The following is a 57,671-nucleotide window of genomic DNA, read 5'->3' as shown; positions in this document are numbered from 1 at the left end:
CCAGGACGTCGCCTATAACGACACCACCACCGCCCATCAGGGCGACGCCTTCCGGTCCGACGAGGCGGTGGATATCTCCACGCCCTCGCAGGCGATCGGCTTCATCGAGGATGGCGAGTGGGTGGAATACACCATCAATGTGGCGGAAGACGGCGTTTACGACCTCGACTTCCTGACCTCGATGGACTCCTCCAACCCGGCCGCACGCTCGATTACCGCGAGCTTCGCCAAAGGCGATACGCCCTACGTGACGGCTTCATCGGTAGGGGTATCGCCAACCGGAAGCTGGACCTCCTTCACCCAGACCGATACCACCCAGGTAGCGCTCGAAGCCGGTGAGCAGGTGCTACGGCTGACCTTCAATGGCGGGCCCATGGACCTGGCATCGTTCAACCTGGTACCTGTGGCGCCGGCCGAGGATGGTCAGCAAGCCTTCACGGACAGCGGTGATCCCTGGCAGGTCGGTAGTGACTTCACGCTGGACGCGGCCAATTACGACGAAGGCGGCCAGGACGTCGCTTACAATGATTCCGGCGACGCCCAACTCGGTAGTGACTTCCGGGGTGACGGGGTCGACATTGTCGGAGACGGCGATGCCATTGGCTGGGTCGATGACGGCGAGTGGGTGGAATACACCCTGAATATTGCCCAGGACGGCACCTACGACCTGTCATTCCTTTCAGCGCTTGGCGATGGTAGCGGCCCGCAACGCAGCATCACGGCCACCTTCACCAAAGGGGACGGCACGCCTTACGCCTCGAGCGACGCGGTGGTGGTCTCGCCAACGGGTGGCTGGAGCAATTTCCAACCCACCGATGCCACACAGGTGGCGCTGGAAGCCGGCGAGCAGGTCATGCGGCTTACCTTCAATGGCGGCTCTCAGGACCTGGCATCGTTCAGCCTGGCGCGCGATGGCCAGCAAGCCTTCAATGCCGGGGCAACCCCCTGGCTGGTGGATGCCGAGGATGGTTTGGCGCTGGATGCAGCATTGTTCGACGAAGGCGAGCAAGGTGAAGCCTACAACGAGCTGTCAGCGGCGCAATTGGGAACGGGTTTCCGCGATGAGCCGGTGGATATCGTGGGGCAGGGCGAGGCGATTGGCTGGGTCGAAAATGGCGAATGGGTGGAATACACCATCAACGTCGAACAGGCCGGTAGTCACACCCTGTCGTTCGTTACCTCCAACCCTAACAATGGGCGCACTATTACAGCATCGGTTGAGCAGGATGGGGTGACCTACGATCAAGCAAGTGGCTCGGTGCCAAACTCCGGCACCTGGGGTAACTTCGTCGATGGGCCATCGGTGACACTCGATCTTGAGGAGGGTATTCAGGTACTGCGGCTCACCTTCAACGGAGGCTCTCAGGACCTGGCTTCTTTCCAGATCAGTCGCGACCCAGATGTGAGTGCGGCGAGTCTCTCGAGCATGGATATGATGGCCATGGCTGGTATAGAAGAGAATGTCGCAAGTCAGGACGAGCTCGTCGCGATGAGTGACGACGTCAGCCTCAGCGGGGTACAGGAAAACGATCAGGGTGCTCTGCTGTAAGATGCATCATGGAATGTTAATCAGCCAGCCTGGCTGGGTTGATTAAATAGCAAGACCCCATAAAGCCTGCGAGCAATCGCAGGCTTTTTCTTGTTTGGCGCGAGCGCTTTCAAGCAGCCATCCAGCATGGATGTTTGCTGATATTGGTAATGGCGACTAGTCTTGTACAAGTTGTGTGTAACGCATGATACATCAGTTTTTATTCAACAGGAGGTTGACGTTATGTCCAGCCCTGAGCATAAGCAGAAAATATGGAAGATGATCAAAGACATTAAAGTCGGCATGCTAGTAACGCTGGATGACGATGTCCCGCGAGCCAGGCCGATGCATCTGGTGCAGGATGACTATGACGGTACTCTGTGGTTCTTCACCCGGCGCAGTGCTGAAAAGGTAACCGAAACCGAGCGTGATCATGATGTATGCCTTAGCTTCTCTGATCAGGAAGAGGGTATCTACGTGTCGCTATCGGGCAAGGCCAACCTCACCGATAGCCGCGATCTGATTGAAAGATACTGGAACCCTTTCATCGCGGCCTGGTTCCCAGAAGGCAAAGACGATCCTGACGTGGCCCTGCTGGAAGTCAAGGTGCAGATGGGTGAGCACTGGAAAGCCAAGGAAAGCAAGGCGTTCCAGCTATATGAGGTAGCCAAAGCCAACGTCAAAAAAGACACGACACCAAACCTTGGCGAAAACGAAAAGTTCGGTGGCTAGTTCAGCCGGGCGGCAACCAAGCCGCCCGTCTGGTATTAGAGTTTGACGGTGGGGTCGCCAAAGCCTTGAGGCACATACAGGTTGTGCTCACCAAGGTTGCGGGTATCGGTTTCACCGCAAAGTGCCATGGTGGTGTCCAACTCCTTGTGGATGATCTCCAGCGCCCGAGTGACGCCGGCCTCGCCCGCAGCGCCCAGTCCATAGGTGTAGGCTCTACCGATGTAGGTGCCTTTGGCACCCAGCGCAAGTGCCTTGAGGACATCCTGACCCGAGCGAATCCCCGAATCGAGATGCACCTCCACCTTGTCGCCCACGGCGTCCATGATGGCGGGCAGCATACGGATAGAGCTCATGGCACCATCCAGTTGGCGCCCCCCGTGGTTGGAAACGATGATGGCATCCACGCCGATCTCGGCGGCACGACGCGCATCTTCTGGCGCCATGATGCCTTTGACGATCAGTTTGCCGCCCCACCACTCCTTGAATTGAGCAATTCGATTCCAGTCCAGCGATACATCAAACGCTTCCGCCGTCCAGGTTGATAATGACGAAGGGTCCGTCACCCCTTTGGCATGGCCGACGATATTGCCAAATGAGCGCCGCTTGGTTTGCAGCATTTCAAGCCCCCAGGGAATCTTGGTGGCCATGTTGGCGATTGAGCGAGGGGTCAATTTGGGGGGCGCTGACAGCCCATTCTTGATGTCTTTATGGCGTTGGCCAAGCACCTGCAGATCCACCGTCACCACAATCGCGGAACACTTCGCCGCTCTGGCGCGTTCGATCAGACGGCGCATGAAATCGTCATCTTTGAGCGTGTATACCTGGAACCAAAACGGCTTGGTGGTGTGCTCGGCAACGTCTTCAATCGAACAGATCGACATGGTCGACAGGGTGTATGGCACGCCGAATTTCTCGGCTGCCCGCGCCGCCTTGATCTCACCGTCAGCGGACTGCATGCCGGTCAGCCCCACTGGCGCCAGGGCCACCGGCATGGCCACGTCTTCGCCGATCATCTGATTGCGCGTGGTACGCCCCGACATGTCGACCGCCACTCGCTGCTTGAGGTGGATGTGCTGAAAGTCGCTGGTGTTTTCGCGAAAGGTCTGCTCTGTCCAACTGCCCGACTCAGCATAGTCATAGAACATCTTGGGCGTGCGGCGGACATAACGACGACGGAGATCTTCGATATTGGTATAGACCGGCATGTGTAATCCTATGAAGTGTAAGAATGGCAGCAGACGTTCTCGGCAGCAGACCCAGACCACCACCAATGACTTTTTTAACAGAATACCGCCTTGAATACATAGCCCGGCATAAAATTAAACGGCAGGACGATAAGGCGTCATCGCACTCCGGTTTTTTCGTTCGCGCTGTTGACGTGTGGGTTATGAAAGCGCAAGGTGGTGGCAGTTGGATAGCAAGTTGAACGTAGTCAGTAGCATCGAAGCATCTTTAGTGTTTGAGCCTGGTGAAAGTTTCTTGTTCTACCCATCGCAACTCGGGTATTTCCCCGGCATACATTTCGCTAAATCGAGGATTTCGATCATGGCAACTGGCACAGTAAAATGGTTTAACGACGCAAAAGGCTACGGCTTCATTTCTACATCAGAAGGCGGCGACGACCTGTTTGCGCATTTCTCCGAAATTCAGGCTGAAGGCTTCAAATCCCTGCAAGACGGTCAAGAGGTTTCTTTTGACGTCACTCAGGGTCAAAAAGGCCTTCAAGCTTCCAACATTAAAGTACTGTCGTGAACGACATGCTATAACGTTGGTTACCGACGCGTCGGTAAGCTTAAAACCCCGCCATGTGCGGGGTTTTTGCGTATCTACCCCGGCGTTTTTGTGTTGAAAAGTGTGCGTGCCGACCGCTCCAGCATGTATCAAAGCGTCACTTTACCCCGCAGATTCTTGGTTTTGCCTTTACGCGTTTTGGCATCCACCCGTTTGCGCTTGGCGGAACGGGTGGGTCTTGTCGGCTTGCGCGTTTTTTGCTGCTTGACCGCTGCGCGAATCAATTCCCGTAGCCTTGCCAGGGCATCTTCGCGGTTTTGCTCCTGGGTGCGATAGCGCTGGGCCTTGATGATGATCACGCCTTCCTGGGTGATGCGCTGATCGGTCAGCGCCAGAAGCCGCTCTTTGTAGAAGGGCGGCAAACTCGAGCGATGAATGTCGAAACGCAGATGGATGGCCGAGGCCACCTTGTTGACGTTCTGGCCGCCAGCTCCCTGCGCACGAATGGGGTGCAGCTCGATTTCCCATTCAGCCAGCTCCACATTGTTGGAAATACGTAGCATAGGACTCCTTGGCATACTGGGTTGATCGTAAAATGTCATAAATGGTTTGACTGGCGACGAGCGTCGCAATCCGTTTAGGGCCTTTTGACGTTTCATCGCGGTGCGAATGAAACGTCAAAAGATCCTATATGTTTATAATAGGTAGTTTTTTTATGCCATGGAGAAGCCGATGAACGACGTTATCAAGCTGCTGACCTCGCACCGTTCGATCCGCAAGTTTGAGTCGCGCGAGATGCCCGACGGATTATTAACTGAACTGATCCGCGCTGGGCAGGGCGCCGCGACGTCCAGCCATATTCAAGCCTACAGTGTGATGCGTGTCACCGATATGGCGAAACGTGAACAGTTGGTCGAGCTAACCGGCGGCCAGGGCTACGTGGCAAGCTGCAGCGAGTTTTTGGTCTTCTGTGCCGACATGAAGCGCCCGCTTGAAGCCGCCGAGCGCACTGGGGAGGAGGACGTCATCAGCGGCATGACCGAACAGTTGCTGGTCGCCACGGTGGATGTATCGCTGGTAGCGCAAAACGTGGCCATTGCGGCGGAGTCGGAAGGGCTCGGCATCTGCTATATCGGCGGGATACGCAATAATCCCCAGGCGGTCAGTGACCTGCTGGACCTGCCGACGCATGTCTACCCGGTATTTGGTATGTGCATCGGCTATCCCGCTCATGACCCCGATGTTAAACCACGCCTACCGGTTGAGGCGGTGCTCAAGGAAAATCATTACAGCGATGACTCTGAGCAAGTCGCAGCCTTCGACCAAACCATGCAAACCTACTATCAGGGCCGTAAAGGTGGCAACAAAGACACGGATTGGTCGCACAACCTGACGCCGTTATTTACCCAAAAGCTGCGTCCGCATATGCGTGAATTTCTGATCGAGAAAGGATTCAAGATGCAGTGAGGGAAAAGCCTGCGCCGCCGATCTACTTAGACAAGCATCGACGGTTTGAATAATGCAGTACGGTCGATGGTGTTGCCTGACAGCATGAATTCCCCCATGCCCCGGTAGTGCAGCGATTCCTCATCATCGGCCGAGGGCGCTACATGGGCTTTCACGACCTCAAAGATAAACAGGTTGTAGCGTTCAACCATGGCGTCATCGCGTAGTTGGCACTCAAAGGACGCGTAGCACTCCTCAATCAGCGGGGCCCCCACCTTCTCTGCTTTGCCTGGAGTGAGGTCAAAGGTCTTGAATTTGTCGACCTCGCTCCCGGAGCAGTTCCCGATACTCACCACCGTATCGACAAGCGACGCCGAGGGAATATTGATCACGCATTCCCCGCTATGATGTACAAGCGCGTGGGAGTGATTGCCAGCGGCGATAACGCACCCGATGAGCGAGGGCGAAAACGCCATGACCATGTGCCACCCCAGGGTCATGATGTTGGGTTGCGCTTGCCATTGCGATGAAACCAGCACAATCGGGCCGGGCTCGAGAAAGTGTCTGGTATTCGAGACAGGAAAGTCTTCCTTCATCATCGTCGGGTGTGTCATCAACAACCTCCGATTGGGTTTGATTGAACTGGGTCAAGCGCTCGGGCGGCGCATCACTGTCATCAATACCCCCGCGCCGATCAAGCTACCGGCACCGCAGCGGTGTAAAAGACGGCGAAACTTGGCGGTCATCAGTTTCCGGCTTGTCGTCGACAGCAGTGTGTAGCCGAAATCCGAGATGACCCCTATTGCCAGAAAGGTGGTAAACAGAATCGCCAACTGGGGCGCCAACGGATGGCTCTGGGTAATGAACTGCGGCATGAAGGCCATGAAGAAAAGAATGCTTTTGGGGTTCAGGAGTGTCACCCAAAAGGCCTTGGCAGTGCCTTGCTTGACGTTGGCACCAGAGGCTTCCAGGTCATTCAGTTGGCCGGATTCTCGCCACATCTTGATGCCTAGATAAAGCAGATAGAGAACCCCTAGCCATTTAACGATGGCGAATAGCTCCGCCGACGCCATCAGCAGGGCGCCTACGCCGGCAAACGAAAGTGACATCGCCACCAGGTCGCCCAAGAAAAAGCCGGGCAGCATCGCTAAAGCTGCCTTGCGTCCCTGGTTGATGCCGGTCATGACCAGTAGAGCCACCGCGGGGCCGGGGGAGGCGATCACCAAAAACGAGGCCAGTACAAACGACAGCCAGAGTTCAATCGACATAGCGTTAACCTTCTTGAACTTAGATCACTAGTGATAGCTATTACTATAGTTTTACTTCGATAGCGATGTCAGCCGAAAGCTATCCCTGCAACACAATCGCGAGCGAAGTACAGCCAGTCCCTCAGCATTTGTTTTAAGTGGATGGTAGTGGGCTATAGCGGCGGGTGTTATTCATTCGTGAATCTTTATGTTACGTTATAACGTTTTATATGGTGAGGTTTATGTATGAGTGAGCACATTACGCACAGGAAGCAGGCAAGCACCGATGCTCAGGGAGCGCCAGTTGATAAAGTCTGGGAAGCCAAGCTATTGGCCATGCCACCCAGTGACTATATGAACGCCGAGCAGCTGGCATTTTTCCGCCAGCGGCTGCTCGATGAGCGTGCCGAAATTGAGGTGCACTTAAATGAAATGAAAGAGGTGATCGCCTCCCGTGAGCGCGACAGTGACGAATCGGATCAAGCCTCCTTTGAAGAGGAACTGCGGCTGGCATTGCGTCAGGCTGATCGCGTATCACGCTTTGTGTTTATTACCCAAAACGTGGCGCACGACACCGTGGCCGAGCTTTACAACTTCTTCAACTCATCTCAAGAGGTAGCCCAATGACCGTTTTAACCTTACCCGATATCGCCAGCCAAACTACTCGCTTACCGAGTACCTTGACCTGGGTGGGCATGGAGGGCATTGCGCTACCTGCACAGTTGGGTACTCGCAGCGTGATAGTCAAACTGGACGCAGGGGTGAGCCTTGATGATAGCGAAGCGCGCGGTATCCATATGTCGCGGCTGTATTTGGCGCTGTCACCGCTTGAGGACGCACCGCTTACCTTGCCAGCCGTGAAAGACATATTGAGCGCGTTTTTAACCATCCAGGAGGGGTTATCCCAGCATGCGTACCTGAATGTGGAAGGAGAACTGCCGCTCAAGCGGCAAGCCCTTATTAGTCCGCTCGCCGGGTGGAAAAGCTACCCCTTTTCAATGTGCTGCCAATTAACGCCTGATGGTTTTCAGGCTGAGCTAGGGGTGACGGTGGGCTATTCATCCACATGCCCCTGCTCGGCGGCGCTGGCGCGGCAGTCTATCCAGCAAGCCTTTAAGGAGGATTTTTCGGAAATTCCGTTAACCCAATCGGCGGTACTGGCATGGCTGGGCAGCGAAGAGGGTATATTAGCCACGCCCCACAGTCAGCGCAGCTTTGTCGAGTGCTCGCTGCGTTTAGCAGAAGGCGAAAACGATGAATTGCCCATTGCAGACTGGCTGGAGAGTACGATTGATCGTATCGAAACGGCGCTAGGCACCGCACTGCAAACCGCGGTGAAACGTATCGACGAGCAGGCCTTCGCCCTCGCCAACGGGCAAAACCTGATGTTCTGCGAAGACGCGGCACGGCGGGTCGATAAAGCCCTGCGGCAAGCACCGGGTGTAAGCGGTTTTCAGCTCAAGGTCGTGCATGCCGAGAGCCTCCACGCCCACAATGCGGTGGCACGCAGCGAGTGGAATGGGTAAATGTGACGGGGCGCTTGCTACTAGACGCTAAACGATTATTGGCCTTCCGTGCGGTGCTTGTTTAGGATCAGTAACGAACCTCAATAAAAAATAGCGAGCCGTCCTCATGAAGCCAGAAACCATTGCTCTCCACCATGGCTATTCGCCCGATTCCCAAAACGCCGTGGCGGTGCCGATTCATCAAACCACGTCGTTTTCCTTTGACAATGCGCAGCACGCGGCGGATCTGTTTGATCTTAAAGTGGAAGGCAACATCTACTCGCGCATCATGAACCCCACCTGTGCCGTGTTGGAACAGCGGGTCGCTGCGCTGGAGGGCGGTATCGCCGGGCTGGCGGTGGCGTCGGGGATGGCGGCGATCACCTATGCGATCCAGACCATCGCCGAAGCGGGCGATAACATTGTTTCGATCAGCGAGCTGTATGGCGGCACCTACAATCTGTTCGCCCACACCTTGCCACGCCAGGGTATTCAGGTGCGTTTTGCCGACAAGGACGATATCCAAGGCATCGAAGCACTGATCGACGAGCGAACCAAAGCGGTTTTCTGCGAAAGTATTGGTAACCCCTCGGGGGGAGTGGTCGACCTGGCGAAGCTCGCCGAGGCGGCTCATCGTCACGGGGTGCCGGTGATGGTCGATAACACCACCGCGACGCCGTTCCTGTGTCGGCCGATTGAACACGGGGCGGATATCGTCATCCATTCCGCCACCAAATATATCGGTGGCCACGGCACCACCGTGGGCGGCGTGATCGTGGATTCGGGCACCTTCCCCTGGGCCGCGAACGCCAATCGCTTTCCTCTACTCACTGAGCCCGATGTCTCCTATCACGGCGTGAGCTATACCCGCGATGTGGGCGATGCGGCCTTTATTGCGAGGGCCCGTGTCGTGCCTTTGCGCAATATGGGCGCGGCGCTTTCTGCCCAGGCGGCCTGGAACCTGCTTCAGGGGCTGGAAACCCTGTCACTTCGCATCGAACGCATCTGTGCGAATGCCCTGGCCGTTGCCAAGCACCTGGAAAGCCACCCATTGGTCACCTGGGTGCATTATGCCGGCTTGGAAAATCACCCCGATCACGCGCTGGCCAAGCAGTACATGAACGGCCACGCCTCGGGGATTCTCAGTTTCGGCATTGAAGGGGGCCAGGCCGCCGGTGAGCGCTTCTACGATGCCCTGGCGCTCATTCTGCGGCTGGTCAATATCGGCGATGCCAAGAGCTGTTCTTCCATTCCGGCGTCGACCACGCACCGCCAACTGAATGAGGAAGAGCTCAAAACCGCTGGTGTCACACCGGATATGGTGCGCCTGTCGATCGGTATTGAGCATATCGACGACCTGCTGGCGGATATTGATCAAGCGTTGGCGGCCTCACAAGGGTCGTGACGCTAATGGAAGCGAGCATGACGCTCCCACGTCAAATGGCGGTACCCTAATCGTTATGCTGATAGGTGGTTTGATCAGGATTTTATGAGCTTGCTAACGAATTTAGACGTTATCGGGGCCATCATGCACACTGGTCTGGGTCCATGTTGTAATTAAACAACGCAGTTGAATCAAAGGTTGAATAGTATCTGGCGATGATGGCGTTAGATCCTAGGCGGCTGAGAAGCGCTTTGACTAACGTCGAAAATGGACAGTGCCCAACGTTTGACCCGCGGCACTGCAGGAAGGTAAAGCTTACGTCATACAATAAAGGAGAATGCGAGTGAAAATAGGCGCACCGAAAGAAAGTGCCCGGGGGGAGGCGCGCGTCGCGCTCACCCCCGAGAGCGCCCAACATATTCAGAAGCTGGGCCATGAGTGCCTGATTGAAGCTGGCGCCGGTGAGGCGGCGGGCTTTAGTGACGCCGCGTATCGCGACGCGGGCGTGAGCGTTGTAGACGGCGCTGATGCGCTGTGGCGCGACGCCGAGGTGGTCATTAAAGTCCGCGAGCCTTCCGATGACGAAGTCAAGCAGCTGCACGAAGGTCAAACCCTGATTACCTTCTTCTGGCCAGCGCAAAACGAAGCGCTGCTGGAAGCCTGCAAGGCGCAGGGTGCCACCGTGGTGGCGATGGACATGGTGCCGCGTATTTCCCGGGCACAGAAGATGGACGCGCTATCGTCCATGGCCAATATTGCGGGTTACCGTGCCGTCATTGAGGCAGGCAACAACTTCGGCCGCTTCTTTACCGGTCAGGTCACCGCCGCCGGCAAGGTCCCGCCTGCCAAAGTGCTGGTGGTCGGCGCTGGCGTGGCGGGCTTGGCGGCGATCGGTACGGCAACCAGCCTGGGCGCCGTTGTGCGCGCCTTTGACGTGCGCCCCGAAGTGTCTGAACAGATTGAATCCATGGGCGCCGAGTTCCTGTTCCTCGAATTTGACGAAAGCCAGGACGGTTCCGAAAGCGGTGGTTACGCGGCACCTTCCAGCCCCGAGTTCCGCGAAAAACAGCTTGAGTGTTTCCGCGAGCAGGCGCCGGATGTGGATATCGTGATTACCACCGCGCTGATTCCCGGTAAGCCAGCTCCCAAGCTGTGGCTTGAGGATATGGTTGCCGCGATGAAGCCCGGCTCGGTGATTATCGACCTGGCAGCCGAGAAAGGCGGCAACTGTGACCTGACCAAGCCCGACGAGCGTGTGGTGAGTGATAACGGCGTGGTCGTGGTGGGTTACACCGATTTCCCCTCGCGCATGGCCACCCAGGCGTCGCTGCTGTACGCCACCAATATCCGTCATATGCTGACCGATCTCACCCCCGAGAAAGACGGTGTGATCAATCACAACATGGATGACGACGTGATCCGTGGTGCCACCGTCGCGCATCAAGGCGAGATCACCTTCCCGCCGCCGCCGCCCAAAGTGAAAGCGATTGGCGCGGCTCCGCCGAAGAAGAAAGAAAAGGAACCGACGCCGGAGGAGAAAAAAGCCGCCGAGCATGCGGCGTTCAAGGCTCAGACCAAGCGACAGGCAGGCTTGTTGGCGATAGGTGGTGCCCTCATGCTGCTGCTTGGCCAGGTGGCGCCCGTCTCGTTCATGCAGCACTTCATTGTGTTTGTATTGGCCTGCTTTATCGGTTTCCAGGTGATCTGGAACGTCAGCCACTCGCTGCACACGCCACTCATGGCGGTGACCAACGCAATCTCGGGCATCATCATTCTCGGCGCTATCCTGCAGATCGGCACGAGTAGCGTGATCGTCGGCATATTAGCCGCCATTTCGGTGCTGATTGCGACCATTAATATCGTGGGTGGCTTCCTGGTGACACGCCGGATGCTCGCCATGTTCCAGAAATCCTAAGCAGCGGAGAAACGATATGTTAGGTCAAGGATTCGTATCTGCTGCGGCGATCGCGGCAAGTGTTTTGTTTATCCTCTCATTGGGGGGGTTGAGTAACCAGGAGAAAGCCAAGCGAGCGGTGTGGTACGGCATCGTCGGCATGGCGGTAGCGGTGTTCTTCACTGCCTTTGGCCCCGGTATCGGTGGCTACTGGTGGCTGATTCCGATGATGATTATCGGCGCCGCCATCGGGGTATACCTGGCTAAAAAGGTCGAGATGACCGAAATGCCCCAGCTGGTGGCCGCACTGCATAGTTTTGTCGGTCTGGCCGCGGTGTTTGTTGCCTGGAGCGCGGATCTGGAGCGCCGTCGGGTGATGGCGGCACAGGCCGCCGATGGCGCGATGCAGGAGTTTTCCGCCTTTGCCGCGCTGGTGGCGACCAAAGCCCCCGATGAGCTGATGTTCCTGCAGATCGAGGTGGTGCTGGGGATCTTCATCGGCGCGGTGACCTTTACCGGCTCGGTCATCGCCTTTGGCAAGCTGGCTGGCAAGGTTGACGGTAAGCCGAAGCAGCTGCCGGGTGGGCATATGCTCAACGCCGGGGCAGCGGCGCTGTCGCTTCTGCTGGCGATCATGTACCTCAACGGCGCGGGCTTCTGGACGCTGATCCTGCTGGCAGCGCTGGCGTTCTTTATCGGCTACCACCTGATCATGGGCATCGGCGGGGCGGACATGCCGGTCGTGGTCTCCATGCTCAACAGCTACTCGGGCTGGGCGGCAGCTGCCATCGGTTTCACGCTATCCAACGACCTGCTGATCGTCACCGGCGCACTGGTGGGCTCATCGGGTGCCATTCTCTCGTATATCATGTGCAAGGCGATGAACCGTAACTTCATCAGCGTGATCCTGGGCGGCTTTGGCGGCACCCAAGGGCCGGCCGCCGAGATCGAAGGCGAGCAGGTGGCGATTGATGCAAACGGAGTAGCCAGTGCCTTGAACGACGCCGACAGCGTCGTTATCGTGCCGGGTTACGGCATGGCAGTGGCGCAGGCGCAAACCGCCGTCAGCGACCTGGTACGCAAGCTTCGTGCGGCGGGTAAGGAAGTCCGCTTCGGTATTCACCCCGTGGCGGGACGTCTGCCGGGGCATATGAACGTGCTGCTCGCCGAGGCCAAGGTGCCGTACGATATCGTGTTGGAAATGGATGAAATCAATGATGATTTTGCCACCACCGACGTCGTCATCGTTATCGGTTCCAACGACATCGTCAATCCGGCTGCCGAGGAAGACCCCAACAGCCCGATCGCTGGCATGCCCGTGTTGAAGGTCTGGGAAGCCAAGCAGGTGTTCATCTGCAAGCGTGGCCAGGGCACCGGCTACTCGGGGATCGAGAACCCGCTGTTCTTCAAGGAAAACAGCCGCATGTTCTACGGCGACGCCCGCGACAGCATCAACTCGCTACTGCCGATGGTCGAATAGGTCGACCCACGCAGATAACGATCCAGAACGAAGCCCGCGAGCCATCGCGGGCTTTTTTATGCTGTGCAGGCCCTCGATACGCCTGCTATGGTCATTGACCGCCTTCTTTTTGGGGCACTCGCTACCATGAACCAACGCCCTGACCCCCGCGTGCTGCTGCGCCTGCTGGGGCTGCTTCGCCCCTATCGGGTGCGGCTGGCCCTGGCAGGCCTGGCGCTTTTGTTGGCCTCGGGGAGCGTTCTGCTGCTGGGCAACGGACTGCGTCTGGTGATCGATCGTGGGTTTCTGGCTGCGAATCAGCAGGCGCTGGCCCAATCGCTGGCGCTGATGCTGGCCGTGGTGACGGTACTGGCGCTGGCGTCCGCGCTACGCTACTACCAGGTGACCTGGATCGGCGAGCGGCTGGCGGCCGACTTGCGCCAGCGCGTGTTTGACCATTTGCTGACCCTGGAGCCGAGCTTTTTCGAGAGCGCAAGCGACGGCCGCGCCGCTGGTGAGATTGCCTCGAGGCTGACGGCGGATACCAGCGTCCTGCAAAGCCTGTTCGGCTCGTCGGTGTCGCTGGCGCTGCGTAACCTGGTCATGCTGGTAGGCGCCGTGGTGCTCATGCTGGTGACCCAGCCGTGGCTGTCGGCGATGGTGCTGATCGGCATTCCGGCGACGCTGTTACCTATTGTGTGGTACGGCCGGCGTGTCAGGCGGCTGTCGCGCACCAGTCAGGATCGGGTGGCCGAGCTTGGCCGCTATGCCGAAGAAGCGCTGAGTGGCATCCAGACGCTTCAGGCGTTTACCCACGAGCCGGTGGATAAGACGCATTATAGCGAGCGTGTAGAGCAAGCTTTCTCCAGTGCCGTTGAACGCACCCAGCAGCGCGCCTGGCTGACCGGCATCGCCATGCTGGTGGTATTCACCGCCGTGGGCTTGATGCTCTGGCAGGGCGGTCAGGCCGTATTGGCCGGCACCATGAGCCCCGGTGAGCTCTCGGCGTTCATCTTCTACGCGGTGCTGGCGGCAGGAGCGATTGCCACCCTGGCCGAAGTGGCAGGCGACGTGCAGCGTGCGGCGGGGGCGGCGGAACGCCTGCTGGAGTTGCTCGATACCCAACCCAGGATCCAGTCCCCCGTGCCGCCGCAAGCCCTGCCCAGACCATCACAGGGCGATATTGCGCTGGAAAACTTAAGCTTCACCTATCCTGGCCGGGAAACCCCGGCGCTGGTTGATGTTGATCTGCATATTCAGCCGGGCGAACGGGTCGCCGTGGTGGGACCCTCGGGGGCCGGTAAAAGTACCTTGCTGGCGTTGTTGCTGCGTTTTTACGATCCAAGTCAGGGGCAAGTCACCCTGGATGGCTACGATATCCGCACCCTGGATCTGGTGGCCTTGCGCCGTGTCATGGGGCTGGTGGCGCAGGCGCCGGTGCTGTTCAGTGGTACGGTGGCCGAGAATCTACGCTATGGGGACGCTGAAGCGAGTAATGAAAGGCTACGCATGGCAGCCCAGGATGCCAGCGCTCTGGACTTTATCGATGCGCTTCCGCAAGGTTTCGATACGCCCCTTGGCCCTGGAGGCGTGCAGCTTTCCGGCGGTCAACGTCAGCGCCTTGCCATCGCCCGGGCGCTGCTCAAAGATCCTGCCGTGCTGTTGCTGGATGAAGCCACCAGCGCGCTGGATGCGGAAAGCGAGCGCCTTGTCCAGCAGGCGCTGGATCGGCTGATGGTCGGGCGCACCAGCATCGTCATTGCCCACCGGCTGGCCACAGTGATCGCCGCGGATCGCCTGCTGGTGTTCGACGGCGGGCGGTTGGTGGCGGCGGGAACGCACCGCGAGCTGATCACGACCAGTGGGCTCTATCGCCATTTGGTCGCGTTGCAGTTTGGTGGTGAAACGTTATAAAACAGTTGCGTGATCAATACGGGAATTGCCATGTCGAGTTTTCTTCAACGCCTCCGCGCCGTCCACGCCCCCTCGATCGGGCTTGGCTGCATGAACCTTTCCCACGGCTACGGTCAGCAAGTGCCCGAGCCGGAGGCGCTGCGCGCCCTCGATTCAGCGTTCGATATGGGCTATCGCCACTTTGATACCGCCACGCTCTACGGCGCCACGGCCAACGAAACGCTGCTTGGCCGCGCGCTGAAGGGGAAGCGTGAGCAGGTGCTACTGGCCAGCAAGTGCGGCATGGCGATTGACCTCGAGACAAACAAGCGGGTGATCAATGGGCACCCCGACACGCTGCGTCGCCAGTGCGAGGCCAGCCTTAAACGTCTGCAAACCGATCACATCGATATCTATTACCTGCACCGCCTCGACCGCCAGGTGCCGATCGAGGAAAGCGTCGGGGCGCTGGGCCGTCTGGTGGATGCGGGCAAGATCGGCGGGGTGGGGCTTTCCGAAATTTCCGCGGCGACGCTGCGCCGTGCAGTGACGGAATACCCCATTGCCGCCGTGCAGTCTGAATACTCGCTGTGGACGCGCAATCCCGAGATTGCCCTGCTAAAGGCCTGCCGGGAGACGAACACGGCCTTGGTGGCGTTCAGCCCGCTGGGGCGCGGGTTCCTGGCCGAGGCGATCAGTGACCCGGCGCGCTTGCCCGAGGGCGACATGCGCCGTCATATGCCGCGCTTCAGCCCGGATAACTTTGCCCATAACCGGGAGTTGCTCGATGACGTCACACGGCTTGCCAAGCGTCTAGGTGTTACCTCTGCTCAGCTGGCGTTGGCGTGGGTCAATGCCCAGGGCGCCGACGTCATTCCGATCCCCGGTTCCACCTCGATGGCCCATATGCGCGATAACCTCTCGGCCGAGACGCTCTATCTGGATGCCGCCACCTGTCAGCAACTCACCGCGATGCTGACGCCCGAGCAGGTCGCTGGCGGGCGCTACAGCGACGCCCAGCAGGCCGACATCGACACCGAAGAGTTTACCGTCAACCGCTAGGCGAGTGTGCTTGACGGGTGAGTCATATTGCTTATAGGTCAAGGCTATTAAATCATTGGTTAAATGCAAATTGAGACTATGGCGATAGTGGTCTAAAACATTAACAAGACAAATGCGGTGTTGGCGGGGTCATATACGACTAGCGAGCACCCATCGATGGTTGTGCTGGTACTTGCCAGCGACAAAAGCAATTGAGGGGAGAGCAATATGAGCGGCAAATGTCCGGTAATGCACGGGGGCAACACCTCCACAGGTACGTCCAACAAGGATTGGTGGCCGGAAGGCATCAACCTGGAGATCCTGCATCAGCAAGATCGCAAATCCAATCCGATGAGCCCTGATTTCAACTATCGGGAAGAAGTCAGAAAGCTCGATTTTGATGCGCTCAAGCAGGATGTTCACGCCCTGATGACCGATAGCCAATCATGGTGGCCGGCAGACTGGGGTCATTACGGCGGTTTGATGATCCGTATGGCATGGCACTCGGCAGGTACCTACCGTATTGCCGATGGTCGTGGCGGCGGCGGTACCGGCAGCCAGCGCTTCGCGCCGCTCAACTCCTGGCCCGATAACACCAGCCTTGATAAGGCGCGTCGTCTGTTGTGGCCGATCAAGAAAAAATACGGCAACAAGATCAGCTGGGCTGATCTGATGATCCTGGCCGGTACTGTTGCCTATGAATCCATGGGGCTGCCGTCCTACGGGTTCTCGTTCGGCCGTGAAGATATCTGGGAACCGGAAAAAGATATCTATTGGGGCGATGAGAAAGAGTGGTTGGCGCCTTCAGATGAGCGTTATGAAGATGTCGATAGCCCCGAGACCATGGAAAACCCGCTGGCAGCCGTCCAGATGGGCCTTATCTACGTTAACCCCGAAGGTGTTAACGGCCAGTCGGATCCGCTGAAGACCGGTCAGCAGATACGCGAAACCTTCGCCCGTATGGCGATGAACGACGAAGAAACCGCCGCGCTGACTGCTGGTGGTCACACTGTGGGCAAGTGTCACGGTAATGGCGATGCCTCTGTGCTGGATGCCGAGCCTGAAGCCTCAGACGTTGAGAATCAGGGCTTCGGTTGGGGCAATCCCAACATGGACGGCAAGGCCAGCAATGCCGTTACATCGGGTATCGAAGGCGCATGGACGACGAACCCAACCCAGTTCGACATGGGTTACTTTGACCTGCTGTTTGGCTACGAATGGGAACTCAGGAAGAGCCCTGCTGGCGCAAATCAGTGGGAGCCGGTGAACATCAAGGAAGAAGACAAGCCGGTCGATGCCAGTGACCCGTCGATACGTCATAACCCGATCATGACCGATGCGGACATGGCGATGAAGATGGATCCGACCTATCGGGCGTACTGCGAAAAATTCATGGCTGACCCGGAGTACTTCAAGACGACGTTCGCCAAGGCGTGGTTCAAGCTGACCCACCGCGACCTGGGGCCGAAAGCACGCTACATTGGCCCGGAAGTACCCGACGAAGACCTGATCTGGCAGGACCCCATTCCGGCGGGTAACACCAACTACTCCGTCGAGAAGGTCAAAAAGCAGATTGCTGAAAGTGGTCTCAGCCAGAGCGACATGATCACCACTGCCTGGGATAGCGCACGGACCTATCGCGGTTCCGACATGCGCGGCGGTGCCAACGGCGCGCGTATTCGTCTTGCCCCGCAGAAAGACTGGGCGGGTAACGAGCCCGAGCGGTTGGCCAAGGTGCTGGCAGTGTACGAAAAAATCTCTGCCGACTCGGGTGCCAGCATCGCCGATGTGATCGTGCTGGGCGGCAGCGTAGGCATCGAGAAAGCGGCTAAAGCGGCGGGTTACGAGGCGCTTGTACCCTTCACACCGGGTCGCGGTGACGCCACTGACGAGATGACCGACGCTGATTCCTTCGCGCCGCTCGAGCCGCTGGCCGATGGTTTCCGTAACTGGCAGAAGAAAGATTACGTGGTCAAGCCGGAAGAAATGCTCCTCGACCGCGCGCAGTTGATGGGCCTGACCGGGCCGGAATTAACGGTTCTGCTCGGTGGTATGCGTGTCCTGGGCACCAACTTCGGTGGCACCAAGCATGGCGTATTCACCGACCGTGAAGGCCAGTTGACCAATGACTTCTTCGTTAACCTGACCGACATGAGTTATGCCTGGAAGTCAGCAGGTAACAACACTTACGAAATTCGTGACCGCAAAACGGATGCCGTCAAGTGGACCGCCACGCGCGTTGACCTGGTGTTCGGCTCCAACTCTCTGCTGCGTTCCTACGCGGAAGTTTATGCCCAGGATGACAATGGCGAGAAGTTTGTGAACGACTTTATCGCCGCCTGGACGAAAGTGATGAACGCGGATCGCTTCGACGTTTAAGCGCGACGCCGCCATCGACAAGGCGCTGCCCTCGGGCAGCGCCTTTTTTTTGCCACTAGTGCCGGCTCTTTTCTGTGGTTTAGGTCGTCACGTTCAGCGCTGGAATGCGCAGTAGCTGGCGTAGCTGCGGCAAACGCTCTTCCAGCAGATCTGCCAGGGTGTAGCGATCGAGCACAGCAAAAAACGCTTCCAATGCCTCATTCAGTACAGGCGGCAGACGACAGGCGGGGGTGATAACGCAGGCGTTTTTGTCGCGAAAGCATTCCACCAAGCCAAATTCAGACTCGGTATCGCGCACCAGGGCACCGAGTTTGATGCTGGCAGGGTCGCGCTTCAGCCACAGGCCGCCGTGCTTGCCGCGTAGGGCGGTGAGGTAACCTTTTTGGTTGAGCTCCTGGACGATCTTCATCACGTGATGGCGCGATACGTTATACGTCGAGGCGATCTCGTCGATCGTTGCGCGCTCCTCGCCTTTTACCGCCAGATAGAGCAGCACGCGAATGGAATAATCGGTAAAGCTGGTCAGGTGCATAGACAGTCCGCGACGGGTCGAAGGGCGATCGCTCAAACTTCCATTATACGGTGAATTGGGGACAAGGCGAAGCGCGCTCAAGGACAGCGGCCAGGCCGGGTAGCCGGGTGATGTGGCAGATTGTCGCTGAAGGTTGGCGGCAACGCTTAAAGATGTATTATATATACTACTTTAATAAAAAACGTCGCCCTATCACTCAATCAGCGAGGCTCACCATGCTTACCCAAGACCAAGAAGCGTTAATTGCTGCCACCGCGCCCGTCGTGGCGGAACACTTGAATACCATCACCCAGCGTTTTTACCCGCTGATGTTTGAGCGTTACCCCAGCGTGAAGCCGCTTTTCAATCAGGTTCATCAGCAAAACGGCGCCCAGCCCCGGGCATTGGCAGGCGCCGTATTGGCCTATGTAGGCTTGCGCGAAGACCCAGTGAAAGCCCGTCAAACGCTCGAAACGGTGGTCAACAAACACGTATCGCTGGGCATTTTGCCGGAGCAGTATCCGATTGTGGGCGAGTGCCTGATGATGGCGATTGGTGAAGTGTTGGGCGATGCGGTTACCCCTGAGATCGCTGATGCCTGGGGAGCGCTCTACCAGGAGCTTGCCGATTTATTGATCGAGCTGGAAGAAAACCGCTATCAGGAGTTTGAGCAACGTGAAGGCGGCTGGCGCGGCACCCGGCGTTTCCGCGTGGCGGATAGCCAGCAGGAAAGCGCGGTGATTCGGTCGTTCATCCTTGAGCCCGAAGACGGCGGCCCGGTGGCGGCGCATGCGCCCGGCCAGTACATCGGCGTCAAGGTGACCATCGACGGCGAGCCGGTGCACCGCCACTATAGCCTGTCGGCAACACCCAACGGCCGCGCCTACCGGGTGTCGATCAAGCGCGAGAGCGATGGTCGCGTGAGCCGTTACTTCCACGATCAGTTAGCCAATGGCGGGGTTGTCGAGTTACTTCCTCCGGCGGGTGAGATGACGCTGGTACCCGGTGACGCACCGCTGATGCTGATCAGCGGCGGTGTGGGGCAGACCCCGCTGCTGCCGATCGCCAAACAGGCACTTGGCCAGGGCCGCCGGGTGGTCTATCTGCACGCGGCACAAAGCCCTGAATATTGGGCCTTTGCCGATGAGCTACGCGCGCTTGAAAAGGCCTATCCGGCACAGTTCACGCTGGTGACCGTATTTGAGCAAGGCGACGAAGGCGACCATCAAGGGCGTCTCCACCAGGCGCTGCTGGCCGATTATTTACCCGAAGGCGCGCACTGCTACTTCGTTGGCCCCCATGGCATGATGGAAGGTGTCGAGCAGGCGCTGAAGCAACTGGGCGTGGCGGATTCACATCGCCACTATGAGCACTTCGGTCCCGCCATGCCGCTTAACGCGGCCTAATCGGAGATCCAGCGGGCGAACTGTCGACGGTAGGCGGCTTGGGCCTGGCTGACGCTGACCGGCGTCAGCCATACCTGGGTGCCCGGCAGGCACTGGGCAAGCGTGGCACAGGCGGTTGGTGTCAACGCCCCCAGGCGTGGGTAGCCGCCAATGGTCTGGCGGTCGTTCATCAGCACAATGGGCTGGCCGTCGGGGGGGACCTGTACGGCGCCCAGCGGTATACCCTCCGAAACGATGCCCTTTAGCGTGCCGCCAAGCACCGGCCCGGTCAGGCGAATGCCCATGCGGTCGGCGCGGTTATCGACCTGCCAGGGCGTATTAAACGCCTGATACAGGCTGTTGCCGGAAAAACTGGCTACCTGGGAGCCAAGCACGATGGGCAGGCGGCAGCCGGACGTTGGCATGAGCGGGGTCAGGTTTTCAGGCAGCGTGCGTGGTGGTTGAGAGCTTCCCCGCCACGTCAGGCGCTCGCCCGCCATGAGCGGCTGACCGTTCTCCTGCAGGCCGCCTAATTGCTCGCGGACCGTGCACGAACGGCTGCCAAGCACCTCGGGTGCATCCAGGCCCCCGGGAAAAGCCAGGTAAGCGCGTAACCCCTGACGTGGCTGCTTAAAGGCCAACTCCTGTCCTGAGCGCAAGCTGAAGCTGGCGTTGGGTGCGAGTGGTTTGCCGTCAAGGGTGGCAGCCAGGTCGGCACCGGCCAGTGCCAGCGTTACCTCGTCCTCGGCTTCCAGCGTCAGGCCACCTCCCATGACAATTTCAAGGGCAGCGCTGTTGAGCGGGTTGCCCAGTAGCCAGTTGGCCCAATGAAATGCGATCCAGTCGGCAGCCCCGCCCTGGGTGACACCCAGATGACCCACGCCAAAGCGTCCTGCGTCTTGAACCAATGCCAGCGGCCCTGCCTTTTTTACCACTAATCCTGCCTGGCTCACGAGCGTTCCTCCATTGGCGTGGTATCGCCACCCTGGGCCTCAAAGTCGGCGCGGGAGATAGACCGGAAGCGTACGCTGTCGCCTGGACGCAATAGCGGTTCCCCGCGTTTGGCGTGTTCGAATAGCGGCACTGCCGTGCGGCCCAACACGTTCCATCCGCCGGGAGAGGGGAGTGGGTAAATGGCCGTTTGACGATCGGCGATGCCGACGCTACCGGCGGCCACGTGCCGCCTGGGAGTGGTCAGGCGTGGTGTCGCAATGGTGTCATTCACCAAGCCCATGAAGCCGTACCCCGGCGCAAAGCCCAGCGCGAACACGCAGTAGTCGTCTTGGCAGTGCTGATCAACCAGCTCGGCAATGCTGATGCCCGCGCGCTTGGCCACCCGCTCAAGATCCGGCCCGACGCTCTCGTCGTACCAGACGGGGATCTCATGGTGCTGGCCTTGCTGGGTATCGGCGGGCGTCAGGCCCGTCAGGGCGTCCTGCACGCGTGCCTGGGCGTCGAGGTGGCTAAGCGTTCGGCAGTCATAATGCAGTAACAGCGTCGTATAGGACGGCAGCAAATCGACCAGCGCCTCGCCAAAAGCATCGCGCAGCGCCTGGTCAGCCGCCAGAATCCAGGCCATGTTGCTGACGTCGATGGTATCGAAAAGGCGTACCATCAAGGCTTCCATCCCGGCGGTTTCGATACGCAGCTTCATGCTGCCCCCAGATTATTAAATGCATCGCGGATGGCGCGCACGGCGGCGACAGACTCGGGGTTGTCGCCGTGAACGCAAAGCGTATCGCAGGGTAACGACAGCGAGGTTCCGTCGCGGGCGGTGAGGGGTTCGCCTTTGGCCAGCATGACGGCCTGGTCGACGATCGTGGCCTGCTCATGGTGGACCGCATCGGGCAGCCGCCGTGAGGCCAGGTGGCCGTTGGCTTCATAGGCCCGGTCGGCAAAGGTCTCGAACCACAGGTTGACCCTCAGCTTGGCGGCTAACTCGCGGTGCGGCTCGGGGTTGGCAGTGGCCATGATCATGAGCGGCAGGCCGGGGTCATAGGCATGCACTGCGCGCATCACGCCTTCAAGCAGTTCAGGGTTGGCCGCCATATCGTTGTAGAGCGCGCCATGGGGTTTGATGTAGCTCAACTGAGTGCCCTCCGCCTGGCAGATACCCGCCAGAGCGCCAATCTGGTAGAGCACCATATCCTCGACCTCGCTTTGTGAACAGGCCATGGAGCGGCGACCAAAGCCCATCAGGTCAGGGTAGCCGGGGTGCGCGCCAATACGCACACCGTGTCGAGCCGCGAGTTTGACCGTGCGGCGCATGACGTGGGGGTCGGAGGCATGATAGCCGCAGGCAATGTTGGCGCAGTCAACAAAGGGCATCACCTCGTCGTCCAGGCCAATCGACCAGTTGCCAAAGCTTTCACCCATGTCGCAGTTGAGAAGCGGAAGGGGCATAGGGCCTCCTGTAGTTATCAAAGAGCTATTCTCATCAAAGAGCTATGGTCATCAAAGAGCCATGGTCATTAAAAAAAGCGATCAAGCATTTATTCAATATATGAAGTCGTTGGCGGCACTGCCAAGCTTTTAGCTGGCGTTACGCCTTGATGCGCTATCTATCGTGCTGTTATTTCGTGGAAAAAAGGTTGACGACGAAATCTCATAAGATTATCAACGGCACTAGGCTATAGGCTTGAAGGTGATGAAAAGCACCGCCTACGTCAAGCGTGCAGTAACACCACAAGGTACTAACCTATCGACACGAGGGCTTAATCATGCGTACCCGCATTGCAACGCCGCTGCTTCTGGTCACGGCATGTAGCATCGCCGCGACCGCTCAGGCCGCCGAATGGACCATGGCAACGCCTTACGGCGATGCCAGTTTTCATACCCAAAACACCAAGCAGTTCGCCGAAGACGTTGCCGAGGCAACGGATGGGGACCTGACCATTAACGTGCAAAGCGGTGGTGCCCTCGTTTCTCACGGCGAAATCAAGCCATCGGTACGCCGTGGCACCATTGCCGCAGGGGAGATATTCCTCTCGGTACTCTCCAATGAAAACCCGATTTTTGAGGTGGATACCCTACCCGGTGTGGCCGGAGGCTATGAAGAAGCTTATGCGCTTTGGGAAGCCACCAAGCCAATCATCAGTGATCTGTTTGAGGAAGAAGGCCTGATTCCGCTTTACGCGGTACCCTGGCCTGCTCAGGGTATCTATACCGCTGAAGAGCTGACCGACCCGGATCAATTTGACGGCTTGCGTGTGCGGGCGCCCAATATCAATACTCAGCGGTTTATCGAAAACCTGGGGGGCAGCCCGACCGAAACGGAAGAGTCCGATATCCCCACAGCGTTCAGCACCGGCCGGGTAGATGCCATGATCACCTCGAGTTCCACGGGCAATTCGATGGCTGCCTGGGATTACGTCTCGCATTACACCGATGCCAACCTCTGGCTACCCAAGAACATCGTGTTCATCAACCAGCGCAGCTTTGACCAGCTGGACGAAGACACCCAGGATGCCTTGATGGAAGCGGCCGAGAAAGCCGAAGAGCGCGGCTGGGAAATGAGCCGCGAAGATAACCAGGAAAGCCTGGCGATATTGAAAGAAAACGGCATCACCGTTTCCGAACCCAACGAGGATGTGGGGGAGGCACTGCAGGAAGCGGGTGATGAACTGTTTGCCGATTGGGAATCCCGGGCTGACGATCAAGCCAAGGAAGCGCTGCAGTCATACCGTGATCAACTTGAGGATTGATGACCTGTGTTGAGCGGCGCAGATACTGCGCCGCTTTGCGCGCAAGAGGCCAAACCGATGACGTTCAAATTCGATAAGCTTTATCGCCTGGGTGCCTGGGGCGCTGCGCTTTGCATGATCGCGATTTGCGCGCTGGTCTCGACCCAGGTGTTTTCTAGGTTGGTCGATGCGCTACTGGTCATGGTCGGTAGCGCGCGACTAAACATCAGCATCACCGGCGTCTCTGAAATGGCATCTTATCTGCTGGTTGGTGCCACCTTTCTAGGCTTGGCGTATACCTTCGTCCACCACGCCCATATCCGGGTAACCTTGCTGATTACCCGGCTTCCCTCGACGCTCCGAGTCTGGTTCGAGGTGTTTGGCTTGATGGTGGCGATGACGCTTAGCCTGCTGCTCTGCTACGGGTTGATTGCGTTGATCCGCGAAAGCATCGCCTATAACGATGTTTCCTCAGGCTTTTTGTCGATTCCGCTGTGGATTCCCCAAGCCGTGTTGGTGACCGGCGTTGCCTTGCTGTGTTTGGCGCTGGGCGAGGCGCTGGTGATGGCGCTGCGCCTGGCATTCAAGGACCCATCACGTTTTCGCGAAGTCATGGCCAGCGAAGAAAACAACGACCCCTGAACCTTGTGGGAGATGCCCTGTGCTGCTACTTAGTGTCGTCACCATCCTGACCCTGCTGGTGCTGTTGGGCAGCGGCGTTTGGATAGCCTTTGCGTTGATTGGTACCGCCTGGATAGCGCTCTCACTGTTCAGCTCGTTTGAACCAGGCCCGGTGCTGGCGTCTGATTTCTGGGGGGCGAGTTACGGTTGGGATCTCACCGCGCTGCCGATGTTCATCTGGATGGGCGAGATCCTGTTCCGCTCGGGGCTGGCCGACAACATGTTTCGTGGGCTTTCGCCCTGGTTAAACCGGTTCCCCGGGCGTTTGCTACACACCAATATCATCGGCAGTGGCATGTTCGCGGCGGTGTGTGGCTCGTCGGCGGCCACCTGTGCCACGGTGGGCAAGATGACCTTACCGGAGCTGGAACGCCGGGGTTACGACCCGCAGATGGCGATCGGCACTCTGGCTAGTGCCTCGACACTGGGGTTGTTGATTCCTCCCTCCATCGTGCTGATTGTCTATGGCGTCGTGACCGAGCAATCCATCTCGCGGCTGTTCATGGCGGGTATTGGTCCTGGCCTCATGATTCTTTCGATGTTCATGGGCTATCTGGTGCTTTGGTCGCTGCTCAAGGGCAACCGTGCCGGGCTGACCGGCAATGACGAGTCGGGAATGAGCTTTGCCGAAAAGCTGCGTAATACCTGGTCGCTGATCCCCATCCTGTTGTTGATTGGCGGGATTATTGTGTCGATCTACGGCGGCTTGGCGTCGCCCACCGAGGCGGCGGCGGTCGGGGTGGTGCTATCGATGTTGATTGCTCGTTCGAATGGGCATTTCAACCGCGAGATATTTCAATCCTCGCTTTTCGCAGCGGTGCGCACGGCGTGCATGATCGCTTTTATCATCGCCGGGGCATCGTTTCTTACCTCGGCCATGGGCTTTACCCAGGTCCCGATGAAGCTGGCGCAAGCGATTGGGGAAATGGGCCTGTCGCCCACCATGCTGCTATTGGCGCTAACGGTGCTGTTGCTGGTGATGGGGTGCTTTCTGGACGGCATTTCGCTGATTCTGCTGGTCACCTCGATTATCATGCCGCTGGTCAGCGCTGCCGGGTTTGACCTTATCTGGTTTGGGATTTATCTGGTGATTGTGGTCGAGATGTCGCAAATCACGCCGCCCGTGGGCTTTAATCTCTTCGTGATACAAGGCCTCACCGGGAAGGATATCCTGACCATCACCAAAGCAACGCTGCCGTTCTTTCTCTTGATGCTGGTGGCGGTTGCCTTGCTGCATCTTTTCCCGAGTATTGCGCTGTACCTGCCCTATGCGATGAATCGCTAACCCCGGGCCCTGCGCAATGCATCGTTAGTGCCCATAAAGCGAAATGCCGCCGCGCCCATTGCGTTTGATGTAGTACATGCTCTGGTCTGCGGCATCGATAAGTTCTCTGCCGTTGCCAAAGCCGCCGTCGCTAAGGCAGGCAATGCCGATGGAAACCGATACGAAAAGGGGCTTGCCATCAACCGTTTCCATGGGCGTTTCGGCAAGGCGCTTGGCAATCCGCTTGGCGAAACGTTGTGCTCCCTTGGCCGACTCATCGGGCAGAATGATCAAAAATTCTTCGCCCCCGTAGCGGCCGGCTAAATCCCCCTCGCGAACCAGCGAGCCGAGTACGCGGCCGAAGCGCTCCAGTACGCGGTCACCGGTCTGGTGGCCAAAGCGGTCATTGAGCTTCTTGAAATGGTCCAGATCGATAAACACCACTGACATGGTGTGGTCGTGCGTTTGGCAATATTCAAAACGTTTGTGCAGCTGTTCTTCCAGCCAGGCGCGATTGGAAAGTCCGGTGAGCGGATCCCGTCGGCTACGTTCTTCCAGTTCCGTCTGGCGTTGCTGGAGCTCATCGAGCTCCTGCTGTTGGGCATTCAACCGGGCGTTGAGCACAAATGTCTGCTGAAAGAGTAACTGCTGTGCCTGGATGATCAACGCCTCGGTATCGTGCGAGGAAGGGACGGTAAGTTCGAAGAGATTGGTTAAAAGGGGCAGTTGGGATTGGACGTTTTTTAGCAAGTCGCTTAGTGAGATAGCAGGCGTCGTCACCACCGGACTCAACTGACGCAATAGGGTCGCCAACGCTTGACTGGGGTTGGCCGACAGCCACGTATCGGCGATAGGGCCTGAAAGACGCAGGCACAGTAAGTAAGTCTCTTTCTGAGTTCCAATCTCATCGTGGCTGGCGCTGATGGCTTGGGCCAGCGAAACCGGCACCCCCCACTTGGCGGCGAGCCAACTGCCAACCGATGAGTGGTCACAGCCGAAGCGCAGGTGTTCGCCACGACTGAGTTGCGCATGGGAAAAGGTGGTGTTTGCGTACAGGTCATGGGCGTCTTTGGGGTAAACCGCTAGCAATGCCAGCATGCCGATGTCCTGGAGCAGTGCCGCGGTAAATACAAAGCTGGCCTCCTCGGGGCACAGCTGTTCTGCAAGGGAGCGGGCCGCCAGGGCCGACACAATGGAGCGCCCCCAAATACGCTGAATCAGGTCACCTGACTGGCGGTCACGCCATAAGCTAAAACTCAGCACCGCGGCCAGCGTGGCGTCCAGCCCGAGTCGCGACGTAGCTTCCCGACACGAATGCGTTTCTGTTTGTTGACGGGCATAAAAAGCGCTATTGGCCAATGAAATCAACCGCAAGGTCAGTGCCGGATCCTGCTCGATGGCATTGGCATAATCATTAAGGGTCGCATCGGGGTAGCCTGCAACTTCCAGGACGCGGATCGCCACCGTTGGCAGCGATGGCAGCCTGGCGCATTGGTCCAGGTCGTTCTGCAGAAAACCCGGCAGGGCCGGTATGGCGAGATGATGTGTGTTGTCGCTATTAATAATGCCCGTCATATCGGCTCCTTTTCTCACGCTAGCTTAAAGGGCCAATTGCTTTTTTTCATCTTATATTGTGGGAAAGCAAGCTAATACCTTCGGCGGCCACAATCTATATCAGCCAGCGTTTAGTGTCAGGGCTTCACCGTCAAGGCGGTTCACTATAAGCTGGTTCAAACAGAGCAGCGAGACAACCAATGCAGACGGGTATTGAAGCGGCCGATATTTTTCGGCAGTTGGCTGAAGGGATGGGACAAACGGGGACCCCTCAGTTTTACCCAGCGCTAGTGGAGCGACTGGCAACCTTGCTGGGCGTGGATCATGCATTGGTGGCCCACGTTAATGCCGAAAATGACACTGCGGGCAGTGTCGTCGAAACCCTGGCGGTTTGGTCCAACGGGATGCATATGCCCAATGTTACCTACCCATTGGCCGGCACGCCCTGTGAAACCGTTGTGGGGCGCGACCCATGCTTATACCCCTGCGACGTGCAACAGCGCTTTCCTGATGATCATCTGCTGGCGGAACTGGGGGCCGATAGTTACATGGGCCTGCCGCTGTTGGCAGCGGACGGCAGAACGATCGGGCTACTGGCGCTGTTAAAAAACGCTCACATGGAGCTGGATGATCTTGCCAGGGAAGTGCTGCGGATTGCAGCGGCGCAAGCTGGTGCCGAGCTTGGACGCCAGCAGGCCGAGGAGGCACTCAAAGCCAGCGAGGCGGTTGCAAGGGAAAGCGAACGACGTCTGGATACGCTGCTCAATCACCTGCCGGGAATGGCCTACCGCTGCCTTAACGATGAGCACTGGACCATGGAGCTGGTCAGCCAGGGTGCACAAGAGCTAACCGGTTATCAGCCCCACGAACTGGTGGGCAACCACCTCATAAGCTTTGCTGAACTGATCAATGACCAAGATGCATCGCGAATGTTTGACGAGGTGCAGGCAGCCATTCGCGACAGACGTCCTTATCAAGTGGTTTATCGCCTGCATCATCGCGATGGACGAATCCGCTGGATGTGGGAGCAAGGACAAGCGGTGCTGGATGAGACGGGCAAGGTTGTCTGCCTGGAAGGGTTTATCACAGATGTGACCGATAACCAGGAAGCCCAGCGCGTTCAGCAGGCGGTAATGCAGGTGGCCTCAACGGTCACGTCACATGTGGGCGACGATTACTTTCAGCAGTTGATCAGCACGCTGGTGGAATTGCTGGAGGCTGACGGCGGCTTTATCGCGCTGCTCAATCGGTCACCCCATGAGGCGGGTGACCGTGATCGTTCGGCGGGCACCGTCACAACGGTAAGTCTTGTCGCAGACGGTACGCCATTGAATAATCAAACCTTCGTGTTGAGTGATTCACCCTGCGAACAGGTGGTCATTGAACGCGAGGCGGTTTCGCATAGTGGCGGCTACACGCCGATACCCGGAAATGCCATACAGGCCCAGGCCTGGATAGGCCGACGTCTCGATAATGCCCACGGCGAAGCCATTGGCGTGATGATGGTGTTCTATCGTGAGCCGCTTACCACCAACGCCTTCGCGACCTCAGTGCTACGCATTTTGTCGACCGGCGCCGCCGCGGAACTGGAGCGCCGTCGTGATCAGCGCCGTATGCACCAATTGGCGTATACGGACGGCACCACGGGGCTTGCGAACCGTGTTCACTTCCTGGAGGTTCAGACCCGGATGCTGCGCCGGGCGGCCCATCTCCATCAATCGCTCGGCTTGATCCTGCTCGATATCCGCCGCTTCAAGGAGATCAACGATACCCATGGCCATCAGGTAGGCGACCAGCTCTTGGCGATGGTCGCAGGGCGTCTGCAGGATGCCATACCTGACAGCAGTACCCTGGCGCGGTTATCCGGCGATGAGTTCGCGATACTGATGGATAACCCTGACGAGGCCGAACTGGCCGAAACGCTGGACCGTCTTCGCGAGACGGTCGCTGAAACCATCCGGCTGGGTCATAACGCGTTCAATCTGGAAGTGAGCGTGGGGTTCTCCCGTTACCCTGCGGATGCGACAGTGGCAAGCGAGCTGTTCAAGGCGGCCAGTATTGCCTTGCACCACGCCAAGCGCGATGGCAGCGTCTGTCCGTTCAGCTACGACATGATGCGTCAACAACGCCGCCGTCAAAAGATGACCGAGCGGCTCCACCAAGCCCTGATGGAAAATCGCCTGGCGCTTTATTACCAACCCCAGGTCAATATAAAGACCGGCCAACTGGCGGGCGCTGAGGCGTTGTGCCGGTGGTACGAGCCCGACTGGGGATGGATCAGCCCGGGGGAGTTCATTCCCCTGGCGGAGGAGCGTGGGCTGATTAGCGCGCTGGGTGACTGGGTGCTGGTGGAGGCCGCCAGACAGATCCTTGAATGGCAATCACAAGGAATGGCGGCGCTGCCTGGGCGCCTGTCGATTAATATTGCCGCACAGCAGTTTGCCGATCCGCAGTTGGCTCAGCATATTGCTGAACTGACACAAGGCGTGCCCGCGTCGGTATTGGCCCTGGAACTCACCGAGAGCGACTTCATGCGCGACCCCGACCAGGCGGTCGAGATTACCCAGAGGATGCGCGACGCTGGGTATGCCCTGTTTATCGATGATTTTGGCACCGGGTATTCATCGCTTTCCTATCTAAGGCGCTTTGCCGCCGATGCGCTGAAAATCGATATCTCCTTTGTACGCGATATGCTCGACAATCAGCATGACCGCGCCATTGTGAAAACCATCATTGCGATGGCCGATGCCTTGGGAATGAAAACCCTGGCGGAAGGCGTGGAGCATAAAGAACAGGCCACCCTGCTTGCCCAAATGGGATGCCTTGAGGCGCAAGGGTTTCTGTATGGTCGGCCCAAACCGGCCGATGAGTTTGCAGCGGCGTGGTTAAAACCCTAGCTTGTTAACCCGCGTCATCGCCCTGTCATCATCGTTGGCATACCCTACGCGCCGCCAACTCGTGATGAAAGGAGTGCCCCATGCGCCTGGCCCTGTTTGATCTTGACGACACCCTCCTGGATGGAGACTGCAGCGACCGCTGGAATTTATGGATGATAGAGCAAGGCTGGATCCGCGATGTCGACGCCTTTATGGTGCGAGCGGCGCAAATGCAGCAGGCCTATCACGCCGGAAAGCTGAAGCTTGAAGAGTACTTGGGCATGACCCTGGCGCCGCTACGCGGGCGTCGGGTGAGCGATGTGCAAAAAGAGGTAGAGCGCTTCGTCGCCACCCATCTGGAGCCACGCATTTTCGATCAGGCCTGGGCCTGTCTGGATGCCCACCGCCAGGCGGGCGATACCCTGCTGCTGATTTCTGCCTCGTCGCGCCACCTGGTCGAGCCGATTGCGACCACTTTAGGCATTGAACACGTGCTAGCGGTAGAGCCCAGCGTGGAGCACGGCATCAATGAAGACGCGCGCTATACTGGCGGCAGCGAAGGGGTTTTTTCCTATCGTGGCGGCAAAGTGATGCGCCTGAAACAGTGGCTGGCCGAGCAGCAGATTACCCCCAGCCACACCACCTTCTACTCAGACTCCCGCAACGACCTTCCGCTGCTTCAGTACGTAGATTGTCCCGTCGCTGTCAACCCCGATCCGGTCCTGGCCGAGGTCGCTAGCCTCGAAGGTTGGCGGCGCTTGGACTGGCGAACCACAAACCCTGCGGTTGCCTTTCGCCAACGTTAATCAGTTTAGCGCCTGATAGATCAGATTAAAGCCGACTAAAAACATGGCCAGAATCACCAACCGGTAAAACAGCACTTCGTTGACGCGGCTTTGCAGCCACAGGCCATTGCGCACGCCGATCCAGGCGATGGGTACCAGCACGAACGAGGCCCAGGCGCTGGTAACGTTAATCTCGCCAAGCCACATATAGGGCGCCAGTTTGATCACGTTGACCACGGCAAATGTCACGGCGCAGGTGGCGATAAACGTCTCTTTCGACAGCTTGCGCGGCAGCAGATACACGTTGAGCGGTGGTGCACCTGCGTGAGCCATGAAGCTGGTAAACCCGCAGATGCTCGCCGCCGGCAATGCCCATCGGGAGGAAATGGGCTTTTTGGCGACGGGCTTGAGTAGCATGTAAGCGGCAAACACCAAGGTGATCACGCCGAGGGTCAGGCGCAAGCCCTGTTCGCTCAGGCTGTCGAACAGCAGCGTCCCTACTGCCACGCCGATGAACAGCCCCGGCACAAAACGCCATACCTCGGCTACCGCCTGCCTGCCCCACCACGCCTTCACCGCAAACACATCCATCACCAGTAACAGCGGTAATAAAAGGCCCGCTGCCTGAGCCGGGCTGATCGTCAGCGCCATCAGCGGCACCGACAACGTGCCGAAACCACCCGCAAAGCCGCCTTTGGAAACGCCGGTCAGGTACACGGAAAATACGATTAACAGCCAGGCGATCACGGAGTAGTCGGGGAGCATACGCCTCTCTCGGTTATCAGTGGTCAATAAAAAGCCCCGCAGAAGCGGGGCACCACAGTTTAGCATTAGATGAACGTTAGCGGGCGAAGCGTCACTCCATCAAGTTTTCATTAGCCACTCGTGGTCGGGGTCGTTGTGGAATTTCCACACCCGTTTGGGGCCGGCCATCACGTTTAAGTAATAAAGCGAGTAGCCATGGGCAGCACCAACAGGGTGATAGCCCTTGGGTACCAGTACACAGCAGCCGTTTTCTACCGCCATGGTGTCATCAAGGCTGCGGTCATCGGTGTAGACGCGCTGAAAGGCAAAGCCCTGAGCGGGATTAATGCGGTGGTAGTAAGTCTCTTCCAACTGTGACTCGTGGGGTAAGTTATCCACATCGTGTTTATGGGGCGGGTAGCTCGACCAGTTACCCGCGGGGGTGAATACTTCGACCACCAGCAGGCTATCGGCGGGCTCCGTCTCCGGCAAAATGTCGTGCACATGGCGGGTGTTCGTGCCCTGGCCACGGGTGCTCTGCTTGATGTTGTCCGGTGCAATCAAGCGTGGCGCATGATTGCCATGCCCTGGGGCCGCACACACCGCTAGCTCAAGATCGGTGGTCGCTTCCACCGCGTAGCTAACCCCATTGGGTAGGTACACCGCGTAGGGTGGAATCTGTTCAAAGATATCCATGCGCTTGCCGATATCATCAAAGCGATGCTCACCGCAGGTCACATTGGCGCGCCCTGTGAGCAGCACCAGGCAGACTTCCTGATCATCGCTGCTGGCTTCCAGACGCTGCCCCTTGGCGAGTTTATGCACCCGAAAGCCGACATGCGTCCAGCCAGCGGAGGCGGGGGTAACGTCAATCACGGTGCCTTGTGCGTCTGGGGCGGTGGGGCGTACCAGTAGTGAAGTCATTCTTCGCTCCTCTTGACGGTTCGGCGACGGTCTAGTCAGCCAAGCGTCTTGAAAATAAAATCTGATGTGGCTGCTTAAACCGCAGCATCGAGCATAATTTTGCGGCCTTCACGTAGTGAGCGCTCCGCTGCATCGGCCAATCGCAATGCCTCTAACCCGTCCTGGGCGCCCGCAAGAGGCGTGCGCTTTTCCTGCCACGCATCGACGAAATCAAGAATCTCTAATCGATAAGCCTCGGCATAACGCTCTAAAAAGAACCATTTGGGTTTTTCTTCCACTTGCCCCGTCTCGCCGGTAAAGCGCAGCCGGGTATCAGACTCGTTCTGGGCCTGCAGCATGCCTTGGCTGCCAAAGGCTTCGATACGCTGATCATAGCCGTAGCACGCACGCCGTGAGTTGCTGATTTGACAAAGTTTTCCACTGGCGGTGGTAAGCGTGACCATGGCGGTATCTACATCGCCCGCTTCGCCAATGGCTGGATCGATGATGCTACTGCCGACGGCAAAAATGCTTTCAATCGGCTCATCAAGTAGCCAGCGCGCCATGTCCAGATCATGAATCATCATATCCCGGAACAGCCCACCTGAGTCGCTGACATACTCGGCAGGTGGGGGAGACGGATCGCGGCTGATAATGGTCAGGGTTTCCAGTGCCCCAATACGCCCTTGGGTAATGGCCTTTTTAAGTGCAGAAAACTGAGGATCGTGGCGACGGTTAAAACCTAACGCGCAGGTCACCGGGTGTTCGCTAAGTACCTGCAGGGCATCGCGGGTGCGCGCTAAATCCAAGGCGATGGGTTTTTCGCAGAGAACCGCCTTGCCTGCGCGAGCGGCGCGCTCCAGATACTCCGCGTGGGTAGGCGTGCTGGAGGCAATCAGGACGGCGTCAATGTCGCCATCCGTAAAAATCTCATCAACGGAGGTCGCTTTGCTGCCGTACTGCTCGGCCAGCGCTTCTGCGGCAGGCTGATGAAAATCGGCCACGGCGGCCAGGGTAACATTTGGGTGTAAATGAATGGCTTGGGCATGCACCTTGCCGATGCGTCCAGCGCCGATCAGTGCGAGTTTCATGAGCTCTCCTGTTTTATTGTTGGTGTTGGCTTGTTTTGGTGTTTAGGTCTTACGCTTTTTTGTCGTTGTCCTTTCCTTTGTCACGAGTTTTGTCTTGCCGTACCCCTAGGGCAATGGCCAAGGTCTGGGCCAGGCAGAGCGATGCGGTCAAACTGCGGAAGCTTTTTACTTCAGCTTCATTGACAACGAAGGCAACATCCGCAAAGCGAGCCAGCGGGCTTAGGGTCGAGTCGGTAATCACCACAATAGGCAGACCACGCTGATAGGCGTCTTCGCAGGCTTTTTGGCTCTCTTCGGCATAGGGGGAGAAACTGATGGTCAGTAGAGCGTCATGTTGGCTCATGGCGCGCAGTTGCTCGCCGTACATCCCACCCAAACCATTGACCAGCAGCGCAGGTTTATCCACATGCGCCAAGGCATAGGTCATGTAGCTGGCCACCATAAAGCTCCGTCGGGCACCCATCACATGAATGGCATGGGCCCGCTCAAAAATATCCAGCGCGTTTTCAAGGTTCTCTGGGTCAATGCGGCTAGGCAGTTGCTCCAAGACGGCGCGATTAGCGTCGGCGAACTCCCATAGCAGCTGGGTACTGTCCGGTGTTTCCCCGGTGGCACTGCGCACCGCTCGAATTCGCTCGGTGTAGTTAGGCAGCTCATCGACCAGGCGGCTGCGAAACAGCTGCTGCATTTCAGAAAAGCCCTTAAATCCCAAACTATTGGCCAGGCGAATCAAGGTGGAGGGAGTAACATCCGCCTGCTCGGCAATTTTGGCCACGGTCGCCAGAGCCACCTCCTGAGGGTGATCAAGCATAAACCGCGCGGTTTGCTGCAAACGTTTGCTTAGCGTGGCGTACTCGGCGGTGATCAGCGTTTCCAACTCACGGTAGCTTTGAGGTGGCTGCGGCATACAATTTCCTTAGCGTTAACGCGTGTACCACTTAGCTGAGAGAAAACTAAGCAAAGGGACTGATTGTTGAGCAGTCTAGTTGATTGAAATAAATATTCCATTTATACCAAAGTATAGAATAAATAATTTGCCTGTATTGCTATTTGGAATCTATATTCCATAGCGCCAAGGCATTTAATGCCACTTCCCTACCAACAACGATAACGTTATGAGGAATTATTTATGGCACGTCTATCTCAATGGCTTCTAGCCTCCGTTGCCACCACGGCGCTCATGGCGGGTGCCGCACAAGCACAGGAAACAGCACAAGAAGAGAATCGCTTCGTCATGGTGACCCATGGCGTTCCCTCGGATCCTTTCTGGTCGGTGGTCAAAAATGGCGCTGAGGCAGCGGCTGACCTTGTAGGCGCGGAGCTTGAGTACCGCGCACCTTCCACCTTTGACATGGCCAAGATGCAGCAACTCGTCCAGGCGGCAGTGGCCTCTCAACCAGACGGTTTGATCCTCTCGTTCACCGATGAAAATGCGCTGGGCAGCGTTGTGCAAGACGCAGTCGATAACGGCATTCCCGTCATCACCATCAACTCCGGTGGTGATGTGGCGCGGGATTATGGCGCCCGCTTGCACGTTGGGCAGAGTGAGTACGAAGCGGGCAAGCAGGCCGCCGAGCGCATGCAGGAAATGGGCGTTGAGAAAGGCGTTTGCGTCAACCATGAACAGGGCAACCAGGGCCTTGACCAGCGCTGTGATGGCTTTGTTGAGGGCTTCGACGGCAATGCTGAGCAGCTAGCGACCACCTACGACCCCACCAATATTCGCAATGCCATTATCGCTTACCTTAACGAGAACAGTGATGTGCGTGGTGTGTTGACCTTGGGTGCATTGGCCGCTGATCCGATGATTCAGGCCATGCGCGAGCAGGGGGCTACCGATATGTTCACCCTCGGTACCTTTGATCTTTCACCCGACATTTTGGAAGCCTTGGATGCGGGTGAACTGGACTTTGCGATCGACCAACAGCAGTACATGCAGGGGTACTTACCTGTCATGTTCCTCGACCAGTTCGTCAAGAACGGGCTGCTACCCGCTGGGGATGTTGCTACCGGTCCGGGGTTTGTCACTCAAGAAAACGCAGCGCAGGTTATTGAGCTGAGTAGCCAGGGTATCCGTTGATAACGACCTAATCGGAAAAGGCTCGGCGGTGCCGAGCCTTGGGAGTCGATCGCCATGAATTCCAATGAAAATAACCAAGCGGCTGCGCCAGCAGCGGCTGATCAAGACGAACGGATCCAGAAAGTCTCGTTTTGGAAGAAAGCGCTCAATCGTCCTGAGTTGGGGGCGCTGGCCGGTACCGTGCTGGTGCTTGCCTTTTTTATTGCTGCCTCCAGCGGCACCGGGATGTTTACCCCCGCGGGTATTATTAATTTTCTGGAAGTTTCAGCCCAGCTCGGCATTATCGCCACGGCGGCAGCACTACTGATGATCGGCGGGGAGTTTGATCTCTCGATTGGGTCGATGATCGGCCTGGCTGGCATTTTGATTGCGATCCCCGCCGTAGAGTATGGCTGGCCGCTATGGGCCGCTATCTTATTGGCATTCGCTTGTGCCGGGTTAGTGGGCTGGATTAACGGCAATCTGGTTAATCGCACTGGCTTGCCGTCCTTTATCGTCACGCTGGGTTTTCTGTTTATTCTGCGCGGCCTAGCGATTGGTGTCAGCCGGTTGTTGACGGGGCGAACCCAGGTGGGTGGCGTTGAAGAGCATATCCCCGGCGATTGGTTCGCGTCGCTGTTTTCCGGTGAGGTCGCCACGGGCCTGTTCTCTTGGATGGCCACGCAAGGCTGGATCGGCACTAATTTTGCGGGCAACCCCACCGTTTCGGGTATTCCGGTCTCCATCGTCTGGTGGTTGGGCTTAACGGCCGTGGCGACCTGGGTGCTGCTGTGCACGCCCTATGGCAACTGGATCTTCGCCAGCGGCGGCGACGCTAATGCCGCGCGCAATTCGGGCGTGCCGGTACGTCGGGTCAAGATTTCACTGTTCATGTTCACTGCCTTCTCCGCCACCATTTTTGCCTGCATTCAGGTAATGGATACCGGATCGGCGGACACCATTCGTGGCTTGTTAAAAGAGCTGGAGGCCATTATCGCGGTGGTGATTGGCGGCGCTTTGCTGACCGGCGGCTATGGGTCTGCCATCGGCGCAGCGCTGGGTGCGCTGATCTTTGGCATGGTGCAAATGGGTATCTTCTACACCGGTGTTAATACGGACTGGTTCCAGGTCTTTTTGGGCGTGATGCTGCTGGTGGCCGTGCTGTTCAACAACTACATGCGCAAGAAGGCGATGGAGGCCAAGTAACATGACAACTCAAACGCCAATGATCGAAATGCGCAGCGTCAGCAAGCACTTCGGCAGTGTGATCGCCTTGAGCGATATTTCCATGCAGGTCTATGCCGGTGAAGTGATGTGCCTGCTCGGTGATAACGGCGCGGGCAAGTCGACGCTGATCAAAACCCTCTCGGGCGTTCATCAGCCCACCCATGGCGAGATGCTGCTGGATGGCGAACCCGCTCGCTTCAAGTCACCGGCTTACGCACTAGACGCAGGTATCGCGACGGTTTTCCAGGACTTGGCGATGGTGCCGTTGATGTCGATTACCCGGAACTTCTTTATGGGGCGCGAGCCGACGGTGGGCTGGGGGCTGTTCAAGCGCATCGATTGGAAATACGCCGACCGCATTGCCAAGCAGGAAATGGCCAAAATCGGCATTGATGTGCGCGACCCGAGTCAGCCGGTGGGCACGCTTTCCGGCGGCGAACGCCAGTGCGTGGCGATTGCCCGAGCCGTCTATTTTGGCGCCAAGGTGCTGATTCTGGATGAGCCAACGTCCGCCCTCGGGGTCAAGCAGGCCTCGGTAGTACTGCGCTATATCGCCAAGGCGCGGGCCGATGGCCTGGCGGTCATCTTTATTACCCATAACGTCCACCACGCCTTCCCGGTAGCCGATGCGTTCACCCTATTGTCACGCGGTGGCAGCCTGGGGTCCTTCCGCAAAGAAGACGTCACCCGCGAAGAAGTACTCAACATGATGGCCGGTGGTGCCGAGCTGGAGAGCTTGGATGCAGAACTCGCTGAGTTCCAGCGCAGCGACCGCGAAAAAAAAGCCAATAGCGCTGCTGGCAACCAGACTACTCCGAAGGCCGCTGGCGGGAAGATTGATGAGCCCGCTGAAAACGTTTAGCGAACAGCTACCAAAGAGCCAATATGACTATGTCAGCATCTACTTTCTCATCGCCGTTTACGTTGGCCGTTTGTGCAGAAATGGTTTTTCGCGACCTACCGATGAATGAACGCGTTAAGCGTATTGATGCGTTGGGTTTTCAAGTGGAAATCTGGGACTGGACCCGGCACGACATTGAATCCCTGGCCAATAGCGGCGCGACGTTTTCATCCATGACCGGCTATGTCACCGGTACCCTGGCGGATGCCGCTGGGGCCGATGAGTTATTGCACACCGCCTCAGAGTCGGTTGACGTCGCCAAGCGCTTGGGCATTCCACGCCTTAACCTGCACGGAACGGGGCTGGATAGACAAGGCCTTCCTGTGAAACCTTGCCAGCAATTGACCGGCTCTATGTGGCTCAAAGCCCGCGACACACTTAATAGGCTTGCGGACTTAGGCGAGCTTAACGATGTCACTTTCGTGCTTGAAAACCTCAATACTGACGTTGACCACCCCGGCGTGCCGTTTGCCCGATTGGCAGATGTATTGGCGCTTGTAGAAAGTGTTGATCGCCCTGGCTTGCGCATAATGCTGGACGTTTATCACGCCCAGATTGGCGAAGGTAATCTGATAGAGCTGATTCATCGCTGTGCGCCCTACATTGGCGAAGTGCAGGTGGCTGATGTCCCCGGGCGCTGTGAGCCGGGAACAGGCGAGATTAATTACTCGGCCATTGCCAAAGTGCTGAGCGACATAGGTTATCGCGGCACAGTGGGTCTGGAAGGTTGGGCCTCAGGTGATGATGAGCTTGCGCTCGACCGATTCCGTGCGGCCTTTTCACTTTAAGCGCTGTTGGCTTCTTATTGATGAGCGCCTGCCGCTGGCCACCCAAGAAGCCCATATGTTCGAGCTACCTTATTGCCCAGTACCACGAACCTGTTACGTGGGGAGAACTTTATGCTAAACAACAATATGCAACACCGACCGCTTGACCTGATTTGCTTGGGGCGTGTAGCGGTTGACCTTTACGCTGAGCAAATCGGTAGCCGCCTGGAAGATGTTGCCAGCTTCGCCAAATACCTGGGCGGTAGCTCCGGCAATATGGCCTACGGTACCGCGCGACTAGGGTTGAAGTCAGCCATGCTCTCGCGAGTCGGCGATGAGCAGATGGGCAACTTTGTACGCGAGGAACTTGAGCGGGTAGGCGTGGATACCACGGCACTGCAAACCGATCCTGAACGCCACACCGGCTTGGTGCTGCTGGCACTGAAAGACCGCGAAAGCTTTCCGCTGCTGTTTTACCGTCGCGACTGCGCCGATATGGCCATCGACGCTGACACCATCGACCCTGAGTTTATTGCCCGCTCAAAGGCATTGGCGATTACCGGCACCCACCTTTCAACGGATACCACTCGGCGAGCATGTCGCAAAGCGCTGGACGCCGCTGCTCATTATGGCGTGAAGCGGGTGCTGGACATCGACTACCGTCCCGTACTGTGGGGGCTGACCAATCCGGGTGATGGCGAAACCCGCTTTATCGCCGACGAAACCGTCACCACCGATCTGCAGCGCTGGCTACCTGATTTCGACCTGATTGTGGGCACCGAAGAGGAGTTTCACATTGCCGGTGGCAGTACGGACACCTTAGCGGCCCTGCGTGCGGTGCGCGAAGTTAGCGAAGCCACCCTGGTATGCAAGCTGGGGCCCATGGGTTGCGTGGTGTTTGAAGGCGCTATTCCTGACCGCATCGAAGGCGGTATTTTGGTCAAGGGCGTACAGGTTGAGGTGCTCAACGTGCTGGGAGCCGGTGATGCCTTTATGAGTGGGCTACTGCGTGGCTGGTTACGCGGTGAACCCTGGCAGACCAGTGCCGGTTATGCCAACGCCTGTGGCGCGTTGGTGGTCTCCCGCCACGGCTGTGCCCCGGCCATGCCCACCGAGGATGAGTTATTCGATTACCTGCAACGCCGCGATGAGGTACCCCGTCCGGATATCGATCAGCGCCTAAACCATTTACACCGGGTCACCACCCGAGTGCCAGCCCAATGGCCCGAAGTGCTAGGTCTGGCTTTTGACCACCGTCGCCAGCTCACCGATATGGCCCGCGAAGCGCATGCCGACAGCGAGCGGCTGCCTAAGCTTAAGAAGCTGTTGGTGTCGGCTGCCGAGGAGGGCGCAAAGCTGGGTGGTATTACCACGCCCGCGATTCTGGTAGACGACGTGCTGGGTCAGGAAGCGCTCAACCAAGCCAGCGGCAAAGGCTGGTGGATTGGCCGCCCGGTGGAACTGCCGGGCTCACGTCCGCTGCGCTTCCAGCATGGCGATGATTTAGGTGCCTGCCTGCGCCAATGGCCGCGGGAGCAAATCATCAAATGCCTGGTGTTTTACCACCCCGACGACGAGATTGCGTTGCGCCTGGAGCAGGAAGAGCGGCTGCGCCAGCTCTATCAGGCGGCCTGTGCTTATGGGTTGGAGTTGTTGGTTGAAGTCATTCCCCCTGTGAACATGCTCAATGACGACACCACCTTGCCGCGCAGTCTTCAGCGCCTCTACAACCTGGGTATCCGCCCTGACTGGTGGAAACTACCTGCCATGTCAGATGCAGCCTGGAAGGCGGTGGGCGAGACGATCGAACGGGAGGATGCCTACTGTCGTGGGGTCGTACTGCTTGGGCTAGACGCCCCCATGGACGATATGAAGCGCGGCTTCGAAGCCGCAGCCAATCATGCCTGCTGTAAAGGTTTTACCGTCGGGCGCACGCTGTTTGCCAGTGCGAGCCGTGATTGGCTTGCCGGGCGTATCGACGACGCCAGCTTGGTAGAGCGGGTCGCCCAGAACTATGCCGAGCTTATAAAGGCGTGGCGGCAATTAAGGCAGTCGCTGCCGCAAACCCTGGCTCACACGGAGGAGGCGTAAGATGAGCACCATTCGACTCACCATGGCCCAAGCGCTGGTCAAGTACCTCGCTGCCCAGCGTATCGAAATAGATGGCCAAGAAGTGGCGTTGTTCGAAGGCGTGTTTGCGATTTTTGGTCATGGCAATGTGGCGGGGTTAGGTGAAGCGCTTTACCACGTGCAGGACACGCTGCCCACCTTTCGCGCTCATAATGAGCAAGCCATGGCACACGCGGCGATTGCCTTTGCTAAAGCCAATGGCCGTAAGCGGTTAATGGCCGCCACCAGCTCGATTGGTCCAGGGGCGACCAATATGGTCACTGCGGCGGCGCTGGCCCATGCCAACCGACTGCCCATTTTGTTGTTGCCGGGAGACACTTTTGCCACCCGCGAGCCTGACCCGGTTCTCCAGCAGGTGGAGCATTTCGGTGATCCTACCATTAGCGTCAACGACTGTTTTCGTCCCGTGTCGCGCTACTTTGACCGTATCAGCCGCCCGGAACAGCTACTCACCAGCTTGCCCCAGGCGATTGCCACCCTGCTTGACCCGGAACACTGCGGCCCCGCGACCCTGGCGATGCCTCAGGATGTACAAACCTTTGCTTACGACTACCCACAAGCCTTTTTTGCCCCCAGGGTGCATCGCATTCGGCGCTCGCCACCAGAGGCTTATGAGCTACGCCAAGCAATCGGCGCGCTACAACGGGCCAAGCGCCCGCTGATCATTGCTGGCGGCGGCGTGCATTACGCCACTGCTTGCGACGCCTTGGCCGATTTTGCCAAGGCAAGAGGCATTCCGGTAGCCGAAACCCAGGCGGGTAAAGGCGCGCTGGCGGATAGCCACCCCTGTGCGGTGGGGGCTATTGGCGTCACCGGCAGCGCAGCCGCCAATCAGTTGGCGGAGCAGGCGGATGTCATCCTCGCCGTAGGCACTCGGCTCCAGGACTTTACCACGGGCTCCCGAGCGCTATTTGAAAACAATCATAAAACGCTCATCGCCCTTAATGTTGGGCGTTTCGATAGCGTTAAGCATCTGGCACTGCCGTTGACCTGTGATGCGTTGGCAGGACTTGAGCAACTTGATGACGCATTTGGCGATGGGTGCGGCAGCAATGAATGGCGCGAGCAGACCGATACGCTCAAGCGTGAATGGGCGAAGACAGTACACCAAGTGACGGCTGACCAAGGGGCCGCGTTGCCCACCGATGCCCAGGTGATCGGCGCAGTCAACCGCCAGGCCGGGAGCGATACCACTGTGGTATGCGCGGCGGGTGGTTTGCCCGGCGAGCTGCATAAGCTCTGGCAGTGCTCAGGCCCTGGCAGCTACCACGTAGAGTACGGTTTCTCCTGCATGGGCTATGAAATTGCCGGTGGTATGGGCGTCAAGATGGCCAAGCCCGAGCGAGAAGTGGTGGTGATGGTGGGCGATGGTAGCTACCTGATGCACAACTCGGAGCTGGCGACCTCGGTGATGCTGGGCCACAAGCTGATCGTCGTGGTGTTGGATAACCGCGGCTATGGCTGTATCAACCGCTTGCAACATGCCACCGGCGGCGCCGGATTCAACAACCTGCTGCAAGATTGCCGCACTGTGGAGGCGGGCGCTCCGAAAACCGATTTTGCCGCCCATGCCAAAGCCCTGGGCTGTGAGTCCGAATCGGTGAGTGGCATTGCCGAACTGGAACAAGCGCTGGTGCGAGCTCGTAGCGCCACCTCGACTTATGTGATTGCCCTGGATACCGACCCGTTACCCAGCACCGAGGAAGGCGGCGCCTGGTGGGACGTGGCCGTGCCCGAGGTCTCCGAGCGTGAGCAGGTTAATACTGCCTATCAAAGCTATCGCGAGGCCAAACAGCGCCAACACCATTAGGACTAATAAACAAAATATTGAGGAGCCACGCTATGCCATCGGTCACATTAGGTATTAATCCGCTCACCTGGACGAACGACGACTTGCCCAGCCTGGGTGGCGATACGCCACTGGAAACCTGCCTGCAAGAAGGGCGCGAAGCGGGGTTTAGCGGCTTTGAGCTGGGCAACAAATTCCCCCGCACGCCTGCCGCCTTGAGCCAGGCGCTGGGCGCTCATGATCTGGCGCTGATTTCAGGCTGGTACTCCGCACGCCTGCTTGAGCGTAGCCCAGAAGAAGAGATTGAGGCTGTGCAGGATCACATGAACCTGCTCAAGCAGTGTGGCGCCAAGGTCATGGTGTTGTGCGAAGTTACCCACTGTGTACACGGCGATCAGCAACGCCCACTCTCCCAGCGTCCGCATCTTTCTGATGAAGAGTGGCAGCGCCTGCAGCATGGCCTGGATGTGGTCGGCGACTATCTGAAATCACAGGGCATTCAACTGGTGTACCACCACCACTTGGGCACGGTGATCGAGAGCCAAGCCGACGTTGAGCGCTTAATGGACAACACCGGTGAAGGCGTTGGTCTGCTGCTTGATTTTGGTCATCTGCGCGGCGCTGGCGGTGACCCGCTCGCCATCGCCAAACGCTACAGCCAGCGTATCCACCATGTGCACTGCAAAGACTTGCGCTTCCCGGTGCTGGACGACGTGCGCAACCGCGACAAAAGCTTTTTAAACGGCGTGCTGGACGGCCTGTTTACTGTGCCCGGGGATGGCGATGTGGAGTTTCTTCCCGCCTTAACTCACCTGTGTGAGCAGGGTTATCAAGGCTGGTTAGTGGTTGAAGCCGAACAAGACCCCGAAGTCGCCCACCCGCTGACTTATGCCCGTCTGGGCTACCGTAACCTTTGCCAACTTGCCGAGCAGGCGGGTTTTAACATTGCCAGCTAAACAGCGCCAGAGATGCCTTTAAATCAGGAGCTTGTATGAAGACGCTATCCCACTATCTCAATGGTCAGTTCTCTGCTGGTCAGAGCCAGCGCACTTCGCCTGTTTACAACCCGGCCACCGGTGAACAGAGCGCCCAGGTGGCGCTTGCCAGTGCCGACGACGCCCGTGACGCAGTACGCATCGCCGATGAGGCCTTTGTCAGCTGGTCAAAAACCTCGCCGCTGAAACGCGCGCGTATTCTGTTCAAGTTCAAAGCACTGGTCGAGGAGCACACCGATGAGCTGGCGCGGCTGATATCCAGCGAACACGGCAAGGTGTTTTCTGACGCTAAAGGCGAAGTCACCCGCGGCCTGGAAGTGGTCGAATTTGCCTGCGGCATTCCCCACCTGCAGAAGGGCGAGCACTCCATGAACGTGGGTAGCGGGGTGGATAGCTACTCGATGATGCAACCGCTGGGCGTCTGTGCGGGTATCTCGCCGTTCAACTTCCCTGCCATGGTGCCCATGTGGATGTTTCCCATCGCCCTGGCCTGTGGCAACACCTTTGTAATGAAGCCTTCGGAAAAAGATCCCTCCACGCCGTTGCGCCTGGCTGAACTGCTTAAAGAGGCGGGTCTGCCAGATGGCGTCTTCAACGTCGTCAACGGCGATAAAGAAGCCGTGGATGTACTGCTCACCGATGAGCGAGTCCAGGCGGTAAGCTTTGTCGGCTCCACGCCGATCGCCGAGTACATCTACGCCACTGCCTCCGCCCATGGTAAGCGCGTCCAGGCTCTCGGCGGGGCCAAAAACCATATGGTGATCATGCCCGATGCGGATATTGACCAAGCCGTGGGGGCGCTGATGGGCGCCGCCTATGGCTCGGCGGGCGAGCGCTGCATGGCAATTTCCGTCGCGGTGCCCGTGGGTGAAGAAACCGCCAAACGCCTGCGCGAAAAGCTGGTAGCTGAACTGGAGAAATTGACGGTTGGGCCTGGTCTGGTCGATGGCCCGGATAACGATATGGGCCCGCTCATCACCCGCGAACATCGCGACAAAGTGGCGGGCTACATTCAAACCGGCGTGGATGAAGGCGCCGAGCTAGTGGTGGATGGTCGCCAGACAACGATAGAGGGGGCGGGCGATGGCTATTTTATGGGTGGAACACTATTTGATCATGTGACGCCAGACATGCGCATTCACTCTGAAGAAATCTTCGGCCCAGTGCTGGCGATTGCTCGAGTGGAAAGCTTCGACGAAGCCGTCAGCATGGTCAATGCTCACGAGTACGGCAACGGTACGGCGATCTTTACCCGGGATGGCGATGCGGCGCGTCAGTACTGCGAGCAGATCCAGGTCGGCATGGTGGGCGTTAATGTGCCGATCCCGGTGCCCATGGCGTTCCACAGCTTCGGCGGGTGGAAGCGTTCGCTGTTTGGCCCGCTGCATATGCATGGCCCAGACGGTGTGCGTTTCTACACACGCATGAAAACTATCACCCAACGCTGGCCCAGCGGCATTCGTGAAGAGACCAACCACTTCACCATGCCGACCATGTAAACAGTCTACTGGGCACGACACTATTCAACGCCGGGCCCAGCCCGGCGTTATTGTTTTAAAACAGGGATAATCACAATGAAAACCCTCAAGATTGGCCTGATCGGCACCGGTTTTATGGGTAAAGCCCACGCCGTCGCCTTTAATTCAGCGTCCAGCGTTTTTGATCTGCCCGCCAAGCCCGTTTGCGAACTGCTGGCGGACGTTAACCTTGCCACCGCGGAGAGCCGGGCGCGTGCCTGGGGCTTTACCCGCGCCACCGATGATTGGTGTGCCCTGGTGGCAGACAGTGACGTGGACGTGGTGGATATCTGCGCACCCAACTTTCTGCATAAAGAGATGGCCCTGGCCGCCATTGCCGCGGGCAAGCATGTTTACGCCGAAAAACCGCTGGCGCTGAGCACGGCAGACGCCGACGAGATGGTCGTTGCGGCTGAAAAGGCGGGTGTTAAAACCCTGGTAGGCTTTAACTATATTCGCAATTCAGCCACCCAGTTGGCCCGACAAATTGTCGCTAGCGGTGAGATTGGTGAGTTGATTCACTTTCGTGGACGGCACAACGAGGATTACCTGCTCGACCCGCAAAAGCCCCACGATTGGCATACACAGCGGGCAACAGCGGGTGCCGGTGCGTTAGGCGATGTAGGGTCGCATATTCTCAATATGGCCGAGTTCTTGACCGGGCAGCGTATTACAGAGGTATGCGGTCAGCTACAGATTGTTATCGCATCGCGGCCCAAGGTCGACGGCAGCGGCATGGCGGCAGTGGAAAACGACGACCAGGCTCAGGCCATGCTGAGCTTTGACCAGGGGTTAATGGGTAATATTGAAACTTCTCGGGTAGCCGCTGGGCGCAAAATGGGGCTGGCCTACACCCTTACTGGCACAAAAGGCGCTATCGTGTTTGACCAGGAACGCATGAGCGAACTGCAGCTTTACCGCCACGGCGATGCCCCAGGGAGACGTGGCTTTACCACCTTGTTCGCTGGCCCTGAGCACCCTGATTATGCTTCATTTAGCCCTGCCCCAGGCCATGGCTTGGGCTATAACGATCAGAAAATTATCGAGGTTAGGGATCTTGTCGAAGGCATCATCAACCACCGCCCTCTCTATCCTGATTTTCGCGAAGCGGCCCGGGTCAATCGACTGATCGATGCCATCGAAAGGTCAGATCAGATAGGGCGGTGGGTGAGGTTATAGCCGTTCTAAGACACCAAGTAAACCAAGCGCTGGGGATGCTTTTAGAAGGCCCCGGCGCCTGCCTTGAAGAAGGGCGTCACAGAATAATCAGCGTCGCCAGCCCCAGAAAGGATAGAAAGCCAACCACATCGGTGACGGTGGTTAAAATGACTGCGCCGGACAGCGCTGGATCAATCTGCAGCCTTTTCAACACTAGCGGAATCAGCACGCCTGACAAGTTGGCGAGGCTCATGTTGATAAAAATGGCCAGGGTGATGACCAGCGTGATCAGTAAGTCACTGAACCACAGATAGGAAATGAACCCGACGACGAGGGCCCACACCAGACCGTTGCTCATGCCTACCCAGAGTTCCTTGTTATACAGCCACTGTTTGTTGTTACCGGCAAGTTGGCCCAACGCGAGGCCGCGGATCACGACCGTCAGGGTTTGGCTACCGGCAATGCCGCCCATGCTGGCAACGACAGGCATCAGGATGGCTAATGCCACGATTTGATCGAGCACTGCTTCGAACTGACCGATCACAAAAGCGGCTAAAAAAGCGGTCAACAGGTTAATACCCAGCCAAATGCCGCGGCTTTTAGCACTGCGCATGATGGGGGTGAATACTTCTTCTTCGTCACTGACGCCTGACATGTGCTTCAGGGTCATATCAGCGTCATCTTGGGTGATTTCTAATACATCGGCGGAGTTCAACTGCCCAACCAGCAATCCATCGCTATCGCACACGGGCACAAAGGGCAGCTCTTTGGAGCGCAATAACGCCGCTGCATCACTGACTTTCATTTGATCATTCAGGGTAAAAAAATCATCCATATAATCATCAACCACGGCACTTTGTGGTTGTTTGATCAAATCAATCAGCGTCAGTGTGCCGAGCAATCGCTTATCTTTATCCGTGATCATGATCTGCTGGGATTCATCGTCGAGCAGCTGGTGGATGCGTATATAGCGTTGCACGGCTTCTAACGAGACACCCTGCTTTACATTGACCGTCTCGGGGTCCATGTATCGCCCCACCACATCATCTTCATAGGCATGCAGGTTTTCGACCTGGGCGCGAATTTCCTGGTCCAGGCTGGCATAAACGCTGGTCTTGATGGCTTCGTCAGCAACGTCCAGTACTTCAGCCACTTCCTGGGCATCCAGGCCCTTGACGATCTGCTCAACATCGCTTGCCGATAAATCTTCGATATAGTCAGCACGGATGTCTTCATCGACTTCTGCCAATACCTCGCCGATGAGTTCGCCAGGGATGTACTCCCAAAGCCGATCGCGGGTTTTAGCGGGAAAAGATTCAAGGGTGCGCGCAATGGCCAGGATGTCCAGCTCGGCAAATAGCGCTTCCAGAGCGGTGCTATCTTCTTCATCCAGGCTTTTTTGAAGATAAAGCAACTGCTCTTCGGTATTGGTATATTTTTCATCATCGCGCATAGCGTCCATCCTTAGGCAAATTGATCGTCAACACAGCTACTTGAAAGCTCTTGATGGCGCTCTATCAATTTTATAGACAGGTCTGGTTAAAAGCTACGCGAACACCATGGGCCATGCGCTGCTGAGCAGACACAGGGGGTACATCGGTGCCGATCATTTCATCGGCGGCGTCGGCCCAGGTCAGCGTGCCGTGGGTGAAACCCAGCGGCGCCAAGGCACGGCCAATCCATTGCGTGCCGGTAAAACGTTGCGTTTCGCCATTCTCATCGGTGAGCAAACTGACAGTGTTGTCCCGATGCAAGCGAACGATATACCAGCCCATATCAAGTCCGTGAACTTCTACATCGGGCAGCGGTGTAGGCCATTGCGCAAGGTCTTCAAGGGTGACGTGAGCGGGAAGGGTAGAAGGCATGGCGTATCCTCATGTGTGAATATCCGATATGCCAAGACTAAAGACTGTACTTTATTTGTACAGCAGTAACCGCCAGATCCGCTCGTTCATGGGGCTGCGCCAGGTGGTGTCGACCCATAAGGTGGTAATTTAGGCGGTTTTAAGGTGAGGAAGAAGGCTCTGGTCGGGTAGCCAGCCAAAGGGCAATCAGCGCCAGTAGCGCTATTACCCCCCAGCGACTCCAACCGGGGCCGAGTGACCAGCCGGTAATCAGCGCGCTCAACGCGATCGTGCTAACGGCCGCCAATTTACCCCGCCTTGAGATGGCCCGCTCCTGCTCCCAGGTTACCAGCAGCGGTCCGACATAGTGGCGAGAGCGGATCCAGGCCTCAAAGCGCGGTGAGCCTTTGGAGGCGCAGTAAACCGCCATTAGCATAAAGACGGTGGTAGGCAGCAGGGGCAGAAAAATGCCGAGGACACCGATACTAAAACTCAACCCTGCCAGCACGATCCACATGAGGCGGATCAATCTCATTCTTGCTCCCGGTAGGCACGCTTCAATAAAGTCATCGTGCTGATTGTTAAATAAGTATGGACTTATGTCACTGCTTTGCCACTCCAGCAACTTTCATATAAATGCAGCCACGCCGTCATCGTCTTGTCATTCAGCTTCTCTAGTGTCTCCTAACGTTCAATCGTTGGTTTAAAAACGATCAGGGGGGGAGACCAGAATGAGTAAAGAGATCGAAGATCATCGTCTGTTTAACCACAGTGGCAACCAACCTTTTGCCGAAGTATTGGCACGCCACGTATCCCGTCGCGATGTAATGCGCGGTGGTTTGAGCATGGCGGCTGCCTCGATGCTTAGCTTTGGCGGTACTGCTCAAGCGCTTGCCTCAAACGGCGCGCAAAAAAAGCCCCTGACGCTGGCATTTGAGGCGGTTCATGGGTCGCTGACCGATGCCGTGGTGGTGCCGGAAGGTTACGTGGCCCAAGTCTTAGTGCCCTGGGGGACGCCGTTAAGTGCTGGCGACAGCTGGCAGCCCGACCAGCCGATGACTGCCGAGCGCCAAGCCTCTAGTGTGGGAATGCATCACGATGGTATGGCCGGTTTTGCCCTGGATGCCAACAATGCTTCGCGTCGTTTTGTGCTGGCACTCAACAACGAATATATCGACCAGGCAGCGCTATGGGCGCCTCAAGGCGGACCCACCAATGCGGATGAGGGGCAGCGGCCTGCGGATGAGTCGCGCACTGAAATCAATGCTCATGGCGTCACCATGGTTGAGATTGAAAAAGACGCCAACGGCCACTGGGCGCATGTGCCGGGGTCGCGCTATAACCGCCGTTTGACGAGCGCAACGGTGATGGACCTGGCTGGGCCAGTGGCGGGCAGTGACTATGTCAAGACGCAGTTCTCACCGACAGGCATGCAAACACGCGGCACGAACAATAACTGCGGTAACGGGGTAACGCCCTGGGGCACCTATATTGCCTGCGAAGAGAACTGGCCCGATATCTTTGTGAACCGCGGCGAGCGCTTCCAGGACGATGCGCGGATTGGTATTCCCACCGATAAAAGCCGCTATGGCTGGGATACCTCAGCAGGTGATGTCTCTGAGCAGGACGACGAGTTCGCTCGATTCGATATTACGCCGCGCGGCGAAAATGCTGAAGATGATTACCGCAATGAAGCACGCACGTTCGGTTATCAGGTGGAAGTCGACCCCTACAGCGATGCCCTCGCGATCAAGCGCACGGCACTTGGGCGTTTCCGCCATGAAGGGTGCTGGTTGGGCAAGCTGGAAGCCGGTCAGCCAGTGGTCTATTACTCCGGCCATGATGCCCGTAACGAGTACGTATACAAGTACGTCTCCGATGCCGCCTGGGATCCCGCCGATGCCAATCGCCCCGGCGAAGCGTATGACCGCCTCGCCATCGGTCATAAATATTTGGATAACGGCACTCTCTACGTGGCCCGCTTTCACGCCGACGGCAGTGGTGAGTGGCTGCCGCTGACACCTGATGCGCAAACACAGGACGGCCGAACGCTGGCAGCGGCGCTTGGTCTAGCCGGCGACGATGCGGCAGGTATCATCATCAATACCTGCGATGCAGCGGATTTATTGGGCGCCACGCCAATGGATCGCCCTGAGTGGGCGTCTGTTGATCCCGCCTCGGGCGAGGTGTATCTCACCCTGACCAATAACTCACAGCGCATCGCTGAAGATACACAGCCAACCTATACCAACAGCGGTGAGCGCTTGGAACAGGTAGGCGTTGGTTATGACCTGGCACCCACTAACGCGGCCAATCCACGTGCCAATAACGAAGCGGGGCATATTATTCGCTGGCGCGAAAGCCGCTTGCCCAACGCTTTTACCTGGGAAGTGTTTGTATTTGGCGCCGCCGCTGACGATACAGATAACCATTCGGGCTTGACCGAAATGAACCAGTTCGCCAGTCCCGATGGGCTCTGGTTCGACGAGCGCGACGACGGGCAGGGCATTCTTTGGATTCAGACTGATAACGGTTATGAGGGGGTAACCGAGTACACCAACGATCAGTTGCTTGCCGTGGTTCCCAATGGGCTGGATGATATTCAGGGTACCGGACCGGTGATCAACAACAGCAACCAGCAACAGCTCAAGCGCTTTGCGGTGGGGCCGAATGGCTGCGAAGTCACTGGTATTTTTGCGACGCCGGATAAAACCGCGCTGTTCATCAATATTCAGCATCCCGGTAACTGGCCTGCCGATGGTGGCGCGTTGGCCCAAGATGCCACCGTTGCCGCCAGCGGCCAGGTACGCCCTAGGGCATCAACCGTGGTGATTCAAAAGCGCGATGGTGGGCCGGTAGGCGTTTAAAAGCAAAATTTCAAAAGTTGCTAGCGGGTCTTACCAAGAGCGTCGAACCTATCAAGGTTCGACGCTCTTTTTGATGCTGGGTTTACTGTACACGATATTTCTCTTGTCGAGCTTATAACGCCTGAAGACCTATGTGCTGGTCAGAAAGCCGCCATGCTGGCCGATTTAGCCGTGACGGCTTTCCCTAAAAGCTTGATCCGCCCGCCGCTCAAGCGCCTCCACAACGAATCGTTGCCCCCACTTGGTGATTACCAAGTGTCACTGGTGAAGCGCCCAGGCAGTGGCGACGCCAGCGAGGTGTTGGCCGAACGGGTGATCGAGGCGTTTCGGGAGGGGTGAGCCCGAATGGTTAATAAACGGTCATTATTTTAATGGGCACGTTGAGAAATGCGCTGGCGCACAGCAGGCAGAATTAACCGATTTCTCCTACGCTAAGTAAGTGCTTTGTAAATTTTTTATAGGACTGTCCAAAAATTAGCGCAATATATCTCTGTATTTGGCGCTGGATAACTCAGGTTATGTTAACAGCTGGTAAATGATTATATCGTCAGTGTAAATAAAGTGATTTTAATGTCTCCACTGTTTTCAATAGCACGGAGGCCACACCGAGTGAACCTTTCAACGTGGGTCGGTGCCGCTACGCATGTTGAGCAATACAAGCTCAAGGATGAGTAAATAGTATGTATCAGCACTATGCGCGACCAGGACCTGAAGAGGGTGGTGAGGCGACTGGCCATGCGGTGGCTATCTTCAACATGACCAGGGACTCGCGCAGGGTCCAAGTCATGGACATCAATACCGACTATCAGCGCTTATGGGGTGGGGCCCGGGATGAGTGGGTGGGTGCCACCCCCAACGTGGTTGAGCAAGAAGCGGCCAATCAGCAAATTCTTGCCCAACTGCACGATGTGCTGAACACCAGTGTCGAGCACGCCTTCGAGGGTATCGGTGGGCGTGAGGTCTCACGCCGGCATGATGGGTCGTGCCGACACATCGAGTGGCGCATCACGGCAATGGGAGCCCATCAGCACGATGCCATCACGCTGGTGCTTACACAGCGTGATGTGACCGATCAGGTGGAAAATGAGGCTCAACTGAAGCGGCTTGCCACCACCGATATGCTGACAGGGCTTGTTAACAGATCGCAATTCGATACGATGTTGAAAAGCGAACTCAGCCGTCAGGATCGCTACGCACGCCCTCTCTCTTTGATCATGCTGGATATCGATTACTTTAAAGATATCAATGATCGCTATGGGCACGATGTAGGCGATCAGGTATTGGTCGAAATAGCCAATTTGCTGAAAGGCAATTTACGTCAAGTAGACTACTGCGCAAGGTGGGGTGGCGAGGAGTTCATGCTTCTGGCACCCGAAACACCCCTGGAACACGCGGTGCTTCTCGCCGATAAGATACGGTGCGTGATTAACACTGCGAGTTTACCCACATCAGGCCCCATCACCGCCAGCTTTGGTGTGGTTGAGGCACAGCCTCAAGAAGCGGTCAAAAGTATCATGAAGCGAGTGGATGACGCCCTTTATGTCGCTAAAGAGAAAGGGCGTGACCAAGTCTCACCTATCGAGTTAGTGACATCGACGAGGTTTGCCTAAGCAGGATCGCGACCAATCGCAAACGGCGCCCATGCCTGGCGCACCGGCATGATTTCAAGCCGATTGATATTGATGTGTGGCGGTAGAGTGGCCAGGTAATAAAGCTGTTCGGCAATGTCTTCGGCCTGCAGGGGCGTGGTGCCTTTATAAAGCGCATCGGAAGCCGCCTGATTGCCTTTGGTGCGAACCAGCGTGAACTCGGTTTCGGCCATGCCGGGAGCCAGATCGGTCACGCGGACCCCGGTACCCTGCAGGTCGCAGCGCAGGTTGTAACTGAACTGTTGAACAAAGGCTTTCGAGGCCCCGTAGACATGTCCGCCTGGATATGGCCACTGCCCCGCCACCGATCCCAGGTTGAGGATGCTGGCACCCTTGCCGGTAGCTAACAGGTGAGGCATGGCGGCGTGCGTCACGTTGACCAGTCCCGTGATGTTGGTGTCGATCATGGTGTGCCAGTCTTCCAGCGCCACTTTTTGTGCGGGTTCGGGCGCAAGTGCCAACCCGGCATTATTAATCAGGCAAGTGAGTGGCAGCAGCGTATCGGGGAGTTGGCTTAGCGCTTGTGAAACCGCGTCACTATCGCGCACGTCCAGAGGGATCGTCAGTACGGTGACGTGAGGTGCCAGTTCACTTTCCAGTTCAGCCAGTCGCTCCTCACGGCGCCCCGTCAGAATCAGCGACCAACCTGCCTTGGCAAATCGCCGTGCGGCGGCTTTACCAAACCCTGAGGTTGCCCCGGTAATCAATACGCTTGGCATGATGCTTCTCCTTCGAATCAAATCAAAATTGACGTCATCCTATAATGCTCGAAGCGACGCGCTTAGAGCCAGTTCATTTGGTCGTCTGTGACATTGGCTGTGCTGCGCGCATGCTATCTCAAACGCTATAGAATAGCGGGAACGTATCGCCAGGCGGGTATCTATTAGCGGATATCAATGTGTTCTCGATGAGGGGTTGATGCTTGGAAAAACGAGTCGCTAGTGGCGAGGTTAGACAGCTACCCTAGCTGTCTGCGCCAGCGGTTCTCGATGGTATCCAACTCGGCAGCCCCGTAAAGCGCATTATCATGTTGCCCATAGTAGGCCCATAATTGATCGCCATAATCGAAGTGCCACCACTCGCTGGGCAGGTTGGTGAAGCCATGCTCGCTCATGATGTGATACAGCAGACGGCGGTTATCCCGCGCCTTATGTTGCTGAGGGGTCAGCGATTCCAGATGCTCGAAATAGTCGCTATGAGAGGCCGGTAATGCCTCGTCAAACAGGGTGCCCATATCCAGCGGCAAGCCATCGGCATCGCACAGCGTGACGTCGACAGCTCCGCCCGTCAGGTGTGGGCTGGGGGCGAGCGGGTCACGGCTGGGTACCGAGACAAACTCCCTGGTACGTTCCAGCAACTCGGCTTCACTGAGGTCGGGTTGGTGGTGGTGGATGGCTTCGTGCAGGGTATCAAACAGATACTGCTGCACCCGCCATGGACGCCATCCATCCAGTACGATTAAGCCGATGCCGTCGGGCAAGCTGCGTGCTGCAGCGAGTAGTGCCCGATAAACCCCCTCTCGAACGAAACACTCCGGTACCGCGCCTGGGATGCCAAGCCGAGCATAGGCGGGAAAAACGCTGATCGGTGCGGGCGCAAGGCTCATCGGCATTAAACGTTCACTGTTATCGTCAATCGGGACGCGGCGCAGCTGTTCCCAGCACGGTGCTGGGTAACTGGGTACAGGCGGCAAGGCCTTCAATAGTGTGTTCAAAGGCATCGTCTTATCCAAGCGGGTTATCAAAACTGAGTAGGTAGCCACAGCGTCAGCGGTGGAAAGAGAATCAATAAAATAAGGACGGCAATTGCCGTCAGTACAAAGGGCCAAATGGTTCTGAATAGCGACACAATTTCAAGACGACTGACCGCCGCCGCCACGAATACGCATGCGCCTAGCGGTGGCGTAATCAGCGCAATGGTGATGTTCAGCGTGATGATGATACCCAGATGGATAGGGTCGATACCCGCCATCATGGCGACCGGCGCGAAGATGGGCGTCAGTAGCATCAACGCCGATACCTCCTCCATGAACATGCCGGTGACAAAGGTGATGGCGCTGAGCAGTAATAAAATAACGACACTATTATCCACATAGGGTGATAGCAGTGACACAAACTGTTCCGGCACCTGGGCATAGGACAGCAGCCAGCTAATCGTGGCTGAGGCGGCCATGATCAGGAAGATGGCAGAGGTCAGGCGCGCCGTATCCAAGATGGCTTTCCAGCATTCCTTGAGCCGTAACCCTCCCAGCACGACGCCACATAAGGCGACATACAGCGCTGTCAACGCGCCCGATTCTGTGGGCGTGACAAAGCCCAGCACGATACCGGCAACGATAATGAAGGGAGCAATTAGCGCAGGCAGAGCCGCGATGAACGCCAAGCCTAGCTGACCCAATGAGGGAAATTGAGTGCTTTTGGGTAATCGGTGGCGCCAGGCATACCAGGCGTTCATGCCCATAAAGGCAATACCCAGCAACAGCCCTGGCACGACGCCCGCCAGAAATAGATCACCGACTGACGTATTCGTCAGTGAGGCGTAAAGAATCATGAAGATACTGGGCGGAATAATCGGGCCAATCAGTGAACTGCCCGCGGTCAACCCGGCGGCAAATGCCCTTGAGTAGCCCTCTTTCTCCATGGCGGGTACCAGCAACGACCCAAGCGCCGAGGTATCGGCCACGGCAGAGCCGTTGACACCCGCGAAGAAAACGCTCGAAACCACGTTGACGTGACCCATACCTCCCCGCAAGTGCCCAACTATCAGGCGGGCGAACCCCATCAGACGCTCGGTCAAACCACTGACGTTCATCAGGTTGCCAGCAAGGATAAATAACGGAATGGCCATCAGTGAGAAAACATTGATACCACCGAAGAATTGCTGGGGCATCATGCGTGGAATCATCGAGAAGTCGACGAATAAAAAACCCACAAACGCGGTGGTCAACAACGCAATAAACAGTGGCAACCCAAGTAATACGTGGCCAAGGAAAACGACCAGCATGGTCAACGTCATAGGGAGTCCTCAACGGTTTTCATAGGGAGTCCTCAACGGGCAGCCCTCAGCGGTTTTCATAGAGAGTCCTCGACGGTCTTGAGGGGCGCCGGACCATAGAGAAGCACATGCCAAGCCAGTAGCAGGAAGCCAAGTGGTACCGAGAGAAGGGGAACCGTGCGGCTAATACCGAGCCCGGACGTGGTAAACATGCTGACCGACAATGCATAGCGATAGCTAACCCATGCGCCGCCCGCTGCAATCAACAGGGTAAGTAGCCACTGGTACACATTGAGCAGGCGAGCGAAGGGAGCTGGCAGCAGCTTCTCCAGTAGCCCGACGCGCATATGTCCGCCTTCCGACCAGACGGCGCCTGCCGCGAGCATCACGGTGGCGATAATCAAGAAGCGCGATAGCTCATCGGTCCAGATAGGGGCACCACCGGCAACATAGCGGGCGAAAACACCATAAAGAATGGCCGCCACATTAAGAGATAGCAGCGCTCCTGCCAGAGTCAGGGTGATGGGGCGGCTGATCGTGAGAAGACGGAGCCGAAGCGTTTTGAACATGGCAGCCTTCCATTAAATTCAGAAATGTGAAGTAAAAAATAGAGGGCCGGTAACGTACCAGCCCCTGTTGTTGCCACGATGATAGATGCCGTTAGTCGAGCAGGTCGCTCATTCCGGCATCTTCCAGTGCCATATCGATCCAGCGTTGCTCGATATCACGCTCTTCGAGCCATTCAAGATAAGCAGGCTGACCGATTTCGCGGAAAGCGGTGAGCTCCTCTTCAGAAGGGCGAATCACTTCCATACCTTGTTCTTCCAGGTAGGCGATACGCGAGTCGACCTGCTCCTCGTTGTGCTCACGGGCATTTTGGTTCGCTTCGGCGACGGCTTCCTGAAAGGCATCACGAAGCTCGTCATCCCAACTGGCGATCATGTCGCTGTTGCCCACCAGGAATTGATTCGAATACTGGATGTTGGCAAGCGTCAGGTAGTCCTGTACTTCGTAAAGGCTGCCCAGGATGATATACATCGGCGGGTTCATCTGACCGTCCGCTACCCCGGTGCGCAGTGACATGTAGGTTTCTGTCCAGGGAATGGGCGTGCCGGAGGCACCGAAGGCCTCATAGAGGGCAACCTGGCTTGGGTCCATGGCCCGGAAACGGAGACCTTCGAAGTCGTCAGGGTGACTGATAGGCTTCTCGTCATTGGTAAAGGCTAAAAAGCCGCCTTCCTCAACGACTGCCAGCATATCGATACCGGCGCGCTCCTTCAGCGCCTCACTGACTTCCTGCCAGTACTCCCCTTCATCAAAGAAGGTACGGGCTGCCGCAAAATCGTCGAACAGGAACGGGATAGCACTGACGAAAATCTCATCGACGAGGGGCGAGACACCCGCAAAGGACGCCACGTTGAGCATGGGCGTGCTCATGGTTTGCTCCATGCGCTCCTGCTCTTCGCCCAGCGAGCTATTGGGATATAGCTCTAATTGAATCTGATTGTCGGTTTTTTCCTCAACCAGTTCCTTAAGGTTAGTGGCAAAGACGTGTACAGCATTCTTGTCGGGGTCGGGGGCGCCGTTGTAACCCAAATTTATCGTGGTCTCGGCGACGGCATTGCCAGCCATCAGGGCAGAGCCGATCAGGCACGCCGAGATGAGATGCTTGGGTGAAAAGCGTTGGGTCAACACGGGGTGAGTCAACATAGTCAGTCTCCTGGTTTATTGTCGTGAGCTGTAGGGTGCTGAGTGAGCGCTATTAGATTTATAGGTGTTGCCTACAAGAAGACTATGTATTGAGGCGTTGACTATGCAAGACCCTTAGTGTGGACTTTATTGCAACAGTCGCGGCGCATCGGCCGAGAAAAAGCGCATGCCTTTGTGTAAATGATCGATACAGGCCGTGGAAGCCACAGGGAGTTCCTGCCCCTTCAAGCTAACGATCTGCGCACGGGTACCGTTCATCACCGGGTAGCGCATGGGTAGCGTGCAAATTTCGCCGCGTTCTATTTCATCGATGACAGTGATTTCCGGCATAAACGTAACGCCAATGCC

Annotated in this window: 52 protein-coding genes (2 of these 52 cut by a window edge); 30 read left to right on the top strand and 22 right to left on the bottom strand. The window is 57.4% G+C overall.

Going from position 1 to position 57,671, the window contains the following annotated elements:
- Positions 1–1,549, top strand: partial view of a carbohydrate-binding protein gene (locus IT895_RS17105; protein WP_199284158.1) — the 3' end only. The gene continues 12,686 nt to the left of window position 1, outside the view; 1,549 of the gene's 14,235 nt are visible here — the last part of the coding sequence; the start codon falls outside the window, past its left edge; its stop codon occupies positions 1,547–1,549.
- A gap of 222 nt (positions 1,550–1,771) precedes the next feature.
- Complete coding sequence (locus IT895_RS17100) at positions 1,772–2,260, top strand: pyridoxamine 5'-phosphate oxidase family protein (protein ID WP_085919670.1); 489 nt, start codon at positions 1,772–1,774, stop codon at positions 2,258–2,260.
- A gap of 35 nt (positions 2,261–2,295) precedes the next feature.
- Here the strand turns inward: IT895_RS17100 and IT895_RS17095 are convergent, their stop codons facing one another.
- Complete coding sequence (locus IT895_RS17095; RefSeq protein WP_085919671.1) at positions 2,296–3,465, bottom strand: alpha-hydroxy acid oxidase; 1,170 nt, start codon at positions 3,463–3,465, stop codon at positions 2,296–2,298.
- A gap of 340 nt (positions 3,466–3,805) precedes the next feature.
- Here IT895_RS17095 and IT895_RS17090 point away from each other — a divergent pair, with 340 nt between their 5' ends.
- A complete protein-coding gene (locus IT895_RS17090) occupies positions 3,806–4,012 on the top strand; it encodes a cold-shock protein (protein ID WP_085919672.1) in 207 nt (68 codons plus the stop codon).
- A 128-nt stretch (positions 4,013–4,140) separates the two neighbouring features.
- Here IT895_RS17090 and arfB read toward each other — a convergent pair whose 3' ends face one another.
- Positions 4,141–4,554 (bottom strand): alternative ribosome rescue aminoacyl-tRNA hydrolase ArfB, encoded by a 414-nt coding sequence (arfB, locus tag IT895_RS17085; RefSeq protein ID WP_085919673.1) that lies wholly within the window; start codon positions 4,552–4,554, stop codon positions 4,141–4,143.
- A gap of 169 nt (positions 4,555–4,723) precedes the next feature.
- Here arfB and nfsA point away from each other — a divergent pair, with 169 nt between their 5' ends.
- Entirely contained in the window at positions 4,724–5,458 is a 735-nt protein-coding gene (gene nfsA, locus IT895_RS17080; protein ID WP_085919674.1) for an oxygen-insensitive NADPH nitroreductase, read from the top strand.
- Positions 5,459–5,484: 26 nt separating this feature from the next.
- On the opposite strand, the gene IT895_RS17075 is transcribed toward nfsA, so the two are convergent.
- The gene (locus IT895_RS17075) at positions 5,485–6,051 is read right to left on the bottom strand and encodes a flavin reductase family protein (RefSeq protein ID WP_199284157.1); all 567 of its coding nucleotides are present in this window, start codon (positions 6,049–6,051) and stop codon (positions 5,485–5,487) included.
- A gap of 33 nt (positions 6,052–6,084) precedes the next feature.
- Complete coding sequence (locus tag IT895_RS17070) at positions 6,085–6,705, bottom strand: LysE family translocator (RefSeq protein WP_085919676.1); 621 nt, start codon at positions 6,703–6,705, stop codon at positions 6,085–6,087.
- 225 nt (positions 6,706–6,930) lie between these two features.
- Here IT895_RS17070 and IT895_RS17065 point away from each other — a divergent pair, with 225 nt between their 5' ends.
- The 8 genes from IT895_RS17065 to katG all read left to right on the top strand — a co-directional run bounded on the left by IT895_RS17065 (position 6,931) and on the right by katG (position 18,239).
- Positions 6,931–7,311: a hypothetical protein gene (locus tag IT895_RS17065; protein WP_233337291.1), complete on the top strand. Its 381-nt coding sequence runs from the start codon at positions 6,931–6,933 to the stop codon at positions 7,309–7,311.
- On the top strand, positions 7,308–8,210 hold the full coding sequence (gene folE2, locus IT895_RS17060; RefSeq protein WP_199284156.1) for a GTP cyclohydrolase FolE2: 903 nt from the start codon (positions 7,308–7,310) through the stop codon (positions 8,208–8,210). Before IT895_RS17065 ends, folE2 begins: the two co-directional genes overlap by 4 nt.
- 106 nt (positions 8,211–8,316) lie before the next feature.
- Positions 8,317–9,594: an O-acetylhomoserine aminocarboxypropyltransferase/cysteine synthase family protein gene (locus IT895_RS17055; protein WP_085919678.1), complete on the top strand. Its 1,278-nt coding sequence runs from the start codon at positions 8,317–8,319 to the stop codon at positions 9,592–9,594.
- 322 nt (positions 9,595–9,916) lie between these two features.
- Complete coding sequence (locus IT895_RS17050) at positions 9,917–11,488, top strand: Re/Si-specific NAD(P)(+) transhydrogenase subunit alpha (RefSeq protein ID WP_085919679.1); 1,572 nt, start codon at positions 9,917–9,919, stop codon at positions 11,486–11,488.
- Positions 11,489–11,504: 16 nt separating this feature from the next.
- A complete protein-coding gene (locus IT895_RS17045; protein ID WP_199284155.1) occupies positions 11,505–12,947 on the top strand; it encodes an NAD(P)(+) transhydrogenase (Re/Si-specific) subunit beta in 1,443 nt (480 codons plus the stop codon).
- A gap of 126 nt (positions 12,948–13,073) precedes the next feature.
- On the top strand, positions 13,074–14,840 hold the full coding sequence (locus tag IT895_RS17040) for an ABC transporter transmembrane domain-containing protein (RefSeq protein ID WP_199284154.1): 1,767 nt from the start codon (positions 13,074–13,076) through the stop codon (positions 14,838–14,840).
- A 30-nt stretch (positions 14,841–14,870) separates the two neighbouring features.
- On the top strand, positions 14,871–15,881 hold the full coding sequence (locus IT895_RS17035; RefSeq protein ID WP_199284153.1) for an aldo/keto reductase: 1,011 nt from the start codon (positions 14,871–14,873) through the stop codon (positions 15,879–15,881).
- Between the two features lie 207 nt (positions 15,882–16,088).
- A complete protein-coding gene (gene katG / locus IT895_RS17030) occupies positions 16,089–18,239 on the top strand; it encodes a catalase/peroxidase HPI (RefSeq protein WP_085919682.1) in 2,151 nt (716 codons plus the stop codon).
- Positions 18,240–18,318: 79 nt separating this feature from the next.
- Here the strand turns inward: katG and IT895_RS17025 are convergent, their stop codons facing one another.
- Positions 18,319–18,771 carry an Rrf2 family transcriptional regulator gene (locus IT895_RS17025; RefSeq protein WP_085919683.1) on the bottom strand — a complete coding sequence of 151 codons (453 nt, stop codon included), beginning with the start codon at positions 18,769–18,771 and terminating at the stop codon, positions 18,319–18,321.
- Positions 18,772–18,986: 215 nt separating this feature from the next.
- Here IT895_RS17025 and hmpA point away from each other — a divergent pair, with 215 nt between their 5' ends.
- The gene (gene hmpA / locus IT895_RS17020; protein WP_199284152.1) at positions 18,987–20,156 is read left to right on the top strand and encodes an NO-inducible flavohemoprotein; all 1,170 of its coding nucleotides are present in this window, start codon (positions 18,987–18,989) and stop codon (positions 20,154–20,156) included.
- On the opposite strand, the gene IT895_RS17015 is transcribed toward hmpA, so the two are convergent.
- Genes IT895_RS17015 through IT895_RS17005 form a run of 3 tightly spaced genes read right to left on the bottom strand, consistent with a single transcriptional unit; the run spans position 20,153 to position 22,538 of the window.
- Entirely contained in the window at positions 20,153–21,088 is a 936-nt protein-coding gene (locus tag IT895_RS17015; protein WP_199284151.1) for a biotin-dependent carboxyltransferase family protein, read from the bottom strand. The two genes, hmpA and IT895_RS17015, sit on opposite strands and share 4 nt — an antisense overlap.
- Positions 21,085–21,789, bottom strand: coding sequence for a 5-oxoprolinase subunit PxpB (gene pxpB / locus IT895_RS17010; RefSeq protein ID WP_199284150.1), 705 nt, complete (start codon positions 21,787–21,789; stop codon positions 21,085–21,087). The genes IT895_RS17015 and pxpB overlap by 4 nt, the downstream gene beginning before the upstream one ends.
- Positions 21,786–22,538: a 5-oxoprolinase subunit PxpA gene (locus IT895_RS17005; RefSeq protein WP_199284149.1), complete on the bottom strand. Its 753-nt coding sequence runs from the start codon at positions 22,536–22,538 to the stop codon at positions 21,786–21,788. The genes pxpB and IT895_RS17005 overlap by 4 nt, the downstream gene beginning before the upstream one ends.
- Positions 22,539–22,855: 317 nt before the next feature.
- On the opposite strand from IT895_RS17005, the gene IT895_RS17000 reads away from it, so the two are divergent.
- The 3 genes from IT895_RS17000 to IT895_RS16990 are packed head-to-tail and all read left to right on the top strand — an operon-like array spanning position 22,856 to position 25,784.
- Complete coding sequence (locus IT895_RS17000; RefSeq protein ID WP_085919688.1) at positions 22,856–23,839, top strand: TRAP transporter substrate-binding protein; 984 nt, start codon at positions 22,856–22,858, stop codon at positions 23,837–23,839.
- A gap of 57 nt (positions 23,840–23,896) precedes the next feature.
- Positions 23,897–24,460, top strand: a complete 564-nt coding sequence (locus tag IT895_RS16995) for a TRAP transporter small permease (protein ID WP_092824555.1) — start codon at positions 23,897–23,899, stop codon at positions 24,458–24,460.
- Between the two features lie 19 nt (positions 24,461–24,479).
- Positions 24,480–25,784, top strand: coding sequence for a TRAP transporter large permease (locus IT895_RS16990; RefSeq protein ID WP_092824553.1), 1,305 nt, complete (start codon positions 24,480–24,482; stop codon positions 25,782–25,784).
- A gap of 24 nt (positions 25,785–25,808) precedes the next feature.
- Here the strand turns inward: IT895_RS16990 and IT895_RS16985 are convergent, their stop codons facing one another.
- Positions 25,809–27,338 (bottom strand): sensor domain-containing diguanylate cyclase, encoded by a 1,530-nt coding sequence (locus IT895_RS16985; RefSeq protein WP_199284148.1) that lies wholly within the window; start codon positions 27,336–27,338, stop codon positions 25,809–25,811.
- A gap of 179 nt (positions 27,339–27,517) precedes the next feature.
- Between IT895_RS16985 and IT895_RS16980 the strand changes: the two genes are divergently transcribed.
- Together IT895_RS16980 and IT895_RS16975 are read left to right on the top strand one after the other, a co-directional pair.
- Positions 27,518–30,214: an EAL domain-containing protein gene (locus IT895_RS16980; protein WP_199284147.1), complete on the top strand. Its 2,697-nt coding sequence runs from the start codon at positions 27,518–27,520 to the stop codon at positions 30,212–30,214.
- 80 nt (positions 30,215–30,294) lie between these two features.
- Positions 30,295–30,999, top strand: a complete 705-nt coding sequence (locus IT895_RS16975; protein ID WP_199284146.1) for an HAD family hydrolase — start codon at positions 30,295–30,297, stop codon at positions 30,997–30,999.
- On the opposite strand, the gene IT895_RS16970 is transcribed toward IT895_RS16975, so the two are convergent.
- The 4 genes from IT895_RS16970 to IT895_RS16955 form a co-directional block, all read right to left on the bottom strand.
- Positions 31,000–31,743, bottom strand: coding sequence for a sulfite exporter TauE/SafE family protein (locus IT895_RS16970; protein ID WP_199284145.1), 744 nt, complete (start codon positions 31,741–31,743; stop codon positions 31,000–31,002).
- 99 nt (positions 31,744–31,842) lie between these two features.
- A complete protein-coding gene (gene iolB, locus IT895_RS16965) occupies positions 31,843–32,646 on the bottom strand; it encodes a 5-deoxy-glucuronate isomerase (protein ID WP_199284144.1) in 804 nt (267 codons plus the stop codon).
- A gap of 74 nt (positions 32,647–32,720) precedes the next feature.
- Positions 32,721–33,716, bottom strand: coding sequence for an inositol 2-dehydrogenase (gene iolG, locus IT895_RS16960; protein ID WP_199284143.1), 996 nt, complete (start codon positions 33,714–33,716; stop codon positions 32,721–32,723).
- Between the two features lie 49 nt (positions 33,717–33,765).
- Positions 33,766–34,623 (bottom strand): MurR/RpiR family transcriptional regulator, encoded by an 858-nt coding sequence (locus IT895_RS16955; RefSeq protein ID WP_199284142.1) that lies wholly within the window; start codon positions 34,621–34,623, stop codon positions 33,766–33,768.
- Positions 34,624–34,845: 222 nt separating this feature from the next.
- Here IT895_RS16955 and IT895_RS16950 point away from each other — a divergent pair, with 222 nt between their 5' ends.
- From IT895_RS16950 to IT895_RS16910, 9 genes are all read left to right on the top strand, one after another.
- Entirely contained in the window at positions 34,846–35,796 is a 951-nt protein-coding gene (locus tag IT895_RS16950) for a sugar ABC transporter substrate-binding protein (RefSeq protein WP_199284141.1), read from the top strand.
- A gap of 54 nt (positions 35,797–35,850) precedes the next feature.
- Positions 35,851–36,981 carry an ABC transporter permease gene (locus tag IT895_RS16945; RefSeq protein WP_199284140.1) on the top strand — a complete coding sequence of 377 codons (1,131 nt, stop codon included), beginning with the start codon at positions 35,851–35,853 and terminating at the stop codon, positions 36,979–36,981.
- Between the two features lies 1 nt (position 36,982).
- Positions 36,983–37,864: an ATP-binding cassette domain-containing protein gene (locus IT895_RS16940; protein ID WP_199284139.1), complete on the top strand. Its 882-nt coding sequence runs from the start codon at positions 36,983–36,985 to the stop codon at positions 37,862–37,864.
- Between the two features lie 23 nt (positions 37,865–37,887).
- On the top strand, positions 37,888–38,691 hold the full coding sequence (locus IT895_RS16935; RefSeq protein WP_233337290.1) for a TIM barrel protein: 804 nt from the start codon (positions 37,888–37,890) through the stop codon (positions 38,689–38,691).
- Positions 38,692–38,802: 111 nt separating this feature from the next.
- A complete protein-coding gene (locus tag IT895_RS16930; protein WP_199284138.1) occupies positions 38,803–40,761 on the top strand; it encodes a bifunctional 5-dehydro-2-deoxygluconokinase/5-dehydro-2-deoxyphosphogluconate aldolase in 1,959 nt (652 codons plus the stop codon).
- A 1-nt stretch (position 40,762) separates the two neighbouring features.
- The gene (iolD, locus tag IT895_RS16925; RefSeq protein ID WP_199284137.1) at positions 40,763–42,610 is read left to right on the top strand and encodes a 3D-(3,5/4)-trihydroxycyclohexane-1,2-dione acylhydrolase (decyclizing); all 1,848 of its coding nucleotides are present in this window, start codon (positions 40,763–40,765) and stop codon (positions 42,608–42,610) included.
- A 32-nt stretch (positions 42,611–42,642) separates the two neighbouring features.
- The gene (gene iolE / locus IT895_RS16920) at positions 42,643–43,545 is read left to right on the top strand and encodes a myo-inosose-2 dehydratase (RefSeq protein WP_199284136.1); all 903 of its coding nucleotides are present in this window, start codon (positions 42,643–42,645) and stop codon (positions 43,543–43,545) included.
- A gap of 35 nt (positions 43,546–43,580) precedes the next feature.
- Positions 43,581–45,083, top strand: a complete 1,503-nt coding sequence (locus tag IT895_RS16915) for a CoA-acylating methylmalonate-semialdehyde dehydrogenase (RefSeq protein WP_199284135.1) — start codon at positions 43,581–43,583, stop codon at positions 45,081–45,083.
- Between the two features lie 75 nt (positions 45,084–45,158).
- Positions 45,159–46,280 carry a Gfo/Idh/MocA family protein gene (locus IT895_RS16910; protein ID WP_199284134.1) on the top strand — a complete coding sequence of 374 codons (1,122 nt, stop codon included), beginning with the start codon at positions 45,159–45,161 and terminating at the stop codon, positions 46,278–46,280.
- 76 nt (positions 46,281–46,356) lie between these two features.
- Here the strand turns inward: IT895_RS16910 and mgtE are convergent, their stop codons facing one another.
- From mgtE to IT895_RS16895, 3 genes are all read right to left on the bottom strand, one after another.
- A complete protein-coding gene (mgtE, locus tag IT895_RS16905; RefSeq protein ID WP_085919694.1) occupies positions 46,357–47,712 on the bottom strand; it encodes a magnesium transporter in 1,356 nt (451 codons plus the stop codon).
- Positions 47,713–47,782: 70 nt separating this feature from the next.
- Complete coding sequence (locus IT895_RS16900) at positions 47,783–48,124, bottom strand: DUF6482 family protein (RefSeq protein ID WP_085919695.1); 342 nt, start codon at positions 48,122–48,124, stop codon at positions 47,783–47,785.
- 139 nt (positions 48,125–48,263) lie between these two features.
- Positions 48,264–48,638: a YbaN family protein gene (locus IT895_RS16895; RefSeq protein WP_233337289.1), complete on the bottom strand. Its 375-nt coding sequence runs from the start codon at positions 48,636–48,638 to the stop codon at positions 48,264–48,266.
- Positions 48,639–48,834: 196 nt separating this feature from the next.
- On the opposite strand from IT895_RS16895, the gene IT895_RS16890 reads away from it, so the two are divergent.
- The 3 genes from IT895_RS16890 to IT895_RS16880 all read left to right on the top strand — a co-directional run bounded on the left by IT895_RS16890 (position 48,835) and on the right by IT895_RS16880 (position 52,580).
- Positions 48,835–50,970, top strand: coding sequence for a PhoX family protein (locus IT895_RS16890; protein WP_199284133.1), 2,136 nt, complete (start codon positions 48,835–48,837; stop codon positions 50,968–50,970).
- A gap of 153 nt (positions 50,971–51,123) precedes the next feature.
- Entirely contained in the window at positions 51,124–51,309 is a 186-nt protein-coding gene (locus IT895_RS16885) for a hypothetical protein (RefSeq protein ID WP_233337288.1), read from the top strand.
- A 341-nt stretch (positions 51,310–51,650) separates the two neighbouring features.
- Entirely contained in the window at positions 51,651–52,580 is a 930-nt protein-coding gene (locus IT895_RS16880; RefSeq protein ID WP_199284132.1) for a GGDEF domain-containing protein, read from the top strand.
- On the opposite strand, the gene IT895_RS16875 is transcribed toward IT895_RS16880, so the two are convergent.
- The 6 genes from IT895_RS16875 to IT895_RS16850 all read right to left on the bottom strand — a co-directional run.
- Entirely contained in the window at positions 52,577–53,338 is a 762-nt protein-coding gene (locus IT895_RS16875; protein ID WP_199284131.1) for an SDR family NAD(P)-dependent oxidoreductase, read from the bottom strand. The genes IT895_RS16880 and IT895_RS16875 overlap by 4 nt on opposite strands.
- A 239-nt stretch (positions 53,339–53,577) precedes the next feature.
- The gene (locus tag IT895_RS16870; RefSeq protein ID WP_199284130.1) at positions 53,578–54,339 is read right to left on the bottom strand and encodes a M15 family metallopeptidase; all 762 of its coding nucleotides are present in this window, start codon (positions 54,337–54,339) and stop codon (positions 53,578–53,580) included.
- A gap of 20 nt (positions 54,340–54,359) precedes the next feature.
- Positions 54,360–55,634: a TRAP transporter large permease gene (locus IT895_RS16865; RefSeq protein ID WP_085919699.1), complete on the bottom strand. Its 1,275-nt coding sequence runs from the start codon at positions 55,632–55,634 to the stop codon at positions 54,360–54,362.
- A gap of 56 nt (positions 55,635–55,690) precedes the next feature.
- Positions 55,691–56,182, bottom strand: a complete 492-nt coding sequence (locus IT895_RS16860; RefSeq protein ID WP_085919700.1) for a TRAP transporter small permease — start codon at positions 56,180–56,182, stop codon at positions 55,691–55,693.
- A 91-nt stretch (positions 56,183–56,273) separates the two neighbouring features.
- Entirely contained in the window at positions 56,274–57,323 is a 1,050-nt protein-coding gene (gene dctP / locus IT895_RS16855; protein ID WP_199284129.1) for a TRAP transporter substrate-binding protein DctP, read from the bottom strand.
- Between the two features lie 126 nt (positions 57,324–57,449).
- Positions 57,450–57,671, bottom strand: the end of a protein-coding gene (locus IT895_RS16850) for a LysR family transcriptional regulator (RefSeq protein ID WP_085919702.1). Its footprint extends 705 nt past the window's final position; the window shows 222 of its 927 coding nt (coding positions 706–927); its start codon lies off the right edge, out of view; its stop codon occupies positions 57,450–57,452.

This window comes from Halomonas sp. A40-4 (assembly GCF_015767635.1).
In the GTDB taxonomy this organism is placed as follows: Bacteria; Pseudomonadota; Gammaproteobacteria; order Pseudomonadales; family Halomonadaceae; genus Vreelandella; species Vreelandella janggokensis.
Note: the sequence above shows the minus strand (reverse complement) of the source record. Positions and strands in the feature narration are given on the sequence as shown.

Coding starts and splice junctions, on each gene's coding strand:
- IT895_RS16985 (WP_199284148.1), bottom strand. CDS start 27,338: ATGACGGGCATTATTAATAGCGACAACACACATCATCTCGCCATACCG.
- IT895_RS17090 (WP_085919672.1), top strand. CDS start 3,806: ATGGCAACTGGCACAGTAAAATGGTTTAACGACGCAAAAGGCTACGGC.
- IT895_RS16870 (WP_199284130.1), bottom strand. CDS start 54,339: ATGCCTTTGAACACACTATTGAAGGCCTTGCCGCCTGTACCCAGTTAC.
- IT895_RS17055 (WP_085919678.1), top strand. CDS start 8,317: ATGAAGCCAGAAACCATTGCTCTCCACCATGGCTATTCGCCCGATTCC.
- IT895_RS16915 (WP_199284135.1), top strand. CDS start 43,581: ATGAAGACGCTATCCCACTATCTCAATGGTCAGTTCTCTGCTGGTCAG.
- IT895_RS17000 (WP_085919688.1), top strand. CDS start 22,856: ATGCGTACCCGCATTGCAACGCCGCTGCTTCTGGTCACGGCATGTAGC.
- IT895_RS16875 (WP_199284131.1), bottom strand. CDS start 53,338: ATGCCAAGCGTATTGATTACCGGGGCAACCTCAGGGTTTGGTAAAGCC.
- IT895_RS16940 (WP_199284139.1), top strand. CDS start 36,983: ATGACAACTCAAACGCCAATGATCGAAATGCGCAGCGTCAGCAAGCAC.
- dctP (WP_199284129.1), bottom strand. CDS start 57,323: ATGTTGACTCACCCCGTGTTGACCCAACGCTTTTCACCCAAGCATCTC.
- iolG (WP_199284143.1), bottom strand. CDS start 33,716: ATGAAACTCGCACTGATCGGCGCTGGACGCATCGGCAAGGTGCATGCC.
- iolB (WP_199284144.1), bottom strand. CDS start 32,646: ATGACTTCACTACTGGTACGCCCCACCGCCCCAGACGCACAAGGCACC.
- IT895_RS17035 (WP_199284153.1), top strand. CDS start 14,871: ATGTCGAGTTTTCTTCAACGCCTCCGCGCCGTCCACGCCCCCTCGATC.
- IT895_RS17040 (WP_199284154.1), top strand. CDS start 13,074: ATGAACCAACGCCCTGACCCCCGCGTGCTGCTGCGCCTGCTGGGGCTG.
- IT895_RS16865 (WP_085919699.1), bottom strand. CDS start 55,634: ATGACGTTGACCATGCTGGTCGTTTTCCTTGGCCACGTATTACTTGGG.
- IT895_RS17095 (WP_085919671.1), bottom strand. CDS start 3,465: ATGCCGGTCTATACCAATATCGAAGATCTCCGTCGTCGTTATGTCCGC.
- nfsA (WP_085919674.1), top strand. CDS start 4,724: ATGAACGACGTTATCAAGCTGCTGACCTCGCACCGTTCGATCCGCAAG.
- IT895_RS16880 (WP_199284132.1), top strand. CDS start 51,651: ATGTATCAGCACTATGCGCGACCAGGACCTGAAGAGGGTGGTGAGGCG.
- pxpB (WP_199284150.1), bottom strand. CDS start 21,789: ATGAAGCTGCGTATCGAAACCGCCGGGATGGAAGCCTTGATGGTACGC.
- IT895_RS16895 (WP_233337289.1), bottom strand. CDS start 48,638: ATGAGATTGATCCGCCTCATGTGGATCGTGCTGGCAGGGTTGAGTTTT.
- IT895_RS16885 (WP_233337288.1), top strand. CDS start 51,124: ATGCTGGCCGATTTAGCCGTGACGGCTTTCCCTAAAAGCTTGATCCGC.
- IT895_RS16930 (WP_199284138.1), top strand. CDS start 38,803: ATGCTAAACAACAATATGCAACACCGACCGCTTGACCTGATTTGCTTG.
- IT895_RS16950 (WP_199284141.1), top strand. CDS start 34,846: ATGGCACGTCTATCTCAATGGCTTCTAGCCTCCGTTGCCACCACGGCG.
- IT895_RS16945 (WP_199284140.1), top strand. CDS start 35,851: ATGAATTCCAATGAAAATAACCAAGCGGCTGCGCCAGCAGCGGCTGAT.
- arfB (WP_085919673.1), bottom strand. CDS start 4,554: ATGCTACGTATTTCCAACAATGTGGAGCTGGCTGAATGGGAAATCGAG.
- IT895_RS16970 (WP_199284145.1), bottom strand. CDS start 31,743: ATGCTCCCCGACTACTCCGTGATCGCCTGGCTGTTAATCGTATTTTCC.
- IT895_RS16995 (WP_092824555.1), top strand. CDS start 23,897: ATGACGTTCAAATTCGATAAGCTTTATCGCCTGGGTGCCTGGGGCGCT.
- IT895_RS16975 (WP_199284146.1), top strand. CDS start 30,295: ATGCGCCTGGCCCTGTTTGATCTTGACGACACCCTCCTGGATGGAGAC.
- IT895_RS17075 (WP_199284157.1), bottom strand. CDS start 6,051: ATGACACACCCGACGATGATGAAGGAAGACTTTCCTGTCTCGAATACC.
- IT895_RS17045 (WP_199284155.1), top strand. CDS start 11,505: ATGTTAGGTCAAGGATTCGTATCTGCTGCGGCGATCGCGGCAAGTGTT.
- IT895_RS16910 (WP_199284134.1), top strand. CDS start 45,159: ATGAAAACCCTCAAGATTGGCCTGATCGGCACCGGTTTTATGGGTAAA.
- katG (WP_085919682.1), top strand. CDS start 16,089: ATGAGCGGCAAATGTCCGGTAATGCACGGGGGCAACACCTCCACAGGT.
- mgtE (WP_085919694.1), bottom strand. CDS start 47,712: ATGCGCGATGATGAAAAATATACCAATACCGAAGAGCAGTTGCTTTAT.
- IT895_RS17070 (WP_085919676.1), bottom strand. CDS start 6,705: ATGTCGATTGAACTCTGGCTGTCGTTTGTACTGGCCTCGTTTTTGGTG.
- IT895_RS16935 (WP_233337290.1), top strand. CDS start 37,888: ATGACTATGTCAGCATCTACTTTCTCATCGCCGTTTACGTTGGCCGTT.
- folE2 (WP_199284156.1), top strand. CDS start 7,308: ATGACCGTTTTAACCTTACCCGATATCGCCAGCCAAACTACTCGCTTA.
- iolD (WP_199284137.1), top strand. CDS start 40,763: ATGAGCACCATTCGACTCACCATGGCCCAAGCGCTGGTCAAGTACCTC.
- IT895_RS17005 (WP_199284149.1), bottom strand. CDS start 22,538: ATGCCCCTTCCGCTTCTCAACTGCGACATGGGTGAAAGCTTTGGCAAC.
- IT895_RS16890 (WP_199284133.1), top strand. CDS start 48,835: ATGAGTAAAGAGATCGAAGATCATCGTCTGTTTAACCACAGTGGCAAC.
- IT895_RS17065 (WP_233337291.1), top strand. CDS start 6,931: ATGAGTGAGCACATTACGCACAGGAAGCAGGCAAGCACCGATGCTCAG.
- IT895_RS16980 (WP_199284147.1), top strand. CDS start 27,518: ATGCAGACGGGTATTGAAGCGGCCGATATTTTTCGGCAGTTGGCTGAA.
- iolE (WP_199284136.1), top strand. CDS start 42,643: ATGCCATCGGTCACATTAGGTATTAATCCGCTCACCTGGACGAACGAC.
- IT895_RS17025 (WP_085919683.1), bottom strand. CDS start 18,771: ATGCACCTGACCAGCTTTACCGATTATTCCATTCGCGTGCTGCTCTAT.
- IT895_RS17100 (WP_085919670.1), top strand. CDS start 1,772: ATGTCCAGCCCTGAGCATAAGCAGAAAATATGGAAGATGATCAAAGAC.
- IT895_RS16955 (WP_199284142.1), bottom strand. CDS start 34,623: ATGCCGCAGCCACCTCAAAGCTACCGTGAGTTGGAAACGCTGATCACC.
- IT895_RS16860 (WP_085919700.1), bottom strand. CDS start 56,182: ATGTTCAAAACGCTTCGGCTCCGTCTTCTCACGATCAGCCGCCCCATC.
- hmpA (WP_199284152.1), top strand. CDS start 18,987: ATGCTTACCCAAGACCAAGAAGCGTTAATTGCTGCCACCGCGCCCGTC.
- IT895_RS16900 (WP_085919695.1), bottom strand. CDS start 48,124: ATGCCTTCTACCCTTCCCGCTCACGTCACCCTTGAAGACCTTGCGCAA.